Source organism: Paraburkholderia franconis, assembly GCF_009362735.1.
Taxonomy (GTDB): Bacteria; Pseudomonadota; Gammaproteobacteria; order Burkholderiales; family Burkholderiaceae; genus Paraburkholderia; species Paraburkholderia franconis.
This window is the reverse complement of sequence record NZ_WHNP01000021.1, coordinates 1-57671: the sequence shown is the minus strand read 5'-3', so window position 1 is coordinate 57671 and position 57671 is coordinate 1. Positions and strand designations below refer to the sequence as shown.

Here is a 57671-nt window from a genome sequence, read left to right as displayed (position 1 = left end):
ATGAACGACGTGCTCAACTCGCAGGATTACTCCGAGGCGGCATTGATCAATCGCATTCCGATCGGCGCATGGATATTGATGTTCGTGGTGGCGCTATTCGGGTGCGTGGTTCAGGGATACGGCGCAAAGGGTGATCTTCGAAGAGGCTTGCTCATCGCAATCTTGCCGATAACGGTCGCGATGTCGCTTGCGCTCATCGCGGATATCGACAGTCCACGAGGCGGGATCATTCACGTTCAGCCACAGAACCTCACAAGGCTTTTGCAATCGCTCGGGAAATGACAGCTCTTCGACGTCCCGCAGGACGCTTGCCATGATGTCCTTCACCGCGCCCGTGCGGCAAGGCGCGTAATCATACGTTCAGCCATCGCGCGGTCGATGACTTCGAATGAGCGGGTCGTGCGCTCATAGGCATACATGTCGCCAGTCGCGATGTCGAACCACCAGCCGCTCAATACCAGTGCCTTGGCCGTGACCTGCTGGTGGACGATCGGGTATGTCATCAGATGCTCGAGCTGCACAAGTACGTTGAGTTGCGACAGTTGATCGTGCGGTTTCAGCCTGCCATCGAGCGGACCTTCGTGTTCGAGGCGAAACGCTGCGTTGTTGGCGTGGTACAGCCATTTGTCGAGGTTCGGCGCTTTCAGCCTGGCGTTGCGTGTATAGACGGCTTTCATCGCACCGCACTCGGAATGCCCGCACACGACGATATTCGCGACTTTCAACACCAGCACTGCGTACTCGATCGCGCTTGCCTCGGATAGGTCCCCCGTAGAGGCTCCCTCCGCAGTCGCCGGTGGTATCAGGTTCCCGACGTTGCGCATCGTGAACAGATCGCCCGGATGGGTCGAGGCCAGCAGGTCCGGCACAACGCGGCTGTCCGAGCACGTGATGAAGAGCGCATCAGGTGTCTGCGCAAGCGCCAGTTTGCTGAACTGCTTCGCGTATTGCGGCAGCATGTTCTCGCGGAATTCAACAATGCCCATGATGAGTTTGCGCATGGCTCGCCTCCGAAAGGGCTAGTTGTTTGCAGGGGAGGCTGCCGAACCTCCAAGCCCTTGCGAGTCGGGGATACGGGCCAACGCCAGGTCCTCTGGGAATGGATGCTTCGAGGCAATTGCGCGATCGAGCAGTGTCAACTCGACGCGCAATGCGTCATGACGATGCTCCGGCAGGCTCTGGATGAGGTTCTCAATCGCCGCGCGCAGACGTCTCGCGATTTGAATGCTGCCCGCGCCGCACTGGCGTATCTCGCGGAAACTGATGTGCACGAAGTCTTCCCAATTGGGCGTCCGCAAGATCACGCGCACCTGTCCCGACTTATCCATGATCTCTTCGACGTGCAGCGATCGTTTGCCCACCATGCGCAAGAGTCGGTGCAACTGGTCGATTGCAAGCACGGCCGTGGTCGGATCGTTGATCGCCGCCGACAGCGCTTTTAGCGCAATATCGACCAGGATGCGAAACGCGAACATCGGGTCTTGTTCCATCGTGCGCTCCGTCCCGAAAGCGACGAGCGTGCGCAGCCTGTCGTCATTGATTGCGTCGGCGTTCCCGTATAGATAAAACAGGGGATCGTCCACCGCGACGAAATCGCCGACTTGCGGCACGAATTCGATGACTACGTCAGCGCGCCGCGCCTTGGCCACCAGCAATTGCAGATTGACGGCCAGAACGATGCCGGACGTCCCGCGCTGACGAACAATGCGATCGGGTATGCCCCGCTCTTTGTCACGTTCCGGCTGGAGAATCGCACCCCTGGTCGGGGCGGGATAAACGCTCTCGATGACCGCGATCCCTTGCTCCCCGACGCGAGCCACGAGGCTTACGGGACGCAGTGATTTCGCGGCGTAATCGATCAGGAAAAGGAAAGCGACGACGGAAGCGAATCCGCATAGCGCTGCTATGAACACTTGAAGCTGGTGTACTTCATTCTCGCCCATCCAGCCCAGCGTCCTGTTGGCGAACAGCAGCGAGAAAACGAATAGTCCCGAGATGCCGCGGATGATGTTATCGCGCAGCAGCGTCGTCGCGATGATCCGCGGGGTGTACTGCCCGCCCGCGACCTGGATCGCGACCAGCAGCGAACCGAACGTGAACACCAGAAAGGCCAGGTCTGCGGAAACGATGTCACCGACCAACGACCGCGCCCCCGTCATCGACAGCCCGAGAAAACCGGTTTTCGGATCAAGGATTCCTTGTCTGATCATCCACCTTCCCACCATTTCAGTGAGAGGCTTCAGCACGGCATAGATTGCGACTGCGATGAGCGGCACAGTCCACAGCGAAGTTCTCAGGTAGCTCTTCAAGCTGTACCAGCGATTCCAGTCCATGTTTGCTCTCCCGACGATTCACATTGCGGCGGAGACCAAGGTGTTCGCGGGTCGCAAGGTGGCATGCGAAGGAAGCTTCCCGAGCGCGCGCGGGTGCGCTTGCACGCCGTCACTTCCTCCGGTGTCGTCTTGAGATCGCGGTCGACGCCATTGCGGTGCTGTCTGATCGAGCGGTGAGGCGGATTGCCGCCGCCCTCAACATGCTCGATAAACCGAATCCGCCGGTCATGGGGAGTTCCGCTGGCGCGGACCAGGTCACGGACGCGTGAACCTTTCCACCAATCAGACACGCGAACTTCGGGACGGTCAATGAGACTTTGGTCCAATAGGGCAGGGACCTCGATCTTCCAGGAAGGCGCCTCGACAGGGACGGGTGTTTGTGTCGACTGAGCCGCGTTAGTGCGCGGCTTGCAACCTCGTCGCGTGGCAAACGCAAGACGCTGTTCTAGCCGCTCGACGATGACAGCGCCGTGCGCTTGCGCTGCAGGAAGCGGCGCACGGCCGGATCGCGCTCCAGGCCGATCGCGAGATCGTATGCACCGAGCGCTTCGGCCGTCGCGCCGGCACGCGCGAGCAGATCGGCGCGCGCGGCCCAGTACGGCTGGTAGTCGGCCAGCCGTGGATCGTTCGCATACGGTTCGAGCGCGTCGAGCGCTGCCTGCGGGCCGTCACGTTCCGCCAGCGCGAGCGCGCGGTTCACCGCGACCACGGGCGACGCTGCAATCGCGAGCAGCGCATCATAGAGTTGCACGACTTCGTTCCAGTTCGGACGATGCGTCCGGCAGCGGTGCACGTGTGCCGACTGCAGCGCGGCCTCGAGCTGAAAGCGTCCGATTGCGTTGAGAGCGTTCGCGCGCCGCAGCAATGCGTCGGCCGCGTCGATCATCGGCGCGTTCCATGTCGCCGGGTCCTGAGCGGACAGCGGCACATAGTCGCCGGCCGCATCGCGTCGCGCGTCGCAGCGCGCCTGCGCGTACAGCATCAGCGCGAGCAGACCAAGCGTCTCCGGTTCTTCGGGCAGCAGTTCGACGAGCAGTTGTGCAAGAAACAGCGCCTCGCCGGTGAGATCGCGCCGCCCGGTATCGCCGCCGACCGGGTCGGTCCACCCTTCCGCATACGCCGCATAAACGGCCTCCAGCACGGCAGCGAGCCGGCCTCGCAACTCCTCGCGCTCGGGCACGCTGAACGGAATGCCCGCTTCGCGGATCTTGTTCTTCGCCCGCACGAGGCGCTTGCTCATCGCGGCCGGCGACATCAGGAACGCGGATGCAATCGTCTTCGCTTCGAGCCCCAGCACCACCTGCAGCATCAGCGGCGTGCGAATCGCGGCCTCGAGCGCAGGGTGTGTGCACGCGAACAGCAGCGCGAGCCGCCGGTCGGGCAACGCGCCCGCTTCGTGCTCGTCGATCTCGTCGGCGAGGATCGCGAGCTGGTTCACCACTTCGCCGCCGACACGGTGATGGCGCGCGCCGTCGATCGCCCGGCGGCGCGCGACCGTCATCAACCATGCTTCGGGATTCGCGGGGCAGCCGCGCTCCGGCCAGTCCGCGAGCGCGGCCGCAAAGGCGTCGGCCAGCGCGTCCTCGGCTGCGGCGACGTCGCGCGTGCGCATCGCCAGCAGCGCGACGAGCTTGCCGTAACTGCGGCGAGCGACCGCCTCGGCAATCGAACGCGCGGCGCCGTCAGCGTCACGGCCGCAGCCGGGCCGACTCATGCAGATGGCGCGTCGTATGGAGCGGTCCAGACGGGGCGCACTTCCATCATGCCGTGCGCCGCGCCGGGACAACGCGACGCCCACGTGATCGCCGCGTCCAGATTGGGCACGTCGATCAGGTAGTAGCCGGCGAGCTGCTCCTTCGAATCGGAATACGGTCCGTCGAGCACCTGCGGCTTGCCGTCGACGAGCCGCACCGTGGTGGCCGTATTCGTATGCTGCAGCCGGTTGGCGCCCACCAGCGCCTCCGCTTTTTTCAACGATTCGGTGTACGCCTGATATGCGGCGACGCCTTGCTGCCGCTCGCTGTCGGTCATCTGGCTCCAGCGGTTTTCTTCCGAATAGATCATCAACAGGTATTGCATATGAGCCTCCGTCATGGGGTTGAGGCGGTCGACTACATCGGGCCGCCATCACAATGACGCGCGGGCCGCACGCTGACGGACAGGCGGCGTCGAAAAAATCGCGTACCGGCCGGCCTTGTTCGTTCGCCCCGGTCGAAGACTGCGCGCGCGGGCGCTTTGAGCGAGCCGTGCGTAGCCGAGCGCGCACGCCGGGACGGCACGCTGCGCCGGGCAGCCGCAGAAGTTGGTTGACCGGTTCGTGAACGGAACCACCAAGCCATAAAGGTAACTGAATGGAAGCCCCTTTGCGCATGCGAATGCTCATGTAATGAAGCCAACTTAAGTTTCTGCTGCAAAGGGAGGACGCCGAGCGGGTCAGCTGATTCCTGCTTCCGTAAATTGCATGCCTGATTCGCAATCCACGTCCTATAGTTGTTCAGCACGCACGGAAAGAAGAACGAAAGCGATAGCACGAAGAGCCGACGTGCAGCGCGGTCTCCTGAGGTTGCCCATTTTCGGATTGAGCGCGCTCGTGAAGCAGCCTGTATCCAGTGATGCTGTACCCGTCATCACGACATGGCGTCAGGATCATGAAGGGAAAGACCATGGCAACTTCCCGCTTTGTTGCGTACTCAGCGCGTGTGGCTTCGCGTGGCTTGTATGCGGTTGTACTGGCAACTGCAATTGGCGTGACGGTTCCGGGTTGCGGTGGTGGCGGCACGTCAGCATCGAGCGAGCCGGCATTCGCTACCGCAGCGCGCCCGCAGATCAACGCCTTGCTCGCAGACACGATGACGTCGGGTGCCGTCGTGTACGTGCAGTCGCCAAACGGCGACTGGCTCGAATCATTCGGAACGGCAGTGCGAGGCACGAACACACCGATACCGACGACCGCCCACTTTCGCGTCGGCAGCGTGACGAAAACCTGGACTGGCACGGTGATTCTGCAACTCGTGCAGGAAGGGAAGCTAAGTCTGAGCGACCCCATCAGCAAATACATCTCGAACGTGCCCAACGGCGACCAGATCACGATCGAGCAGTTGCTGACGATGCGCAGCGGCCTCTACAACTATTCGACCAGTCTCGCGTTCAATCAGACGCTCGATTCGCAGCCAAACAAAGTGTGGACCACCACGGAACTGCTGAACATCGCGTTTGGTCAGCCGGTGTATTTCGCGCCAGGGGCGGATTATCGCTATTCCAACACGAACACGGTGTTGCTCGGACTCGTCATCGAGCGGCTAACCGGGATGAGCGCGGCAGACGCAATGAAGGCGCGTCTTTTCACGCCGCTCGGCTTGACGGATACGTTTCTTCCGCCGCAGGACAATACATCGCTGCCCGCGCCGGCGCCGCATGGCTACCAGTGGGGCACCAATGTCGAGACGGCCAACAGCGAGGAGCTATCCCCTGAACGTCAGGCGGCCGCGAAGAACGGGACGCTGCAACCCACCGATGTGACGGGCGTGAGCACATCCTGGGCCTGGACCGCCGGCTCGGGCATCTCGACCGTGAACGAGCTGGCGGCATACGTGCAACGGATGGTCGGCGGCGGCTATCTGAACGCCGATTTGCAGGCACAAAGGCTCGCCAGTTGCCGGTCGGTCCAGCCGTCAGACCCGATGGCCGCCAGTTACTGCCTCGGCCTTGCCAAATTCGGCACGTTTTACGGGCACACGGGCGAAATTCCCGGATTCAATACGTTCATGGGCTACGATCCGGCATCGAAAACGACGATCGTCGTATGGGCGACGACGGCTGCGGCGCCCGACGGCCGCGCGCCCGCAAACTCCATCGCGCAGATCCTCATTGGAGAACTCAGCAAGGCAACAGAAGTACAGAGCGAGGGGCGGCCTTAGCTGAAGCGAAGCGGCCGGCTGGCGCAAGGGCTTGATGAGTGCAAGGACTTGTTCCCAAGGGCTTTCGGTATTTTATGGACCAGCATGTGGCGCGCCCTGACCACGCTGACCAGCCATCGCAATGCAATGGCCAATGGCCGTTGCACTCAAGAAGGAGTCTCGCAGAGTGATTGACGTCGAGGGACCACGCCGGGTCGGTACCAGCTATGTTTGCCCCCGGCTACGATCGTTTCTCAACCTCGCCGCATGCCGCCGTTACGCAGCATCACCGCCACGCGACTGGTGCTCGACGGCATCGAGCGCCGCCACCATCTCGGCGGCTGCCTTCTGCAACTCAGGCACATAACGCCGCGTGGCGTCCGCGAGGCTCAACGCGCGCGACAGAAACACGACATTCAGGCTCGCGAGCACGCGCTCGTGCGACACGATCGCCACCGCGACGGCGCTGATCTTCGCCTGCGCTGCCCAGTCTCCATGATTCGAACCGAAGCCGTCATCGCGTACGCGCTTGACGAGACTCCGCACGAGCGCATCGTTTTTCGCGAGCGCCTGCTGTTCCTCTCCGCCCGCGCCCGAGCGCAGCAAGTCGAGAATATCCTCGCGCTCCTCATCGGGGCACATCGCGAAGTACACGCGTCCCGCTGCCGTCAGAAGAATCGGCAGACGCCGCCCGACCATCGCGCGATGAAACGACAGTTGGCTAAAGCGATGCGTCGTCTCGCGGATGATCATCGCGTCGCCATCGGGTGTCGTGAGGTCCGAAGGCCACGCGACGCGTTGCAGCAACTGACCCATGATCGGCGGCGCGACGGTCGCGATCCGTTCGGTATCCGTGAAGCCTTCGCTCAACGCGCGCACGGCGAGTGTCAGCCTAAAGCTGTCGTCGGAATTGCTTCGGCGCACGAAGCCTTCTTCCATCAGCGTTTCGAGCAGGCGGCGCACTGTGGTGCGGTGCAGGCCCGTGATGTCCGCAATCTGCTGGCTCGTCGCGCGGCCGTTTTCCATCGCGTTCAGCGCCCTCAGCACCTGTAGCCCGCGTGCCAGTCCCCTCACGTTCGTGTACGTCGTCACGACAAAAATCACCTTTTAATTCAGCAATGTGCATTCTATGCACATTTTCGAGATTTTGTTGAGGGCATCGCGGGGCGGCCCATAGACTGCCATCAAAACCTGAACGGGCAACGCGGCACACCCGCCGATGCCGTTCCTCGCAGTCCCGCAGTCCGTCATGCACGACGGTGCGCAAGAACATTCAACACCATCCATGGATGGAGACAGTCATGAGTTCCGCCTTCGATACGGCGGCCGGTAACGGTCGCGCTCACCTCATTGAAACCGACGTCGCGATCATCGGCGCAGGCCCCGTCGGTCTGATGATCGGCAACCTGCTTGGCTTGCAGGGCGTGCGCGTCGTCATCATCGAAAAGCTCGAGCAGATCATCGATTATCCGCGCGCGATCGGCCTCGACGATGAAGCGCTGCGCGTGTTCCAGTCGGTCGGTCTCGCCGACGAACTGCTGCCGCATACGACGCCCAATCACTGGATGCGCTTCACGCTGAAGGGCGAATGCTTCGCGTCGATCGAGCCGCGCACCGACGAATTCGGCTGGCCGCGCCGCAACGCCTTCATTCAACCGCTCGCGGACCAGATCCTGTACGGCGGGTTGAAACGCTTCGAGCATGTACAGACGCTGCTCGGCCATGCCGTCGACAGCTTCGCGCAGGACGACGAAGGCGTGACGATCGAAGCCACCGCGTCGAACGGCGAGAAAAGGACGATCCGTGCCGCGTGGACGGTCGGCGCGGACGGCGGCAACAGCTTCGTGCGGCGCATGCTGAACGTGCCGTTCGAAGGACGCACGAAGCCGAATCAGTGGATCGTGATCGACGTGCGCAACGATCCTATCGGCTCGCCGCACATCTATCTGCATTGCGATGAGAAGCGGCCTTATGTGTCGGCGGCGCTGCCGCATGGCATCCGTCGTTTCGAGTTCATGGTGATGCCGGGTGAAACGGAAGAAGATCTGTCGAAGCCGGAGAACATGGCGGCGCTGATGCGCAACGTGGTCGCCGAGCCCGACAAGGTCGACTACATCCGCAAGCGCGTCTACACACACAATGCGCGCCTCGCGAGCACGTTCCGCATGAACCGCGTCCTTCTCGCGGGCGACGCCGCGCACATCATGCCTGTGTGGCAAGGGCAGGGCTACAACAGCGGCATCCGTGACGCGAGCAACCTCGGCTGGAAGCTCGCGATGGTGGTGAAAGGGCAAGCGCGCGACACGCTGCTCGATACGTACACGATGGAGCGCCGCGCGCATGCGCGCTCGATGATCCATCTTTCGGAAGTGGCCGGCGATATCTTCGCGCCGACGAGCCGCTTCGGCATGAAAGCGCGCGACGCTTTCGTGAGCACGTTCAACGTGCTGCCTTCCGTCAAGCGCTATTTCGTCGAAATGCGCTTCAAGCCGATGCCGCGCTACGAAGAAGGCGTCGTGCTGACGAACAGCCGCAAACGCCGCGATGGATGGCTCGCACGCGTGCTCGCCAAAGCCGGACATTCCGCGCCGGGGCGTCTGCTCGGCCTGATGAGCGAGAAGCGCGAGTCGTTCATTGGACGCGTCGTGCATGGGCGCGATCCTTCCGCGGCGACGCCCATCGGCCGCATGTTCATCCAGCCGCTCGTGCGGCTCGAAGACGGCAGCATCGTGCGTTTCGACGATGCGATCGGCAACCGTTTCGCGATGGTCGGCTGGGGCGCGGACCCGACTTTCGGCCTGACGCCCGAAGCGCGCCGCATCTGGATATCGATTGGCGGCTGCTTCGTGATCGCGAAGCCCGATCCGCAACTGAAGTTTCATGACGACGTGCCCGACGGCGTGATCGCGATCGGCGATATCGACGGACGCATGAAGGACTGGTTTGCGCGCGTGCCGGAATCCGTCGTGCTGTTGCGGCCCGATCGCTTCGTCGCGGGGATGTGCTCGCCGCAGCGCGTGTCCGAACACGTCGTGCGGCTCGCCGACAAGCTGTCGTGGTCCGGTGTCGCTGCGAAATGCGAAAGCGATGAGCACGCGCTGCCGGAAGACGCGCTGCCGGCGCGCGAATCCATCGCAGCGGGAGCGTGACATGACGAAGATTCAACTCGAATGCATGTCGCACACGCCGCTGCACGGCTACTTCGATCCCGCGCCTGAAGTCGTCGCCGAAGTGGAGCGCGTGCAGCGCGCGGCGCGCGAGCGGGTCGCCGCGTTCGATCCCGAACTCGTGATCGTGTTCGCGCCGGACCATTACAACGGCTTCTTCTATGACGTGATGCCGCAGTTCTGCATCGGCGTGAACGCGACTGCGATCGGCGATTTCAACAGTCCCGCCGGCCCGCTGCCCGTTGCGCGCAAAGCAGCGCTCGCGCTCGCGGACGCCGCGTTGATGAGCGATATCGACATCGCCGTGTCGTACCGGATGCAGGTCGATCACGGCTGCGCGCAGGCGCTCGACGTGCTGACGGGCGGCATCGATCGTTATCCCGTCGTGCCCGTGTTCATCAACTCGGTCGCGCCGCCGATGGCTTCATGCCGGCGCGCGCGGCTCTTAGGCGAGGCGATCGGCCGCTTCGTCGCGCACATGGACAGGCGCGTGCTGCTGATCGGTTCGGGCGGCATTTCGCATGAGCCGCCCGTGCCGGAGATCGCAGGCGCGGACGCCGTAGTCGCTGAACGCCTGATCGCCGGACGCAATCCGTCACGTGAATCGCGCGATGCGCGCCAGGCTCGCACGGTCGCCGCCGCGAAGGCCTTCACAGCGGGCGACAGCCATCTGCATGCCCTCAATCCCGCGTGGGACCGCGTGTTCCTCGATCTGCTCAAGAGCGGCGAAGTCGCGGCAGCAGACGGCTTCACCAACGATGCGATCACACGCGAAGGCGGCAAGTCCGCACATGAGATCCGCACGTGGGTCGCGGCATTCGGCGCGCTCGCGGCGTGCGGACCGTATGAAGCATCGATCGATTATTACCGCGCGATTCCCGAGTGGATCGCGGGCTTCGGCGCGATGCACGCACACTCGCTCGACGATCAGCACGCGGCGCGGCATGTGTCGATCGCCACGACGCCCGCGACTGCATGACAACAGATAACAGGAGACTCCCCATGGTGAACCAAAAAGCCGCTCAGTCGATCGCCGCGCGTCTGCGCGAAGCGGAAGCGTCGCGTCAACCCGTTGCGCCCGTGCGCACGGAAATCGCGGCCGACGATGCCGCTTTCGCTTACGCGGTCCAGCAAGCGAATGTCGATCTGCGCTGCGCGAGCGGCGAGCGCATCGTCGGCAGAAAGATCGGGCTGACGTCGCTCGCCGTGCAGCAACAGTTGGGCGTCGATCAGCCGGACTTCGGCACGCTGTTCGCGTCGATGGCGTATGGCGACAACCAGCCGATGCCGCTCTCGACGCTCATTCAGCCAAAAGTGGAAGCGGAAATCGCGCTCGTGCTGGAGCGCGATCTGACGGCGGACAGGCACACGTTCGCGGACCTGATCGGCGCGACGGCCTATGCGCTCGCCGCGATCGAAGTGGTCGACAGCCGCGTGCAGAATTGGGACATCCGCTTCGTCGATACCGTCGCGGACAACGCATCGAGTGCGCTCTTCGTGCTTGGCAGCCGGCCCGTGCCGTTGCGCGACGTCGACCTGACGGCCTGCGCGATGACGCTCGCGCAAGACGGCGAAGTGCTGTCGCGCGGCAACGGCTCGGCGTGCCTCGGCAATCCGCTCAACGCGGCGGCATGGCTCGCGGACCGCATGGTTCAGCTCGGCACGCCGCTGCGCGCGGGCGACGTCGTGCTCACGGGCGCGCTCGGCCCGATGGCGGCCGTCAAGCAGCCTGGCACGTACACAGTGCAGATAGAAGGACTCGGCAGCGTGCGCGCCGCGTTCGCCTGATTCATACGGAGACACAGATGGCAATCGACAAATCCAGACGCAAGGCCGCGATCATCGGCTCGGGCAACATCGGCACGGACCTGATGATCAAGATCATGCGCCACGCGCAGCATCTTGAGATGGCGGCGATGGTCGGCATCGATCCCGCATCCGATGGCCTCGCGCGCGCCGCGCGCCTGGGCGTTGCGACCACGCATGAAGGCGTCGAAGGGCTGGCGCGGCTGCCCGTTTTCGATGAGATCGACTTCGTGTTTGACGCGACGTCGGCGGGCGCGCACGTGAAGAACGATGCGTTCCTGCGCAAGCTCAAGCCCGGCATCCGCATGATCGACCTGACACCCGCCGCGATCGGTCCGTACTGCGTGCCCGTCGTCAATCTCGACGCGCATCTCGATGCGCCGAACGTGAACATGGTCACGTGCGGCGGCCAGGCGACGATTCCGATGGTCGCGGCCGTGTCGCGCGTCGCGAAGGTGCATTACGCGGAAATCGTCGCATCGATCAGCAGCAAGTCGGCGGGCCCGGGCACGCGCGCGAATATCGACGAGTTCACCGAAACCACATCGAAGGCCATCGAGGCTGTCGGCGGCGCAGGCAAGGGCAAGGCGATCATCGTGCTGAATCCCGCCGAGCCGCCGCTGATGATGCGCGACACTGTCTACGTGCTGTCGGAAGCGGCGGACCGCGCGCAGATCGAAGCGTCCGTCGAACAGATGGCGGCCTCCGTGAACGCGTACGTGCCCGGCTATCGCCTGAAGCAGAAAGTGCAGTTCGACGACATTCCCGCCGATGCGCCGCTCAACCTTCCGGGCCTTGGCCGTTTCAGCGGCTTGAAGACGTCGATCTTCATCGAAGTGGAGGGCGCCGCGCATTACCTTCCCGCCTATGCGGGCAATCTCGACATCATGACTTCCGCCGCGCTCGCGACGGCCGAGCGCATGGCCATGAGTTCCGCCGCGCTCGTGAATGCAGAGGCCTGAGGAGCACACACATATGAGCAAGAAACTCTATATCTCCGACGTCACGCTGCGCGACGGCATGCACGCGATCCGTCATCAGTATTCGATCGACGACGTGCAGCGGATCGCTCGCGCGCTGGATGATGCGAAGGTCGACAGCATCGAGGTCGCACACGGCGACGGTCTGCAAGGATCGAGCTTCAACTATGGCTTTGGCGCGCACAGCGATCTCGAATGGATCGAAGCCGTCGCCGACGTCGTGAAGCACGCGCAGATCGCGACGCTGCTGCTGCCCGGCATCGGCACGATTCACGATCTGAAGGCCGCGTATGACGCCGGCGCGCGCGTCGTGCGCATCGCGACGCATTGCACGGAAGCAGACATCTCGAAGCAGCATATCGAATACGCGCGCGAGCTCGGCATGGACACGGTCGGCTTTCTGATGATGAGCCATATGACGACGCCGGAGAACCTCGCGATCGAAGCGAAGAAGATGGAAAGCTACGGCGCGAACTGTGTGTACGTGGTCGATTCGGGCGGCGCGCTGAACATGAGCGACGTGCGCGATCGTTTCCGTGCGATCAAAGGTGCTCTGAAACCGGAGACGCAAACGGGCATGCACGCGCATCACAACCTGAGCCTGGGCGTCGCGAATTCGATCGTTGCCGTCGAAGAGGGATGCGAGCGCATCGACGCGAGTCTTGCGGGCATGGGCGCGGGTGCGGGCAATGCGCCGCTCGAAGTGTTCATCGCGGCGGCCGAGCGTCTCGGCTGGAACCACGGCACCGACCTCTACACGCTGATGGATGCCGCCGACGATATCGTGCGTCCGTTGCAGGACCGCCCTGTGCGCGTGGATCGCGAAACGCTCGCGCTCGGTTATGCGGGCGTCTATTCGAGCTTCTTGCGCCATTCGGAAATCGCCGCGAAAAAGTATGGGTTGAAGACCGTCGACATTCTTGTCGAACTGGGCAAGCGCCGCATGGTCGGCGGCCAGGAGGACATGATCGTCGACGTCGCGCTCGATCTGAAGAAGCGCGAACCCGAAGCGCAATCCTAAGCGCTGTTTTCGCGCGAAACGAAGCGGAGCAAGGCGTCACCAGAAACGCCGCTCGATTCACAATTGGAGACATGGATGAAAGCGTCAACGAATCTGCCCACGCGCACGAGCGGCGCGCTCACGATCGGCCTCTGCCTCGCGGTCGCGCTGCTGGAAGGGCTCGACCTGCAATCGACGGGCATTGCCGCGCCGCGCATGGCGCGCGAATTCCATCTCGCCGTCGCGCAGCTTGGCTGGGCGTTCAGCATCGGCGCGCTCGGACTGCTGCCGGGCGCGGCCATCGGCGGAAGGCTCGCGGACCGTATCGGGCGCAAGCGCGTGTTGATGCTGTCCGTCGCGTTGTTCGGCATCTTTTCGATTGTGACGACGCAGGTCTGGGACCTGAACAGCCTGCTTGCCGCGCGCTTTCTCACTGGCCTCGGGCTCGGCGCGGCAATGCCGAACCTGATCGCGCTGTGCGCCGAAGCGGCGCATCCCGATCATCGCAGCACGGCCGTTGGCGCGATGTACTGCGGCATGCCGTTCGGCGCGGCGCTCGCGGCCGTGATCGGCATCGTCAGTCCCGGCGACGATGGCTGGCGGCATATCTTCTATGTCGGCGGCGTCGGGCCGTTGCTGACCTTGCCGCTGCTAGCTTGCTTCATGAAGGAGTCGACGCACTTCGTCGCGCTCGGCCAGAACGCGCATCGCGCAGCGTCGTCGAGCGTCGCGCAGGCGCTGTGGAAAGAGGGCCGCGCGAGCACGACGTTCGCGCTGTGGATCAGCTATCTCGGCACGCTGATCGTGCTGTACTTCCTGATCAACTGGCTGCCGTCGATGGTGATCGCTCGTGGCCTCACGCGAGTCCAGGCGGGCGTCGTGCAGATGATGTTCAACATCGGCGGGGGCATTGGCGCAATCGTGATCGCGGGGCTGATGGACCGCATCGGCAAGAAGCCGACCGTGATGGGCATGTACGTCGGCATCGCGGCCGCGTTGGCGGCGCTCGCGGGGGCGACGGGCAGCGTGTCGATGGCATGCGGCGGGCTGCTCGCGGGGCTTTTCCTGGTCGGCGGACAGTCGGTGCTGTATGCGCTCGCCGGCAACGCGTATCCGACACAGGTGCGCGGCACCGGCGTGGGTGCCGCCGTCGCCGTGGGACGCCTGGGCTCGATCGTCGGTCCGCTGATCGCAGGGCAACTGTTCGCGATCGGACAAAGCCCGTCGATGCTCGTCGCCGCGAGCATTCCGTTGATCGCGATCGCGGCGCTCGGCGCGCTCGTGGTGGTCGCGAAGTTTCCGCGCGAGACGCTCATCGCGTCCGGCGCTGTGAGTACCGAATCAATCTGAATCGAAGGAATCCGATATGACTACGACGCAAGTACAAAGCGAAGCCGCGACCAGCAAGTTCGTGAGCGTGATGGAAGATGGCTCGGAGCTGCGTCTGCACTACAACGACATCGGCGAGGGCAAGGAAACCGTCGTGATGCTGCACGGCTCGGGTCCTGGCGCGAGCGGCTGGGCGAACTTCAACCGTAACATCGAGCCGCTCGTGGCGGCCGGCTATCGCGTGATCCTGCTGGACTGCCCTGGTTTCGGCAAGAGCGATGCAGTGCTCAATACGGGCTCGCGTTCGGATCTGAACGGGCGTGTCCTGAAGCGCGTGCTCGACGTGCTCGGGATCGAGCGCGTGCATATCGTCGGCAACTCGATGGGCGGACATAGCGCAGTCGCGTTTGCGCTGTCGTACCCGGAGCGCGTCGGCAAGCTGATCCTGATGGGCGGCGGCACAGGCGGCCCGAGCCAGTTCGTGCCGATGCCGACGGAAGGCATCAAGCTGCTGAACCTGGTCTATCGCGAACCGACGCTGGAGAACCTCAAACGCATGCTCGACGTCTTCGTGTACGACCCGAGCTCGCTGACCGAAGACCTGATGAAGACCCGCCTGGCCAATATCCTGGCACGGCGCGATCACCTCGATAACTGGGTCAAGAGCCTCGCCGCCAATCCGAAGCAGTTCACGGATTACGGTCCGCGCCTCGGCGAAATCGCCGCGCCGACGCTCATCATCTGGGGCCGCGATGATCGCTTCGTGCCGTTCGATGTAGGCCTGCGTCTGGTCTGGGGCCTGCAGAATGCGGAGTTTCATATCTTCAACCGCTGCGGCCACTGGGTGCAGTGGGAACATGCGGAGAAGTTCAATCGCATGGTGCTGGACTTCTTTCAGCACTGATGCACGAGACGTAACGCCAGGCGCAGAGCAATCGTTGCATTGACTTCTGCGGCTGCGGCAACAAGCGGCAAAACACGGTACCAACGCGACCAGCAACTTGCCGGAGGCCGTTCTGCCTCCGGCTCCACATCGCCCGTTCTGCACGTACAGGACGGCGCTCACGCTCACGCAACGCAGCCGCAATGGAGCGCATGCACGCCTGTGCAAAAGACGTGCTGCGAGGCCTATCCGCTGCTGCCGTTCCAGCTTCCAGCCTTCCACTCGCAAACGCTATTCACGCGACCTTTCGCGCGCGACCCGCATCGCCGCGGCTTTGTTTCGTTCACCGAATTCCGCCTGATTTCGCATGCCAGCTCGCTTAGGTGAAAACGATGATGCATTTGCCGTGAGTTGTCCTTGCACACCCCCAAATTATGCTAGAGAATCCTTAAAAAATTCCACAACACGCTTCGTGGCATACAAATGGCGAATCGTTCGCGACTCGAAGCTCATCCCGGAGACACCACGAATGAAGGAACTGACAGCCCAGAACGTGGAAGCCAGCCCGGCAACCGGCTGGTATCGCCGCTGGTTTTTGCTGGTACTGGTCCTGATCTACGCATCGAGCTTCATCGACCGGATCATCGTCGCGGTCGTCGGGCAGGCGATGAAGGTCGAGATGAACCTCAGCGATTTGCAGCTCGGCCTGCTGAACGGGCTGGCGTTCTCGATTTTCTATTCGCTGCTCGGGCTGCCGATTGCGCGTCTCGCGGAGCGCTTCAATCGCGTCGTGCTGATCGCGCTGTCGATCGGCGCGTGGTCGGTGATGACGACGCTGTGCGGCACGGCGGGCGCGTACTGGCAGCTGCTGATCTACCGGCTTGGCGTCGGTATCGGCGAGGCGGGCAGCACGCCCACCGCGCATTCGCTGATCTCCGACCAGTTCGGGCCGCGCCGCCGCGCGAGCGCGCTGTCGATCTACGCGCTGGGGCCGCCGCTCGGCGTGCTGGTTGGCGCGCTCGGCGGCGGCTGGATGGTGCAGCACATGGGCTGGCGTCCGGTGTTTTACGTGGTCGGCCTGCCGGGGCTCGTATTCGGCCTGCTCGCCTGGGTCACGCTGCGCGAGCCGCGGCGGGGCGGCGCAGAAGAGGGCGGCGCGCAATTCGCCGCGAGCGTGCCACCGCTGCGCGAAGTGCTCGCCGTCCTGTTCGGGAGCCGCGCGTTCGTGCAGATGCTGCTCGGCACCGTGATCGGAGCGTTCGCGCAGTACGGGGTCAACCTGTTCATCCCCGTCTATCTGACGCGCGTCTTTGGACTCGGCTATGCGCAGGCTGGCCTGATCTTCGGCCTCGTGATCGGCGTGGGCGGCATTCTCGGCAACACGCTAGGCGGCGTGGCCGCCGACTGGGCGGGTGCGAAGAACCGCCGCTGGTATGCATGGATACCCGCGCTCGGCACGGCGATCGGTTTCCCGCTCGTCGCGACCGCCTTCATGCTGGGGCAGTGGCCCGTCGCAGTGGCGCTGATCTTCGTCGCTACGGTGATGCTGAGCATGTGGAACGGTCCGACCTTCGCGGTCGTGCACAGCATCGTCGAGCCGCGCATGCGCGCCACGGCATCGGCCTGCGTATTCCTGGTCATGAATCTGGTCGGCCAGGGACTCGGCCCGGCAACCGTCGGCCTGCTCAGCGACCGTTTCGCCGCGCGTCTTTTCACGCAGGGCCAGTTCAGCCAGGTGTGCGCGGCGGGCGGCGCACATGGCGGGCATGGGCCGGCTGCGCAGGTTCACGGGCCTTTCGCGGCCGCCTGCCACGACGCATCGGCGTACGGCGTGCGCTACGCAATGCTCGCCGTCAGCGTCGCGCTCATGTGGTCGTCCGTGCATTACTTCCTTGCCTCGCGTCACCTGTCTCGCAACAGCAGTTCCAAGCCGGCAGCAGCCGATGGCACCAACGCGTCAATAAAGCGGGCCGTGTAGCCCGCAATACATGGAGGAGATCGTCAAGTGAAGAAGAAGTTAGTGGTGAGCGCGCTGGCAGCCGCATTGGCGGGGTCGGCGCACGCGCAGAGCAGCGTGACGCTGTACGGAATCATCGACGATGGCATCACCTATGTGAGCAACGCAGGCGGCCATTCGCTGTGGAGACTCGATGACGGCATCAACCAGGCGTCGCGCTGGGGCCTGAAAGGCGTCGAAGATCTCGGCGGCGGCCTGAAAGCGATCTTTACGCTGGAGAACGGCTTCTCGTTGAACACGGGCACGGCGAGCCACGGCGGCGCACTGTTCGGACGCCGAGCCTATGTCGGCATTTCGAGCGACAGGTTCGGCACCTTGCTCGCCGGCTACGACTACGATTTCATCTACGACTACGTGTCCTACTACACGAACGTCGCGCAGTTCGCGCCTTCGTACGCGTTTCACGGCGCGTACGACATCGACCGCCTCGCGGGCGAACCGGTCAGCAACATGGTGCGCTATGAAACGCCGAACTGGCACGGCTTCGGCGCGGGCGTGATGTACGGCTTCACGAACATCCCGAACGGCTTCGCGGGCACGCCGACGGGCAACCCGCGCGTGATCAGCGCGGGCATCAAGTTCAGTCCGACGGGCTCGTTCAACGCGCCTTATTCGATGGCCGCCACCTTCACGAAGACGGATGGCGGCAACGCGGCACGCGGCGTCGGGACGATGGCGCAGGTCGCGCTCAACGCGAAATCGATCTATACGGTCGCCATCGGCGGCATGGTGAACGTGACCGACGCGTGGTCGGTCAACGGCGTGTACACCTACACGAATGCTTCGCAGAGCCCGCGAGGCGTGGTCACGGTCGGCGCGTACGAGGTGGGCACGAGCTACAAGTTCTCGCCTTTTCTCACGGTCGGCGGCGGATTCACGTACGTCGATCAACATAAGCTCGGCAAGTACGATCTCTACACCGCCGGGATCGACTACCGCCTCTCGAAGCGCACCGACGTATATATGTTCGGCGTCTGGCAGCACGCGTTCGCAGGCCAGAAGTTCGCCGACAACTTCCTCGTCTCGACGCCGTACTCGGTGCCGGGCGCGGGCGGCTCGCTGTTCGGCAATCTCGCTTCCACCACGTCCAACCAGGTGGCCGCTCAGATCGGCATCCGCCATCTTTTCTAGTTCTGCTGCGCCGGCGTGACGCCCCTGCGCCCGGCCGCAAGAGCCGGGACAGGGGCGTTTCCTGTTGTTCGAGAGTTCGAGACAAAGGATGTGACACGAAGTCGGGCTTTTGGTATACCTGCAAGGTATTATATGAATTTCAAGCGCCTTCGCTGGCCTTTCGCCGCGATCGTTGGCCATCCAGAACCCACTGTCTGTCATTCAATGAGTCAGCCTCCCAAACTGAGCCGTTCGGTCGAAATCAAGGCGCTCCTCGAATCGGAAATCGAGCGAGGTGAGCTTGTCCCCGGTGCGGCGCTCGACGAGCGCGCGCTGGCTGCGCGCTTCAACGTGTCCCGCACGCCGATTCGCGAGGCGTTGCAGCAGCTTGCCGCGCAGCAGTACGTGCAGATCGTGCCGCGCCAGGGCGTGTTCGTCACGAAGATGACCATCCCGCAGCTGCGCGACATGCTCGAGCTGCTGCACGAACTCGAATCCGTGTCGGCGCGACTGGCCGCGCGGCGCATGAACGACGCGCAACGCGTCGAGCTGGAGCGCACGATCGACGACGGCGTCGACGCGCTGAATCAGAGCGATGCGCGCCGTTTCGCGCGCGCCAACGCGGAATTCCACGAAGTGATCTGCCAGGCTTGCCATAACGACTACCTGGCCGATCAGATCCGTTCGATCCGCCGCCTGGTCTCGCGCTACCGGCCCAAGCTGTTTCTCGCGCCCAGCCGGCGCGAGAAGGTCATCGCCGATCACAAGCGGCTTGCGCAGGCGTTGCTCTCAGGTGACGAGGTGACGGCCGAAGAAGTCATGGCGCAGCATTCGCCGGGCGGCGACGCGGGCTTTTCCGAATTTCTCGCGACGTTGCCGGCCGAGTTCTTCAACGACGCGCCGCCGGGCATGGCGCGCGAAGCAGCGGCAGCCGGGGCGGACGCCGAGGACGACGCGCACGGCGACGAGTAACCGCCGCGCTGACTCTGCGCCGAACGCGCGATCCGCGCGCGTGACCCTATGAAAAGCGGGGCGCACGGCCCCGCATCCTGCTTTATTCAGACACGCGGCGAGTAGCGATCACAGATCGGCGAACCGGCCGAACTGGCCATTCGTCGCCGCGAGTTTTTCGAGCAGCGGCGCCGGCTTCCACCAGTAGCCGTACTCGTCGTAGAACCGCTTCACGTCGCGATAGACGTTGGCGACGCCGATCTGATCCGCGTAGTACATCGGGCCGCCGCGATGGGCGGGGAAGCCGTAGCCCGTCACATAGACCACGTCGATGTCGCTCGCGCGCAAGGCGATGCCCTGTTCCAGCAGCTTCGCGCCTTCGTTGATCATGCCGTACACGCAGCGCTTGACGATCTCGTCGGCGGAGATGGGGCGCCGCGCGATGCCGAGGCGTCCCGATTCCTCGACGATGAAGCGTTCGAGTTCGGCATCGCGCAGCGGCTCGCGGCTGCCCGGTTCGTAGCGATACCAGCCTTTGCCGCTCTTCTGACCGAGGCGCCCCATCTCCACGAGCTTCATGATCAGGTCGTTCCAGCGGCGGTCGGTGGGGCGCGTCGCCATTTGCGCCTTGCGCGTCTGATAGCCCACGTCATTGCCCGCCATGTCATGCACGGCGAAGATGCCCATCGCGTAGCCGAAGTCCTTGAGCGCCGCATCGACCTCGTGCGGCAGCGCGCCGTCCTCGACGAGAAAGTGCGCTTCGCGGTTGTAGTTGCGAAAGAGCGCATTGCCGATGAAGCCCGGATAGATGCGCGCCAGCACCGATACCTTGCCCATCCGGCGCCCGAGATCCATCAGCGTGGCGACGACGTCGTCCGCGGTCCGTGCTGCGCGCACCACTTCGAGCAGGCGCATCACGTGCGCGGGGCTGAAGAAGTGTGCGCCGACCACGTCGGCGGGGCGTTGCGTGACGGCGGCGATCTCGTCGATGTCGAGACCCGACGTGTTGGTGGCGAGCACGGCGCCCGGTTTCGCATGCCCGTCGAGCTCGCGGAAGATGTCCTGCTTGAGCGCGAGATCCTCGAATACCGCTTCGATCACGATATCGGCGCGCTTCACGTCGGCGATCGCGAGCGAGCCCGTGATGCGCGCGATGCGCTCGTCGCGCACGGCGGCGTCGAGCTTGCCGCGCTTCACGCTGCTGTCGTAGTTGTCGCGGATGCGGGCGAGGCCGCGCGCGAGGCCTTCGCCGCTCGCGTCGATCAACGTAACGGGGATGCCCGCTGCGGCGAGCGCCATCGCGATGCCGCCGCCCATCGTGCCCGCGCCGATCACGGCGGCCTGCGCGATCGGACGCGGCGCGGCATCGCCGACGGGAATCTGCGCGGCGGCTTGCTCCGCTGCCTTCACGTGCGCGAGCGCCGCTTCGCGCGCGGCTTCTTCCTGCGGATTCAATTCGTTTGCCTTGTTCATGATTCGTTGCGCCTCATGCCCGGCTCATGCCGGGGTCTTGCGAGTGTCGGGACGCTCGAGCGGCTTCGCCTTGCCGTCGACGAATTCCTGCAGGCGCTTCGCGGTCTCGGGCGAGCGCGCCATATTCGAGCTCATGTATTCGAGGAAAAGGCCGTCCTCGTGCGAAAGATCGTTCACGCGCGGCAGCAGGTTCGTGATGCGCCAGTTGGTATCGGGCGCGTTCCGCGCGATCTTCGCGGCCAGTTCTTTCGCCTTGCCGAGCGCTGCGCCGGCGGGCGTCAGATACGTGATGACGTGCTCGCGCAGGCCCTCTTCGGCGGACAGCAGGCGGCCCGTGAGCATCAGGTCCGCCATCAGGCTGTAGCCGATCACGCGCTGGATGCGCACCGTGCCGCCGCCGCCCACGAAGATGCCGCGCTGGCCTTCGGGCAGGCCGAAGAACGCCGAATCGTCCCCGACGCGCACATGCGCGGCCGTCGCGAGTTCGAGCCCGCCACCGACCACCGCGCCATGCAGCGCCGCGACGAACGGGATCGGGCCGCGCGCGATGATGTCGAACACTTCATGCCACGAGTGACGGCGGCGCTTGCGCGGCGGCGCGCTTTGGCCGCTCGCGCGCGCGAGCGCCTCGCGCAGGTCGAGGCCCGCGCTGAAGTTGCCGCCGTGCCCGAACAGCACGCCGACGTCCGCCTCTTCGCCGGCGCGCACGACGGCATCACGCAGTTGCGCGATCAGGTCTTCGTTGATCGCGTTGCGCTTGTCGGGACGGTTCAGGCCGATCAGGGCGACCGGGCCATCGAGTTCGTAGGTAACGAGAGTTTCGCTCATGAGAATTCCGTTTGAATGGATCAGATGTCGAGCACGAGGCGGCCGCCCTTGCAGCGCGATACGCAGACCTGCATGACCTTGCCGCCCGCCTTGTCCGCGTCGGACAGATACGTGTCGCGGTGCTCGATGTCGCCGCTGCAGACGCGGGTCGAGCACAGGCCGCAGTAGCCCGAGCGGCAGTCGTACATGACGTCGGCGCCGTGTTCGATGAGGGTGTCGAGCAGCGACTTGTCGGCGGGTACGATGAGCCGCTCGCCCGACGAGCGCAGCTCGACTTCGAAGGCGGCGTCGCCTTCTTGCGGCGCGGCTTCCGTGAACAGCTCGTAGTGCAGATCGCAGTCGTGCCAGCCTCGCTTGCGCGCGGCGGCGAGCACCGCGTCGATCATGCCGGCCGGGCCGCACACGTAGATCGGCTGGTTCACCTGCGCATCGTCGAGCAGCGAGTCGACGGACAGGCGCGTGGCGGGATCGTCGTCGGCGTGCAGCGCGAGCCGTTCGCCCGCGAGCGCGCGCAGCTCGTCGACGAACGGCAACGCGTCGCGCGTGCGCCCGCTGAAATGCAGCTCGAAATCGCGTTGCTGCGCGACAAGCGCGGCCGCCATCGAGACGATCGGCGTGATGCCGATGCCGCCTGCGATCAGCAGCACGCGCGGCGGCGCGGCGAGCGGGAAGTGATTGACGGGCGCGCGAACGTTGAGCATCGCGCCCGCTTCGAGCGCGTGCATGTGGCGCGAGCCGCCGCAGCCTTCGTCCTCGCGGCGGACGCCGAGCCGGTACGTGGGTACGCCGTCGCGCGGATGGGCGCCCGTGTCCGTGTGGATCAGCGAATACGAGCGCCACTGCGGCGCGCCACCCGTGGCGGACGGTATTTCGACCTGCAGGTGCGCGCCCGGCTCGAAGCCGGGCAGCAGCGTGCCGTCCGCGGCTTCGAGCGTGAACGTCTTGATCAGCGGAGTCAGTGCGTCGATCGCGGCGACGCGCAGCGTAAGCAGCATGGGGGCAAGCATCGGAGTCATTCCAGCGTCGAAGTCATTCCGGGTTAAGCGGTTTCCGCGAGCACGCGCCAGTCCGTGCCCGCCGGCAGCACGCCGCCGATCGAGATCGCGCGCGAGTAGTCGAGCTCGGGGTTGTCAGCGAGCGTCGGCGTCTTGCCTGCGATGAACTCGCGCGCCGACTTCAGCAGCAGCGCGCGCACGCGCAGCACGGCGCCGTCGGCGGAGCAGAGCTGCTCGTTCGTGCGGTCCGCAATCGGGCCCTGGCCGAGGAACATCGCGAAGTCTTCGGTGCCGAGATGCTGATGAAAGCCCGTCGCGTGGCCGCGCTTCATGAGGTCGCGGTTCTGGCCGAAGGCCGTCGCGCGCGTGCCGGGCGGCAGCGGCGGAAAATTCCAGACGTCCGGCGTAGCCGACATCACCGTCATGCCGAGCTTGCGCGTGGGATTGAAGTGCACGAACCACGCGCGATGTGTAACGTCGTCGATGGGCGTCGAGAAGAACACCGTGCTCGGCCCGTTCGCATCCGGCGCGCAGATGATGCCGTACCACGGCATCACGAAGTTGTTCACGCGCGCGTACACCTTGTCGTCGGGCAGATCGCGCAGCGCCGCGTAGCGATAGCCGTACGGCCGCTCCTCGAATTCCAGACGCGGTGCGAGCGCCTTCGTCATGTGCATGCGCTCGTTGCCGCCGCCCGCCGTGATCTGCGTGGTGGATTCATGCAGCACGCCCACGTGCGACGAATCCATCGACGCCTCCACGCCCTGCACCCAGTTGGTCGGCACCTCGACGCTCGTCACCGAGCGCTGGTCGGCGGGCAGATGCGTAAAGGGCAGGTCGGGAAAGCGCGGCGGCGTATCGCCCTTGCCGAGCCACACCCAGACGATGCCGCCGCGTTCCTCGACGCCGTACTGGCTCGTCTTCACGCGCTTGCAGAACTGCGCCTGGTCGCCGACCTGGTTCGGCGCCTCGACGACCTTGCCTTCGACGTCCACTTTCCAGCCGTGGAAGATGCAGCGCAGGCCGTTGTGCTCGTTGCGCGCCATCATCATCGACGTCTTGCGATGCGGGCAGCGCTCGTCGATCAACCCCGAGCGGCCGTCGGTGGTGCGAAACGCCACGTAGTCTGAGCCGAGCAGGCGCACGAGCACGGGCGCGCCGTCCGCTTCGAGCCGGGCCGACGGCACGGCGGGAATCCAGTAATGCTGGCGGATCATTTCGCCCATCGGCGCGCCGCGTTCGACGCGCGTGAGCAGGTCGTTCTCTTCGACGGTCATCGCCATGATCAGGCCTCCTGGTAGTGGCGGAATGCACGCGGATAGACGCGCGCGCAGTTGCACTCGAACACGTTCCTGCGCTGCTCGTCCGTGAGCCATTCGATGCTGTCGATCACCGGCTTCATGTCGTCGAAATCGCGGCCCGACAGCGGATCGCGCGCGCTGCCCGTGCCCGGCTTTTCGGTGCCGAACAGCACGTTGTCGGTGCCCGCCACCTTGAGCAGCAGCTCGATCGATTCCTTCGAGTAGTTGCAGGTATCGAAGTAGAGCTTGCGCAGCTGCTCGTCGAAGCTCTGCGGATGGTTGCGGCGCACGGCCCACGCGCGAAAGCGGCCCATCTGATAAGGAATCGCGCCGCCGCCGTGACCCACCACGATCTTCAGGCCCGGGTACTTCTGGAACACATCCGATTCCAGCAGCGAAATGACCGCGATGTTTTCCTCGTTGATGAACTTGAGGGTGTACGACTCGCGCGGGCTGCAACTGCCCGCCGAGTGGATCAGCGCGGGGACGTCGAGCGCCGTCATCGCGTCGTAGAGCGGATACCAGAACGGATCGCCGAGACCCGGCGGCGTCGGGCCTTCGGATTCGGTCGGGTCCGGATTCAGCAGGCAGCCGACGAAGCCCAGTTCCTTCACGCAGCGCTGCAATTCCGCGACGGCGCGCACGGCGGGCGACTCGTTCATGAACTGCGGCAGGCCCGCTACGCCGCGAAAGCGGTCCGGGAACATCTCGACGAAGCGCGCGACCAGATCGTTGCAGTGACGCGACCAGAGTTCGGTGACGCGCGCGGGCTTGACGGAGTGCATCTGCAGATAGGGACGCGGCGAGATGAACTGCACGTCGGTGCCGACGGCATCCATGCTGCGCACGAGCTCTTCGGCCACCTTGCGCACGGAGGCGTCCGGCACGTTGGGCTTCGTCGACGGATTGGCGCGCCCGCCGATCAGCTCGGCCATGTAGCGGAAGCTCTCGGGCGGCATCACGACGTGGGCGTGGGAATCGATGATCACGTTGGGACCTCTGTGGTAAGCGGATGCGTTGCGTTGGAAGGAACCGCCGGGCGCTCAGGACGCGACGGCGAGGATTTCGAGTTGCAGCGCCATGCCGTGCTGCAGGTCGTGAACGACGACATGGCGCGCGGGCCGCTGCGCCGGGTCGGGCCAGAGCGCGAGCCAGTGCGCGTTGATGTGCTCGCGCACGGAGTCGTCTTTCACGTAGACGGTGAGCTTCACGACGTCGGCGGGCGTCGCGCCGCCCGCGTCGAGAAAGCGCCGGAGGTTGTCGAACGCGAGCCGCGCCTGGTCAGCGGGATCGGCGGCCAGCCGGCCCGTCGCCGGGTCCTTGCCGGCGATCGCCGACGAGCACAGCACGTTGGCAACGCGCGCGCCGACGGGAATCGGGGCGTTGTGCGCGAGACCGGGGACATCGATCGAGTGGGGCATGTTGTCTCCGTCAATGTGTTGGTGGCGGCTTGGCTTGCTACTCCGCGCCGAAGTCGAAAAAGTGGCGCGGCACGGCGGCGAGGAATTCGGAGAAGCCGGTCGTGCCGGCAGGCACGTGGCGCCGCATCACGTCGGCGGCTTTCGCCTCGTCGCCGGCCTGGATCGCGCGGGCGATCTCGAAGTGCTCCTGCAGCGAGCGGCTGATCTGGCGGCGGTTGCTCAGATCCGCCACGCGATAGCGCTCCGACTGACGCCGCGCCGCGCGGATCTGCCCCGCGAGGCACTCGTTGCGGCTGCCGTCGTAGATCGCGTCGTGGAACGCCGCGTTGGCGCGCGCGTACTCGCTCGCATCGCCCTCGACGGCGGCCTGCTGGCAGGCCATCAGCGCGCGGTCGAGTGCTTCGCGCTGCGCATCGCTGGCGCGCCTTGCACAGAAGCGCGCGCACAGCGCCTCCAGTTCGCCGATGTATTCGAGCATCGAGCGCACCTTCGCAATCGACAGCCGCGCGACGGTAATGCCCTGGCGCGGCGAGATCACGACGAGCTCGCGCGCCGCGAGATGCTGGAGCGCTTCACGCACGGGCGTGCGGGATACGTTGAAGCGTGCCGCAAGCGCACGTTCGTCAATTGGCATGCCCGGCGCAAGCTGGCCCGTCTCGATCTCGGCCTGCAGCGCCTCGCGAATGTCGTTCGCAAGGCTGGCCCGGGTACGCGGCGCGGCCGGTTGCGGGTCGAGCGTTGCGCTTTCATGCTCGCTGTGAGGGTCGACTACAGATTTCATGAGGGTCATGCGCGGTGTTGGGTGCCTTAAATATACCAATACGCTATTGTGGTATTCAAGAAGATATTTGCCTTATGCCTGTCTTGGGCAGATCAAATTTTCTTCGATGGATTAACAAATCCTAGGAAAATCAAGCGGTTGCCGTGTCACGCACGGCGCTTCGATGCAGAAGTAGGGGAAAACACCATCATAAGAAAAGTACCTCTGGTGTATTGATAACCCACATTCGGTATGCCAGAATGGTCATCATCCGAACTGATCCTGGTTTGCGAAGTCCGGGGTCTCCATCAAGAAGAGGCATGACCTGATGAACAAGTCACTCTCCGATGCGGCTGGCGTATTGCCCGTCGAACGCGTGCTCAAGCCGCGTTCGATAGCGATCGTCGGCGCGTCCGCCGACCCGCGCGCGTTCGGCAATTTCGTGCTGCAGAACCTCGAGCGTTTCGGCTATGCGGGCGAGATCCATCTGGTGTCGCGCAGCAGCAAGGAAATCAACGGCCGCGCGTGCGTGGAAAGCGTCGATGCGCTGCCCGAAGGCATCGATCTCGCCGTGCTCGCCATTCCTGAAGCGGGCGTGCTCGACGCCGTGCGCACGCTGGGCGCGCGCGGCACGGGCGCGGCGGTCATCTTCGCGTCGGGCTATGCGGAAGCGGGCGACGAAGGCCGCGCCAAACAGCAGGTGCTCACGCAAGCCGCCAACGCTTCGGGCATGTTGCTGGTCGGCCCGAACTGCATGGGCTTCACCAACTTCGAGGCCGGCGTGCCCGTCACCTTCGAGGCGATCGCGCCGTATCCGTGCGCGGGGCGCAAGGGTGTCGGCGTGGTCGCGCAAAGCGGCGCGATGGCCGCGAACCTGCGCGACGCGTTTATGGGCCGCGGGCAGCCGATCACGGCAGCGGTTTCGACGGGCAACGAAGCGGTGCTCGGCATCGAGGACTACCTCGCGTGGTTCATCGCCGATCCGCAGACGAGCGCGATCGCCGTCTACGCCGAGCAGGTGCGCCGCCCGCAGACGTTCGTCGCGCTGGCCCGTCAAGCCCGCGCGGCCGGCAAGCCGATCGTGATGCTGATGCCCGGCAAGAGCGCGCGGGCGCGCGAAGCGGCGCAGTCGCATACGGGCGCGCTGGCGGGCGATCACGCGACGGCGAGCGTGCTGCTCGCGCGTGAAGGCGTTGTGGTGGTCGATTCGCTCGACGAACTGTTCGATACGACGACGATCCTCGCGCACTTTCCGGTGCCGCCTGCGGCGGGCACGGCCGTGATGACGGCATCGGGCGCAGTGAAGAACATCACGCTCGACTTCGCGGACGACATCGGCCTGACTCTGCCGCCGTTGACGGCACCCACGCTCCAGAAACTGACGGAACTGCTGCCGGACTTCGCGGTGGCCGACAATCCGCTCGACTACACGACGATCGGCGTGCGCAACCCTGGACTGATCGGCGAACTCATCGACACGATGCTCGCCGATCCCAACGTCGGCAGCCTCGTGCTGTCGATCATGGGCGGCCCGCCGATCGCGCAGCGCGACAAGGCCGATTACCTCGTGCCCGCGCTCGCGCGCGCGACCAAGCCGGCCGTGCTCGCCGTGATGGGCGACAACAATCCGCTCGAGCCGTTCTTCGTCGACGCAATCGCCGCGAGCGGCGTGCCGTTCTTCCGCTCGCCGGATCGCGCGCTGCGGGCCTGCGCGCGCGTCGCCGCTTACGGCGAATCGTTGCAGCGCGCGGGCCGCGCATCGGCCGCGCAGCCCGAAGCGATTGCGTTGCCCGGTCCGGTGCCCGCCAACGGCATCTTCGCCGAATATCAGGGCAAGCAGTGGCTCGCCGCCGCCGGCCTTCCTGTCCCGCCGGGGCGTCTCGCAACGACGCTCGACGAAGCGCTCAGGATCGCTGACGAAATCGGCTATCCCGTCGTGCTCAAGGCTCAGGCTAGCGAGTTGCCGCACAAGAGTGACGTGGGCGGCGTGATCGTCGGCCTCGCCGATGCGAACGCGCTGCGCACGGGATGGGACGCGCTGCATACGAGCGTGGCGTCGCATCGGCCTGGTCTGCAACTCGACGGTGCGCTCGTCGAGGCGATGGGGCCGTGCGGCCTCGAACTCGTCGTTGGCGCGAAGCGCGATCCGGAGTGGGGCCCCGTCGTGCTGGTCGGCCTCGGCGGCATCTGGATCGAAGCGCTCAAGGACGTGCGTCTGATTCCCGCCGACATGGCCGAAGCCGACATCGTCGCCGAGTTGCGTCGCCTGAAGGCCTCGGCGCTGCTCGACGGCGTGCGCGGCGCGGCGGGCGTCGACGTGGCGGCCATCGCAAAGGCCGTGGCAGCGATCGGCGCGCAGATGCGCGCGAATCCGCAGATCACCGAAATCGACGTGAACCCGCTCGTCGCGTATCCCGATCGCGTGCTTGCGCTCGATGCGCTCGTCGTGTGCGGCGCGCGCGATGGTGCGCACTCGTAATAAGGACAATGAACCCATGAGACTGGAATTTTCCGCAGAGGACGAAGCGTTCCGCGCCGAAGTGCGCGAGTTCGTCAGGCAGAACCTGTCGCCCGAACTCAAGCGCAAGGTCGAGCTGGGCTTGCGGCTGGAGCGCGCCGACTATGTCGAGTGGTACACGCGGCTTCATGAGCGCGGCTGGATCACGCCGTCGTGGCCGAAAGAGGCGGGCGGCCCGGGCTGGACGCCGCTGCAACGCTACATCTTCGACGAGGAAACGCTGGTGGGAGGCGCGCCGCGCATCATCGCAAGCGGCATCAACATGCTCGGTCCCGTGCTGCATGCGTTCGGCACGCCCGAGCAGAAGGAGCGTTACCTGCCCGCGATCCGCCGCAGCGAAACCTGGTGGGCGCAGGGCTTCTCGGAACCGGGCGCGGGCTCGGACCTCGCGAGCGTGCGGACCACGGCCGTGCTGACCACGGATAAAGACGGCGATCACTTCGTCGTCAACGGTCACAAGGTGTGGACTTCGTACGCGCACTGGTGCGAGATGATGTTCGCGCTCGTGCGCACCGATCCGCATGCGAAGCCGCAGGAGGGCATTTCGTTCCTGCTCATCGACATGAAGTCGCCGGGCGTCGAGTTGCGCCCGATCCGCATGCTCGAAGGCGGCACCGACCTCAACGAGGTCTATCTGGACAACGTGCGCGTGCCTGTCGAGAACCTCGTCGGCGAGATCAACAAGGGCTGGTCGTATGGCAAGTATCTGCTCGGTCATGAGCGCACGGGCATCGCGGGCGTCGGCTCGTGCAAGCAGCAACTCGCGCGCGTCAAGACGCTCGCGAAGCAGCAGGAACTCGTGGGAGACGCGCTTTTCGAAGCGCGCGTGAGCCGCCTCGAAATCGAGTTGATGGCGCTCGAATTCACCGGCCTGCGCATGTTGAGCGCGAATCAGCAGAGCCGCGTGCCCGCCGTCGAGGCATCGATGCTGAAGGTGCGCGGCACGGAATTGCGTCAGGCGATCTACGCACTGCTCGCCGAGATCGCCGGGCCCGACGGCATTCCATTCGACGAAGCCGCGCTGCTCGATCAGGCGGGATACGCGCCGCCGAGCCCGGAGGAACTGATCGCCGTCGCGACCAATTACTTCGACGCACGCAAGCTGTCGATCTACGGCGGCACGAACGAAGTGCAGCGCAATCTCATCAGCCGCGCGTTCTTCAACGCCTGAAGCGGGACACGACCCACTATGGATTTTTCTATCACTGAAGATCACGTCGCGCTGCAGGACGCGGTACGCCGCTTCTGCGACGGCGAATATCCCGCGCATCAGCGCGGCAATGCAGAAGACCCGGCTCTCGCCGCGCGGCGCCGCCAGGCGCTCGCCGAACTCGGCGTGACGGGGCTCGTCATCGATACGGAGCAGGGCGGCAGCGGTTGCGGCGCGGTCGAGACGATGCTCGTCGCGCAGCAACTGGGCCGCGCGCTCGGCGGCGCGGGATGGCTCGCGAGCGGGCTGCCCGCCGCCGCGCTGATCGGCGCGGCTGGCAGCGAGCAGCAGCGCGCGCAATGGCTGGAAGCGGCCGCAACGGGCAAGAAGGTGCTCGCGCTTGCGATCGGCGAAGCGGATGCGCGCTATGACATCACGCGCCTTGCGGTGCGCGCGAAAGAAACAGGCGACGGCTGGCGCATCGACGGCACGAAGACGCTCGTGTTCGATGGTGCGATCGCGGACGCGTTCGTGGTCGCCGTGCGCACGTCGGGCGAGCGCGGCGACGCGCATGGCCTGTCGCTCTTTCTCGTCGACGCGAAAGCGGAAGGCATCGCGTTGCGCAGCTTCGCGACTATCGACGCGCGTAAAGCCGCGCACGTGAGCTTCACCAACGTCGCCGTGAGCAAGGCCGATCTGATCGGCGACGTGGGCGCGGCGCACGCGTTGATCGAAGCGGCGCTCGACCGCGCGAACGCCGCGCTGTGCGCGGAATCGGTCGGCGCGCTGGAGGCGCTGCTGGAACTGACGACCGAGCATCTGAAAACGCGCACGCAATTCGGCGCGCCGCTCGCGAAGTTCCAGGCGCTGCAACATCGCATCGCCGACATGCTGATCGCGCTCGAACAGGCCCGATCGATGGCATGCGCCGCAGCGATGGCCGTCGACGCAAACGACGCGGCGCGTCGCAGCCGTTTCGTGTCGGCCGTGAAGGCCTTCATTGGCGATACCTGCAAGAGCGCGGGCGAATGCGCAATCCAGCTGCACGGCGCAATGGGCATGACGGAAGAGTGCCGCGCGGGCCACTACGCGAAGCGCATGTTCGCGATCAACATGACCTACGGCGATGCGAGCTGGCATCTGAACCGTTTCACGGCGCAGCGTCTCGCGCGGGAGGCCGCATGAGTCTGAACGGACAAGCGTATATCGTCGGCGCGTTCGAGCATCCGACGCGCAAGGCCGACGATCTCTCCGTCGCGCGCCTGCACGCCGATGTCGCAAGAGGCGCGCTGGACGACGCGGGCCTGACGAAGGACGACATCGACGGCTATTTCTGCGCGGGCGACGCGCCCGGCCTCGGCACGACGACGATCGCAGAATATCTCGGCCTGAAACTGCGCCACGTCGATTCGACGGAGTGCGGCGGGTCCGCGCCGATCTTGCATGTCGCGCACGCGGCCGAGGCGATCGCGGCGGGCCGCTGCAACGTCGCACTGATCACATTGGCGGGCCGTCCGCGTGCGGCGGGCGCCGCGCTCGCGCTCAGGGCGCCGGACCCCGACGCGCCCGACGTGCAGTTCGAACTTCCGTTCGGCCCGTCCACGCAGAACCTGTACGGCATGGTCGCGAAGCGGCATATGCACGAATACGGAACCACGAGCGAACAGCTCGCGTGGATCAAGGTCGCGGCTTCGCATCACGCGCAGCACAATCCGCACGCGATGCTGCGCAACGTCGTGACCGTCGAGGATGTGGTGAATTCACCCATGGTCGCCGATCCGCTGCATCGTCTCGATTGCTGCGTGATGAGCGACGGCGGCGGCGCGCTGATCGTCGCGCGTCCCGAGATCGCGAAACAGCTCAAGCGGCCGCTCGTCAAGGTACGCGGCAGCGGCGAAGCGCCGAAGCACGCGGCGGGCGGCAAGATCGACCTGACCTGGTCGGCCGCGAAGTGGTCGGGCGCGGCGGCTTTCGCGGAGGCGGGCGTCACGCCGGGCGATATCAAGTACGCGTCGCTGTATGACAGCTTCACGATCACCGTGCTCATGCAGCTCGAGGATCTCGGCTTCTGCAAGAAGGGCGAGGGCGGCCGGTTCGTGCAGGACGGCGGCCTCATTTCGGGCGTCGGCAAACTGCCGTTCAACACCGACGGCGGCGGACTGTGCAACAACCATCCCGCTAACCGGGGCGGCGTCACGAAAGTCATCGAAGCAGTGCGCCAGTTGCGTGGCGAAGCGCATCCCGCCGTGCAGGTGCCGAACTGTGACCTCGCGCTCGCGAGCGGCATCGGCGGCGCGCTCGCGTCGCGTCATACGGCCGCAACGCTCATTTTGGAACGGGTTTGACGATGAGTATGACTAATCAGAATCCAGCAGCGGATAAAGCCGCGAACACTGCGCCGAATCAGGCTGCCAATAACGCTGCAAATAATGCTGTAACTCAGCCTCCAGACAAGCCCGTGAAGCCTGCCGGCCCGCGCCGCATTTCTGCGCCGCGCGCGCTGCCCGAGGCGTTGCCGTTCTGGGAAGCGGCAAAGGAAGGGCGTCTGCTCGTGAAGCGCTGCACGGATTGCGGCGAGACGCACTACTACCCGCGCGACATCTGTCTGCACTGCCTGAGCGCGAACACCGCGTGGGTCGAATCGGCGGGCAAGGGCGAGATCTACTCGTACAGCACGATGGGCAAGGACGAAGCGCGTTACACGCTCGCCTACGTGACGCTCGACGAGGGCGTGACGATGCTGACCAATCTCGTCGATTGCGATCCGGCCACACTCGCGATCGGCCATCGCGTGCGGGTCGTGTTCAAGCCGAGCGACGGTGGCTATCCCGTTCCCATGTTCACCGCAGCCTGAGGGAGGGCGCTCATGAACGCCGAATGCAACGATACCCAGCACGATTCCCAACACGATACCCAGCGTGCGGCCACTGCGCGCAAAGGCGCGCTGTCGCGCTTCACGATCATCGATGCGTCGCGTGTGCGCGCGGGTCCGACCGCGATGCGCCTTTTCGCCGACATGGGCGCGCGCGTCATCAAGCTCGAGATCCCGCGCGGCGCTCCGGGCGGCGACGACATGATCGGCGGGCGCGACCACAATCGCGCCGACTATGAAAACCTGCATCGCAACAAGGAAAGCCTCACGCTCAACATGAAAGATCCCGCGGGCCGCGAGATTCTTTTCGATCTGGTCCGCCGCGCCGACGTGTTCATCGAAAACTTCCGGCCCGATGTCAAGGATCGTCTCGGCATCGGTCCCGACACGCTGCGCGCGATCAATCCGCGTTTGGTCTACGCGAGCATTTCGGGCTTCGGCCAGGACGGTCCGTATGCGAACTGGCCCGGCTTCGATTCGATCGCGCAAGGCATGGGCGGCCTCATGAGCGTGACGGGGAAACCGGGCGAAGGCCCGATGCGCGTGGGCATTCCAATTGCGGACCTGTGCGCGGGGCACTTCTGCGCAATGTCGATCCTGACTGCATTGCTCGAACGCGAAGCATCGGGCGAAGGGCAGTGGGTGCAGACCTCGCTGCTCGAAGCACAGATCGCGATGCTCGATTTTCAGGCCGCGCAATGGCTCGTGGACAAGCAGGTGCCGCAGCAGGTGGGCAACGAGCATCCCCTCACCGTGCCGACAGGCGTATTCGCGACCCAGGACGGCTACCTCAATCTCGCCGCCATCGGCCAGACGATGTGGACGCGCTTGTGCGAGGCGCTCGGTCTCGATCATCTTGCGCGCGCGCCGGGCTTCGACTCCGATCCCGCCCGCGTGGCGAACCGCGACGCTGTGAATCGGGCGGTCAGCGAAGTCTTCAAGACCCGCACGACGAACGAATGGACGGCCATCCTGCTCAAGGCCGGCGTGCCTTGCGGCCCGATCCACCGCATCGACGAGGTGTTCGAGGACCCGCAGGTCAAGCATCTCGGCATGGCCTGGCCCGTCGATTTGCCGGGCCGTGGAGAGGGCGCATTCGTCGGCCAGCCGTTCCGGCTGTCGCGCTATCCGCGCGAGGTGTCGCCGCGCCTTGCACCCGAGCAGGGCGAGCACACGCAGGCCATTCTGCGGGAACTCGGCTACGCGGACGAGCAGATCGAACAATGGCGCGCGGCGTTCGTCGTCTGAACGCGGCGCGAGAGAACACGCGACGCACAACACCAAAACGCAGCACACAACGAAAGGAGACGAAATGGCACGCCTCGTAGCCGCATTCGGCTCGTCGCACAGCATCATGCTGGTGTCGCAGCGCGAAGACTGGCAGCACGGTTTTCGCGCGGTGGACCCGAAGAACCCGCATTACTTCGACAAGGCGGGCAATCACGTCACTTACGGCGACCTGCTCGAACGCGCGCCCGCCGACGCCGACGCGCTCGTCACGCCGGAGCGCATGGGCGAACGTTTCGATCAGGCCGAAGCGGCAATGGACGAGTTGCGCGAGCGCATTCGGGCCGCGAAGCTCGACGTGCTGATGGTTGTCGGCGACGATCAGACAGAGTTGTTCCGCACCACGAACAACCCGGCCTTCGCGATCTACTACGGCGAGACGATTCGCAACGCGAAGCGCGAGACGAGCCCGAACGACAGCTGGTACGCACGCGCGCGCACGATGCGTCAGGAGCCCGATGCGGACGTCCACTATCCCGTCCAGTCCGCGATGGCGCGCTGGATGATACGCGAGCTGTGCGAGCGCGACTTCGACATCGCGGCAATGGACGGCCTCGAGCGCGACCAGTACGAAGGCCATGCGTTCTCGTTCATTCATCGACGCTATCTGCAAGGCCTCGATTTGCCCGTCATCCCTGTGATCGTGAATACCTTCGATCCGCCCAATCAGCCTACGCCGCGCCGCTGCATGCAGCTCGGCGCCGCGCTGCGCGAACTGATCGAAGCCTATCCGGAAGACATGCGCGTGGGCGTGCTCGCGTCGGGTGGGCTCTCGCACTTCGTGGTGGACGAGGAACTCGACCACGGCATCATCGACGCGATCCGCCGCAAGGACAGCGCATGGCTCGCCGCGCTCGATCCGAAGCAGCTTCAGGCGGGCAGCTCGGAGATACGCAACTGGATCATCGCCGTCGAGGCGGTGAAGTCGCTCGACCTCGAATGGGTGTCGTATACGCCGGGCTATCGCAGCCCCGCGCTGACGGGCACCGGGCTGTGCTTTGCCGCGTGGCGCACGCTGACCTGACCTGGCCCGCTGCGAAATAAAAGGAGGAGAACACTATGGCTGACCAAAACGTACAGCGCCTGCGCCGGCTCGATTGCTGCGCCGTGTCGGACGCGCTCGACAAACTCAAGCTGTCCGGCGTCGTAAGCGGACTGCCGCAGCGCTCGGGCACGGGCCGCATCGCCGGCCGCGTCATTACCGTGAGGCTCGATACGGGCGAGCCGCCGTCCGGACCGCCCGTGCATCTCGGCTGCACGGCAATCGAACAGGCGGGCGCCGACGACGTGATCGTCGTCGAGCAGCGCAGCGGCGTCGAAGCCGGCTGCTGGGGCGGCCTGCTGTCGCTCGCCGCGAAAGTGCGCGACGTTGCGGGCGTGGTGGCCGACGGGCCCGTGCGCGATATCGACGAAGCCATCGCCTATGAGCTGCCCGTGTTCAGCCGCGCGACCACGGCGCGCACGGCGCGTGGCCGCGTCGTCGAGCAGGGTACGAATGTGGCCGTGCAGATCGGCGACGTGCACGTGGAAGCAGGCGACTACGTCGTGGCCGACAACAGCGCCGTGATCTTCATTCGCGCCGACGACATCGAGCGCGTGCTCGAAGCCGCCGAGGTCATCGTCGCGAAGGAAGCCGCGATGGCCAAGGCGATTCTTTCCGGCACGCCCGTGGGCCAGGTCATGGGCGGCAACTACGAACACATGCTCGCATGAGCGCAATCGCAACTCACGGAACAACCGACACCATGACTGCAAACGACAACCGCGACGACAACCGCAATGTCGAGCGCGCGGGCAAGCTCGATACGGCGACGCTCTCCGACGCGCTCGACAAGCTCGGCATCAATGGCCAGTGCTACAGGATCAAGGCGCGCAGCACGGACTTCCGGCTCGCGGGCAGGGCCTGGACGCTCAAGTACGGTCCGGCCGCAAATCCGCCCGGCACCGTGGGCGACTACATCGACGACGTGCCGCCCGGCGCGGTCATCGTGCTCGACAACGGCGGGCGCGAGGACGCGACCGTCTGGGGCGACATTCTGACCGAGATCGCGCACCGGCGCGGACTCGCGGGCACGGTGATCAACGGCATCTGCCGCGATGTCGCGTTATGCCTGAAGCTCGGCTACCCCATCTTCAGCCGCGATCACTGGATGCGCACCGGCAAGGACCGGGTGCAGGTCGAGGCGACGAACATTCCCGTCAATATCGGCGACGCGCGCGTGCGGCCCGGCGACATTCTGCGCGGCGACGCCGACGGCGTGATCGTGATTCCGCAGGAACACGAAGAAGCCGTGCTCGACGCGGCGGAAGCCATTCATCATGCGGAGGAAGCAATACGCGAAGCCTGCCGCGACGGCATGCGTCTGGACGAGGCGCGCAAGCAGTTCAAGTATCACCAGCTGCAGACGCGGGGGAAATGACCATGAGAGAACACGATTCGGCGGCGACGATCCGCACATCGATAAAGCGCGTCGAGGCGAGCGTGGTCGAGACGGCGCGCGCGCTCCCTGCGGCGACATTGCATGAAGCGGGCGGCAAGATCGGCGCGCTGCCCTCGGCGATCAAGCCGGTTGCGCCGGGCTTCAGGATCTGCGGCACGGCCGTGACCGTGCATTCGCCGGGCGGCGACAACCTCTGGCTGCATCGCGCGATCGCGCTCGCGCAGCCGGGCGACGTGCTGGTGGTCTACGCGAGCGGCGTTTACGAGCATGGCTACTGGGGCGAAGTGATGACGACGGCCGCGAAGGTGCGCGGGCTCGCGGGCCTCGTGATCGATGGCGCCGTGCGCGATGCGGACCTGCTCGAAGCGATCGGCTTCCCGGTGTTCTCGCGCGGGCTGTCGATTCGCGGCACGAGCAAGGATTACGGTGCGATCGGCTGGATCAACGAGCCGGTGATGATCGGCAATGTCACCGTGAACGCCGGCGATCTGATCGTCGGGGACCGTGATGGCGTCGTCGCCGTTCCGCGCGATCGTGCAGCCGACGTCGTCGAGAGGGCGGCGAAGCGCGAGGCCGACGAGGCCGCGATCTGCAAGCGCATCGAGTCCGGCGAGACGACCATGCAGATCTACAACTTCCACTGAGCCGACAATGTCCGAGAAGTCCGACCAACCCTCCGCTCGTTCATCCGGCCTCGCGCCGGACCTCGCCGTCGCCGGGCCGATCGCGACGATCACGCTGCGCCGCCCGGCGATGGCGAACCGGCTCGACCCCGAAGACCTCGCGACGTTGCGCGGCTTCATCCGCGAGGTCAACGCGCGTTCCGACGTGCTCGTGCTGCGGCTATGCGCCGAGGGTCCGAACTTCTGCGCCGGCTTCAACATCGGCCGGCTCGCGGACGGCAACGCAGGCGCGAACTTCGAGGCACTCGCGAACGAACTGGAGTACGCGCGCCCGGTGACGATCGCTGCGATCAACGGCGGCGTGTACGGCGGCGCAACCGATCTCGCGCTCGCCTGCGATTTTCGCATCGGCACCGAAACGAACCAGATGTTCGTGCCTGCCGCGCGCCTTGGCCTGTTGTTCTATCGCGGCGGCTTGCAGCGCTATGTATCCCGGCTGGGTCTGAACATGGCGAAAAAGCTGCTGCTCACGGCCGCGACGCTCGATGCCACGCAGATGCTGGCGTGCGGTTTCCTCGATACGGTCGTGGCGCCCGCAGCGTTGCGCGACGAAGTGGAGCGTTTGAGCGGCGAGCTGGCGGGAATGGCGCCGCTTGCGCTGCTCGGCATGAAGAAACATCTGAACCGGATTGCGCAAGGGACGCTCGACGAAGACGAGTTTGCGCGCGACGTCGCACGGGCAGATGCTTCGCATGATCTGCGCGAAGCCGTGCTCGCGCGAAAGGAAAAGCGCAAGCCGGTGTTTCGGGGCGAATAGACCGATGGGCCGATGGGCCGATGAGACACAACGGCTCTGACGGCTCGGCCTCGAGCCCGACAAGAGGACGACCGACTCATGAAAATCGACGATACCGAAATCGGCAGGCGGATTTACGGCAGCAACGGAGAGACGCCGCCCATCACGACGACGCTGGGCGGCGAGTTCGTGTCGCTCGCGGATAACGCGATCGAAATCGCTTACGCTGGCACGGCGGCGTTCCTGAATCCGGCCGGGCACGTGCAGGGCGGCATGCTGTCCGCGATGCTCGACGACGTCACGGCTACGCTCGTCACGTCGACGCTGGCGCAGGGCGAACGCTGTGCAACGCTCAGCCTGAACACGACGTTCCTTCGACCGGCGAGCGCCGGCCGGCTACTGGGCCGCGCGACGCTCGTGCGCCGCGGACGCGGCGTGTGCAACGCAAATGGCGAACTGTGGCAGGACGACAGGCTCGTGGCGACGGCATCGGCGGTCTGCATGATAGTCGCCCGGTGATGAGTGACGAGGCGCTTTCATCGAGGGGGGAAACGGTTGGACTGCGCAACAAAACAGATCCGGCAAAGCGCGTCGAATTCGGTCAGCGCCGAAGATGCGGATATCCAGATGTCCGGGTGCTGGCTAGATAGAAATGTCCGGTTTTCACGGGTTTCAGATCATTGGATTTGCCCCTGCATCTCCGGGACATAAAGACCGTCGAAGGAATCCGTGGTGTTCCATGCGGCTTTCTGACGATTCACGGCATGCGCCTGGCGACGGATAAAAGATAAGAGTTACCAACATTGCAAAAGGTCTTCTCGCTGACAGCCGTGACGTTATGTTGCTTAACGACGTGCTGAAGCGGTTGGAGTGTCGGTAGCGTCCCCATGTGGCACAGAACGATATCGGGTTGTGTTCAAACACCTTAACGAATGAGCAATCCCTCATGCATCAGATTGCTGCACAACGTGTCGAACTCGGCGCTGCCGGAGCGTGTGGGAACACCGATCTGGATCGGCCCGCCCATTTCGCCGCTCACATAGGCGATCAACGTATGGGCGATTCCGTTTCTTCTATACCCAGGCACGACATAGGCATCAAGCAACGTGACTGGCGCCTTGGCGGACGAGTTCGAGCAATGTTCGAACTCGATCCAGCCGACCGGCTCCGCGCGGTGCGAAGCCACCGCGCGATTCTCATCGTCGTCAATCTCGATGATGATCACATGAGCCGCGCGATCTTTGAAGATGAATGTGCTCATACGCGATTAGTCGGGGGCGATCGAAATTTACGGTGGATAACGGTGCCGTTTAGTATCGTCGCGCAAAAGCGGCGGGCGAACAACAAGTCATCTCATATACGAGGGAACGCACGCTGTAGAGCGTCTTTTCACTTTGGATGCCTCTGGATTTCTGGCGCATCGCGGCATGCACTAACGGACTGTCCTGGCCTGGCGTGCGCGCCAGCAGGTTGTATTGCGAGGTCAGAGGCATTGCAGCGGCAATGCAGTACGTCAACTGAATTCAACGACGACTGGGTGAAGGAAAGCAGAAAAACACGCGGGGTACGAAGGCGTTCGTTCCATGGCATGTCTCCAGAAGGTTGCGCGCGTGGCACGCAAATCCTGTTCTTATCGACGGGGGCTTGTCCCAATCGCCCGAAACGGGTTGATTCGAGTATCGTCATTAAAAAGGTAGCAGTTGGAGCCAGGCGATGCCGATCGTCGAGTTCACGTTGACATGGTCTGTCGGGTTTTCCCGCAGTCCGGCGATCGGTTCTCAACCCGGGAGCCGCTGTCGTCCGGTGCCAATCTGGCGGAAGTGCGCAGTCGGGGCGTTCCTCGCACCGCGCGTGCACCACGCGCCGCTCATCAGGAGAAAACATGCCCAGCCGGACCTCGCCGACGCTTTGGACCCAAAGGTTCCAGCGGTCGACCGAGTCGAGCATGAGCCTGCAAGGCCAGATTCGCCAGATGCTCGTCGCCGCGATTCTCGATGGCCAGTTGATGCCCGACAGCGCGTTGCCGTCGAGCCGTGAACTGGCCGATCAGCTCGGTGTTGCGCGCAATACGGTCGTACTCGCATATCAGCAACTGGTCGAAGAGGGCTATCTGATTTCGCGTGAACGCAGCGGTCATTTCGTGAATCCGGCGATGCTGGAAGGGCAGCACGACTTCGTGTCGATACAGGCCGCGAACGCGCCGAGCGTCTCCGATATCGTGCGTCCCGACTGGCGTCAGCGTGTGTCGCGCCCGCCGTCGAAGCAGCGCAACATCGTGAAGCCCGGCAACTGGCAGAGCTATCAGTTCCCGTTCATCTACGGACAGTTCGATCAGACACTCTTTCCGACCAACGATTGGCGCGAGTGCTGCATCAAGGCGCTGTCCGTGATGGAGATTCGCAACTGGGCGCCCGATCTGATCGAACGCGACGACGAGACGCTGATCCAGCAGATCTGCACGCGCGTGCTTCCCAGGCGCGGCGTGTTCGCGAAGCCCGATGAGATCGTCGTGACGATTGGCGCCCAACAGGCGCTGTATCTCGTCGCGGATCTGCTCGCGAATGAGGGGACCACGGTTGGTTTCGAGAACCCCGGCTATCCCGATGCGCGCAATATCCTGCTGAACCGCAATGCACGGCTGTTGCCGCTGCCTATCGATGCTGGCGGCGTTCGCACCGACGAAGACCGCGACGTGCTCGCGCAATGCGACTACGTGTACGTGACGCCAAGCCACCAATGTCCGACGACTGCGACGATGCCGCTCGAACGGCGCCAGGCGCTGCTCGATCTCGCGCAGTTGCACGATTTCGTCGTGATCGAAGACGACTACGAGAGCGAAAACAATTTCTCGGGCGCGCCCCATCCGGCATTGAAGAGCCTGGATACGGCGGATCGCGTGATCTACATCGGCAGCCTGACGAAGACCTTTGCACCCGGCTTGCGCCTGGGCTATGTGGTCGGGCCGCGCGATCTGATTCGCGAACTGCGCGCGTTGCGGCGTCTGATGGTCCGCCATCCTGCCGCGTATATCCAGCGGGCGTTTGCGAATTTCCTCGCGCTCGGGCATCACGACACGCTGCTGCGCAAGCTCGCGCACGCGTACCGCGAGCGCGCGCAACTGCTGATGGCCTCAATCGATGCGCACATGCCCGAAGCGCGCTATGTGCCCGTCACGGGCGGCGCATCGTGCTGGGTCGAAGGTGAACCCTGGCTCGACGCGACGCGTCTTGCCGATGACGCGCAGGCACATGGCGTTCTGATCGAGCCCGGCAATGTGTTCTTCATGACAGGGCTCGAGCGGCAGCAGTGCTTTCGCATGGGCTTTTCGGCGATCAAGCCGGAGAAGATCGACGCCGGCGTGCAGGCGCTGGCGCGCGTCATTCGCGAGTGCAAGCCGCGGGCGCGCGCCTGAACGCACGCATCCGCTGATGCCTGCATTACGCCGGCATCGACATGGCCGCTTCCACTTCTGCTGGCCCAGGCGAAAGCCGCCAACTGGAACTACCGCGCAAGGCGGGCGTTATCTACCGTGTCGACTGAGGATGCCACATACGCGATAAGGCGTCGCGTGGCCCGAGAAGTCATCTAACAGGAGACACGGTATGTCAGACACGCTCAAGACAGCGTCCATCAGCGCGGATACGCTTGCCGCCTTTTCCGATGCATTCAACCGCCACGACGCCGACGCGCTGATGGGGTTCATGACGGGCGACTGCATCTTCGATGCCGCTGGCGGGAACGAAGTCTACGGCACGCGCTTCGTCGGAAAAGACGCCGTGCGCGCGGCCTTCGAAGCAGTCTTCAAAACTTTCCCCGATGCGCATTGGGGCCATGGCAGGCATTACGTCGTGGGCGAGCGCGGGGTATCCGAATGGGTGTTCAGCGGCACGCATGCCGAGGGCTGGCGCATCGAGGCCGAAGGCTGCGATCTTTTCGAGTTCCGCGACGGGCTAATCGCGGTCAAGCGCGCGTTCCGCAAGGAACGTCCGAAGCAAGTCGCGTGATGCCGATGAGGAGAGTCGCATGAAACACGGTGTGATTCATCTTGAGGGCGCAGATTCCTCGTTCGAGCGCAGGGACGGCAACGATACCCGCTACGACCCGACCTACGATCCGCTCGTTTCGCCAGGCCCCGGCCAGGGCAAGCAGTACGCGCCGACGTACTGGGCCGCGACGGCGGGCACGGCGCCGCCCGACGACGGTCCCGTTACGCAGGACATGGACGTCGACGTGGCGATCATCGGCGGCGGCTACACGGGCCTGTGCACGGCGCTATTTCTGGCCCGCGAGCACGGCATCAAGGCCGTCGTGCTCGAAGCGAACCGCGTCAGTTGGGGATGCAGCAGCCGCAATGGAGGCCAGGGGCAGAACGCGTCGGGGCGTCTGTCGCGCTCGCAATGGGTCGAGCGCTGGGGTAAGGACGTCGCACTCAAGATGCACGACGAAATCGCGCAGGGCTTCGAGACGTTCAGGTCGCTGGTCGCGATGATCGATTGCGATCCGCAGCCGGGTGGCCATTTTCTGATCGCGCATCGGCCGCGCATCATGGAAAAGCTCGCTGCGGAAGCGAAGGTGTGGAAGGACGTGTTCGGCTATCCATCCGAGCTGATGAGCGCGGAAGCGTTTCGCCGCGAGTACGTGAACGATGCGGAAGCGGCGGGCGCACTGCATGAGCCCGAAGGCATCGGCATTCATCCGCTGAAGCTCGCTTATGGGTATCTGCGGCTCGCGCGCGAAGCGGGCGCGAAGGTGCATCCCGCGAGCCCCGTGACGGGCTGGGAAACGATCAAGGGCGTGCATCACCTGCGCACACCAGGCGGCACCGTGCGGGCGCGCGCGGTCGGCATCGCGACGGGCGCATATACGGCGCCGGGGCTGCATCCGTCGCTGCACAGCAAGGTGATGCCGATCCTGTCGAACTCGATGGTGACGCGTCCGCTCACGAAAACCGAACTGGACGCGTGCAATTTCCGCACGCACCAGGTGCTCACCGATACGCGTACGCTGCGCTTCTATTACCGTCTGCTGCCCGACAACCGCGTGCAGATCGGCAGCCGCAGCGCGATCACGGGCCGCGACGCGCCAAACCCCCAACACTACGATCTGCTCGTGCACGGCTTGCAGCGCAAGTTTCCGGCGTTGCAGGGCATCGATATCGATTACTCGTGGTGGGGTTGGGTCGACGTGAGCCATGACATGATGCCGCGCGTGTTCCAGCCTGATCCGAAGGAATCGGTGTTCTACGCGCTCGGTTATGGCGGCAATGGTGTGTCGTATTCGTCGCAGGCGGGTCGGCGGCTTGCCGAGCGCATTGCGGGCAAGGGCGCGCAGCAGACACTGCCCATCTTCACGTCGCCGCTGCCCGCGCACATGTTCGCGCCGTTCAGGCGCGTCGGTCAGCGCATGCTGTACCACTGGTATTTCCTGCGCGACGAGCAGCGTTAGGCGCGGATCGAGCGGGACACGAAACGCGCATTCTTTCTTCACACAAGAACGTCTTCAGCGGGATGCGGCGGGCGGCCGGAGTCATCCGGCGTCCGCGCGCGCCGACGCGGCGCAGCAGCACACGCAGGCCCATGCGGCCCGCAAGCGCCGTCCTGAACGTATATGGAGGTGACATGCAGCAGGCGGAAAATGGCAGTCAACTGAAGTGCAGTCTGAAGCAAAGGCACATGACGATGATCGCGCTAGGCGGCGTGATCGGAGCAGGGCTTTTTGTGGGAAGCGGCGTGGTGATCCAGCAGGCAGGACCCGCCGCGATCTTGTCGTTCCTGCTGACGGGCGGCCTCGTCGTGCTCGTGATGCGGATGCTCGGCGAAATGGCGTCCGCAATGCCCGCGGTCGGTTCGTTCTACGAGTATGCGCGGCTCGCGTTCGGCGAGCGCAAGCCATCTGGCGAACTGGCCGGCTTTCTGACGGGCTGGATGTACTGGTACTTCTGGGTCATCGTCGTCGCCGTCGAGACAGTGGCGGGTGCGCACCTCGTGCAGTTCTGGCTGCCGCAGGTGCCGGCATGGGCCATCGGGCTTGCGCTGCTGCTCGTGCTGACGCTCACCAATCTGATCTCCGTCGGCAGTTATGGCGAGTTCGAGTTCTGGTTCGCGTCGGTGAAAGTGGCGGCCATCATCGTGTTCCTGTTCGTCGGCACGCTGTTCGTGCTCGGCATGTGGCCGCACGCGAATCATGCGGCGTTGCCCATTGCGCAGATCGCGGCGCACGGCGGCTTCATGCCGAAGGGTATCGGCCCGGTACTGAGCGGCGCCGTCGCGGCAACGGGCTTCTACTTCGGCGCGGAGATCGTCACGATCGCGGCCGCCGAAGCACGCGAGCCGGAACGCGCCGTGGCCAAAGCGACCAACTCGGTGATCACGCGCGTGCTGGTGTTCTACGCGGGCTCGATCCTGCTCGTCGTCGCGATCGTGCCGTGGAATTCACCGGCGATGTCGACGCCGTATGTGAGCGCGCTGGAAGCAATGCACATTCCCGCTGCCGCGCATCTGATGAACGCGATCATCCTGACGGCAGTGCTGTCCGCGCTGAACTCGGGCCTTTACGCCGCGTCGCGGATGATGTTCGCGCTGACACGCCGTGGCGACGCACCGCGCGCGCTCGCGAAGGTCAACAGTCGCGGCGTCCCTGTGCGCGCGATTCTGATCGGCACGTTGTTTGGCTACGCGTCGGTGGTGATGTCGTATGTCTCGCCGGATACGGTGTTCGCGTTTCTCGTCAATTCGTACGGCACCGTTGCGATCTTCGTGTATGTGCTGATCGCACTGTCGCAACTGAAGTTGCGCGCCCGGCTCGAACGCGAAGCGCCTGGCAAGCTGCGCGTGAAGATGTGGTGCTACCCGTATCTGACGTGGTTCGCGATCATCGGCATGGGCGCGATCATCGTGGCAATGGCGTTCATTCCTGATCAGCGCAAGCCGCTGTGGTTCGGTGTGGTCAGCCTCGCGGTGCTGATCGCGGTCTACTGGCAGCGCGGCCGCTGGCGCAAGGATGTCGGCCATACGCAGCATTCGATCGATACTGAACGGATGCGCGTTTCCGGCCGGCGGTATTGAAGCAGAAGCTCAAGCAGAAACTCGGACAGAAGCGGGCCCCGGGCACTTTCGAGCGCCCGGGGCCACGTCGCATCCCCTGATTCTCAAAGCGACGTCGCGTGCCGATCCGAAGGTTCTCCAACGCCTTTGTACGATAGCGTCTCGGCAAACTGCAGCAACGGCGCGATCGCCAATGCCGTCTCCTTCATCTTCGGTACGGCCTCCAGCAAGTCGTTGAGATTCGCGCGCGCGGTCGGCGCATGAACGGCCAGCGCTGCCAGCACATTGCCATTCGCGGCATCTCTCACGGGCACTGCGATGGCAACCATCCCACGGACGAATTCCTCGTTGTCGATACCGATCCCGCGCGCGCCAAGCCGGTCGAGTTCGGCTTCCAGCAGGCTGCGGTCCGTCAGCGTGCGATACGTCATGCGCTTGAGCGTCAGACGCGACACGGCGGGCCGCCGCTCCGCCAGCGGCATCTGCGAGAGAAACAGTTTGCCGCTCGCGGTGCAGTGCAGCGGCACGCGCGTGCCGGGCTGCATGTGCAGCCGCAACGGCTCGGCCGTTTCCACGCGCTCGATATACAGCACCGTGTCGCCGTCGAGTGCCGTCAGGTTGCACGTTTCGCCGAGCGCATCGACAAGCGAGCGCAACAGCGAACGGCATGCGCGCGTGAACGTGTTGTTCGCAAGCGTGGCGAGCGCAAGATGCGCGGCACGCGGACCGAGTGCGATCGCGCGCTCCGCGCCGCGCGAGTCCGGCATGTGCGTGACATATCCCTGTGTCTCGAGCGATTCGATGAGCCGCATCAGCGTGGCCTTCGGAATATGCAGCCGCGCCGACAATTGCGACAGCGAGAACGGCTGTCCCGCCGAAGCCAGTTGTTCGAGCACGGCGAGCGGACGCAGCACGCGAGTGTTGTCATGCGGCGGATCATTCGGCGGCAGCGCGGTGTCGTTTCGCATTCGGATCCCCGGTTCGGATGTGCAAAGTGAAACAAAAAGTTCGGTTCCTGTATCAGATTCGACGATGCTATCGCCGTTTTCTTGAAGTCGCTGCGTTCTGTCAATAAATTTACACGAAACATTCCGTTTTTTGGTTTCACCAGAACACGCGAGAAATCCGGGCTGGAGACTGCAGGAGACATTTGCTATGCCACGTCGTTTCGACTTTGTGGTCGTCGGCGCCGGTTCGGCCGGCTGCGTTCTCGCCAACCGTCTGTCGGAGGACGGACGCTATTCCGTCTGTCTGCTCGAAGCGGGTCCCACCGATCGCTATGCGTGGATTCACATCCCGATCGGCTACGGCAAGACGATGTTTCATCCCGTCTACAACTGGGGCTTCTATACTGACCCCGATCCGAACATGAACAACCGCAAGCTGTATTGGCCGCGCGGCCGCACGCTTGGCGGATGCAGTTCGATCAACGGTCTCATCTACGTGCGTGGGCAGATGGAGGACTACGATCGCTGGGCTGCCCTCGGCAATCGCGGCTGGAGCTGGGACGAATGCCTGCCGTACTTCCGTCGGCTCGAACACAACGAGCTGGGCGAGGGGCCGACGCGCGGAGTCGCTGGGCCGCTGTGGGCGTCGACGATCCGGCAGCGTCATGAACTCGTCGATGCGTTCATCGCTGCGTCGAACCGGCTCGGCATGCGCACCGTCGACGACTTCAACACCGGCGACCAGGAAGGCGTCGGCTACTACCAGTTGACGACACGCCGCGGCTTGCGCTGCTCGACAGCCGTCGCATATCTGAAACCCGCGCGGCAGCGCGCGAATCTGCACGTCGAAACGGACGCGCAGGCGTCAAGGATTCTGTTCGACGGCACGCGCGCAATGGGCATTCAATACGTGCAGCGCGGCGCGGCGCGTGAAGTGCATGCGGATCGCGAGGTGATACTGGCGGCGGGCGCATTGCAGTCGCCACAGTTGCTGCAACTGTCGGGCGTCGGCCCGGCGGCGCTGCTGCAAGAGCACGGCATTCCCGTCGTGGCCGCTCGCGCGGGCGTTGGAGAAAACCTGCAGGACCATCTGCAGATCCGCCTGATCTACGAAGTCACGAAGCCGATCACCACCAACGACCAGCTTCGTTCATGGACGGGCCGCGCAAAGATGGGCCTGCAATGGGCATTGTTTCGCGGTGGTCCGCTCGCCGTCGGCATCAACCAGGGCGGCATGTTCTGTCGCGCGCTGCCCGACGAAGCGAAGACGCCCGACATCCAGTTCCACTTCTCGACGCTCTCCGCCGATTCCGCCGGCGGAGACGTGCACGCGTTTTCCGGCTGCACGTATTCGGTCTGCCAGTTGCGGCCGGAATCGCGTGGCGTCGTGCGTATCCGCTCGACGAATCCGCTCGAAGCGCCGTCGATCCAGCCGAACTATCTCGCCACCGATCTCGACCGGCGCACGGCCGTCGCGGGCGTGCGCTTTGCGCGGCGCGTCGCCGCCACGCAGCCGATGGCCTCGTTGATGAAGCGCGAAGTGCGCCCGGGCGCGGACGCGAAGACGGACGACGAACTGCTGCAGTTTTGCCGTGAGTATGGGCAGACGATTTTTCATCCATCGGGCACGGCGAAGATGGGCACGACCGACGATCCGCTCGCGGTGGTCGACGATCGTCTGCGCGTGTACGGCACACGCGGGCTGCGTGTCGTCGATTGCTCGATCATGCCGACGCTCGTCTCCGGCAATACAAACGTGCCGATAGTGATGGTCGCGGAAAAAGCGTCCGACATGATTCTCGACGACGCGCGCACGTCCCGTCTTCACGATCGTGCGAACGTGCCGGCGGAAGTCGCCGCCTGATTCACAGCGTTGCAGCGTCCGGGCCCCGGAGGAGACCAGGAGGGCCTTTGCTAATGCCGCCGTGCAATGGCAGCACGGCCGTCCTATGGAGGAGCAGCTATGGCAATCGATCACCGCGTCGTCCGACGTGTCGCATTCGCCAGTGTGATAGGCGCGACCGTCGAGTGGTATGACTTCTTTCTGTATGGCGTCGTCGCCGGCATTGTCTTCAACAAGCTCTACTTTCCAACAGGCGATCCCCTCGTGTCCACGATGCTCGCCTATACGACCTTCGCAGTCGGCTTCGTCACGCGGCCGCTCGGCGGCGTGCTGTTCGGCCACTTCGGCGACCGCGTCGGGCGCAAGTCCGCGCTGATTCTCACGCTGGTGATCATGGGCGTATCGACGGCAGGCGTCGCGTTTGTACCGACCTACGCGCAGATCGGCATCTGGGCGCCGATCCTGCTGCTGACGCTGCGCGTGCTGCAAGGCATCGGCCTTGGCGGCGAGTGGGGCGGTGCGGTGCTGATGGCCTACGAATACGCGCCGCCGCGCAAGCGTGGGCTGTATGCGAGCTTGCCGCAGATCGGCCTGTCGATCGGGCTGTGTCTCGCGTCCGGCATGGTGGCGGGCGTCTCGCGGCTCTTGCCCGAAGCATCGTTCTTCGCGTGGGGCTGGCGCATCGCGTTCGGCGCGTCGCTGCTGCTCGTGCTGATCGGCCTGTACATTCGTCTGAAGGTGATGGAAACGCCCGAGTTTCTCGCGCTCAAACGCAGCCGCCGCGAAGCGAAGATTCCGTTTGTCGACATGATGAGCCGCTATCGCGGCGCGGTTCTGCTCGGCATGGGCGCACGCTATATCGATGGCGTGTTCTTCAACATCTTCGCCGTCTTCTCGATCGGCTATCTGACGCAGCACGTGTCGATGAGCCGTACCGACGCGCTGCTCGGCGTGATGATCGCGGCCATCGTGATGTGCTTCTTCATACCGCTTTTCGGCGCGCTCTCTGACCAGATCGGGCGAACGCGCGTGTATCGCTGGGGCTCGCTGATTTGCGGACTTTCGGTGCTGCCCGCGTTCTGGCTGATCGAGAGCCAGCCGACCAGTACGCTGATGATCTGGCTTTCGATCGTCATACCGTTCGGCATCTTTTACGCGATGGTGTATGGCCCCGAAGCGGCGCTTTTTGCCGAGCTCTTCGATGCGAAGGTGCGCTATACAGGCATTTCGTTCGTCTACCAGTTCTCCGGCATCTTCGCGAGCGGGCTGACGCCGATCGTCGCCACCGCATTGCTGCGCATCAACGACGGCAAGCCGTGGATGGTCTGCGCGTATGTGATGCTGTCGGCGCTGGTGTCGGCATGGTCCGCGCGCGCGATCGAGCGCCGCGCCGTGGCGTACGGCGTGACGGCAAGCGCGCACTGAAGCTTCGGGTACGTGGAGCAGGGCGGACGCCGCGTACCGCGCGACCCTCCGCTCACTCGCGAAACGTCTTCGCTGTTTCGTCGGCCGCATGGCGCAGGTCCGGCACGAACAACAACAGGTCGTCGAGCGTCACGCGGCCGACGGGCGCCTGAACCGCAATCGCCGCGCACGCGCGATTGCGGTCGAGCATGACGGGGACGGCAATCGCGATCAGCCCTTGCAGATGCTCCTGGTCGTTGATCGCGAGCAAACGCTTGCGCGTGGTCATCAACTCCTTGCGCAGCGCGTCACGGTCGGTGATCGTGCGCTCCGAGTACGCACGCAGCGGCAGCGTATCGATCATCCGCTCGCGCCGTTCCTTCGGAAGAAAGCTGAGCAGAAGCTTGCCGCTCGCCGAGCAGTGCAGCGGCACGTGCGAGCCCGGTTGCAAGTGCATGCGTAGCGGCCACTCGGTTTCGACGCGATCCACGTACACGACATCGTTGCCGGCAAGCATCGTCAGATTGCAGGTCTCACCGACCTTCGCGACCAGCTGTTCGAGCAGCACATGGCGCGCGGCGGCGGGTCCCGCATGCATCAGCACGTTGACGGCGAGCATCCGCACGCGCGGCGAACATTCGTACAGACGATTGCCCGCGCCGCGCGTGACGAGCCATGCGTCCATCAGTTGCACGAGAATCCGATGCACGGTCTGCTTCGGCAGTCCGAGCGCGTTCACCAGATCCATCATTGAAAGTGGCTGTCCTGCTTCCGCCAGCGTCTCCAGCACGCGAAACGCGCGCACGGCTGCCGCATTCGACTGGTTCGAAGTCGACATCCCATCTCCTGTGCTTCTTGTGGTCAGAATAGATTTTGCATCGATTCATACGGTTTTCGGGACTGAGGAAAGTCCCGAATTTCGCGTTATCCGATTCTCAGGACCACGCAGCAAAGGATCGTTCGGAAAACGGGACTACGCGATCCACAAGGCTGGCTAGATTCACTTCACAGCCAATCCTTTCCAGTCGGAGCAAACCGTATGAATGTCAGAGCCACATCCGCCGAAGTGATGGGCGAACAACAGGACGCCGACGTCCGGCACGCAGTCGCGACGCTGGTCAAACGGGCGCGCGCCGCACAGCGCGAGTTCGAAAACGCCGGGCAGGAAGCACTCGATATGGCTGCCGCCGCTGCCGCGTGGGCCATCATGGAGCCCGCGCGCAACCGGCAACTGGCCGAACTGTCGGTAGGGGACACGGGCCTTGGCAACGTGGACGATAAGTTTCGCAAGAACTTTCGCAAGACGCTCGGCCTGCTGCGCGATTTGCACGACCAGAAGACGACGGGCGTGATCGCGCGCGATGCGTCGAAGGGCATCGTCGAAATCGCGCGAGCGGTGGGTGTGGTGGCAGCCATCACGCCGTCGACCAATCCCGCTGCGACGCCCGCGAACAAGATCGTCAATGCGCTCAAATGCGGCAATGCAGTTATCGTCGCGCCGTCACCGAAGGGGTATTCGTCGTGCGCGTTGCTGATCGGCTTCATCCATACGCAGCTCGCAAAAGCGGGGCTCTCCACTGATCTCGTGCAGATGCTGCCCGCCCCCATCAGCAAGGCGGCGACAGCGGAACTGATGCGGCAATGCGATCTCGTGGTCGCGACGGGCTCACAGGCGAACGTGCGGATGGCGTATGCGAGCGGCACGCCTGCCTTCGGCGTCGGTGCTGGCAACGTCGCGTCGCTCGTCACGGCGTCGGCTGATCTGCGCGATGCAGCGCGCAAGATCGCGCGTTCGAAAACCTTCGATAACGCGACCAGCTGCTCATCGGAAAACAGCGTCGTGATCGAAGAAGCCGTCTACCAGCCGATGCTCGACGAACTGATCGCGTGCGGCGGCGTGCTGCTCGACGAAGCGCAAAAAGCGAAGCTGCAGGCCGCGATGTGGCAAGACGGCAAGTTGTCCGCGCAATGCACCGCGCGCTCGGCGCAGACGATAGCACGCGTGGCCGGTCTCGATGACATCGCGATGAGCGAGCCTGCCTTCCTGATGGTCGAAGAAACGGGCTTCGGCGCGCAGCATCCTTTTTCAGGCGAGAAACTGGCCCCCGTGCTGACGGTTTATCGCGCGCGCGACTTCAACGCCGCTGCGGAGACCGTCCGCAACATCTACGCATATATGGGCGCGGGCCATTCGGTCGGCCTCCATTCCGCCGACACCGCGCAAGCCGTCCAACTCGGCGCGACGCTCCCCGTTGCGCGCGTGATCGTCAATCAGGCGCACTGCCTCGCGACGGGCGGCAACTTCGACAACGGCCTGCCGTTCTCGCTGTCGATGGGCTGCGGCACCTGGGGACGCAATAACTTCTCCAGCAATCTCGGCTTTCACCAGTACCTGAACATCACGCGCGTCGCGTATCCGATCGAGGAGCACGTGCCCAACGCAGACGAGTTGCTCGGTGACTTCTTCCGGAGATACGGCCGATGAATACGCCTTCGACGCTCCGTGCGCTGATCGACGAACGCGCCGCGCAGTATCCCGACAAGCCGTTCCTGCTCGCCTGCCCCGATGAAGACGACGCGGGCAGCGCAACCACCCGTGGCCGCGCGCTGACCTTCGGTGAACTGCGCGACGACTGCCGTACGCTCGAAGCGCGTTTTCGCGACGCCGGCCTGCGTGCAGGCGACACGGTGTCGGTGTATATGAGCAATGGCATCCAGACCGCGCGGCTCTTGCTTGCCGCGATGTACAGCGGGCTCGTTGCGCATCCGCTCAATCTGCTGTGCCAGCCGTCACAGTTGCGCTACATCGTCGAGCATTCGGACACGCGTGCCGTGTTCGTCGAACGCGATACGCGCGAGGCGATCGAGTCGTCGATTGCAGAGTTGCGGGCGCAGGGTCTTGCGCGCGAAATCCATGTGGTGCAGACCGCGCCGGACGCATCCGCAATCCCGACGCTGCCGCGCGCGGAAACGGCACTCGCGGAAACGCTTACCGATGGCGATGCGCGGCTCACGACGGTAACGGCCGAACGCGCCGCCGAATCCGGCGACGCGGGTATGGCATCGAACGACATGCGCACATCCGATGTCGCGCTGCTGATGTACACATCTGGCACGACGGGCGCCCCGAAAGGCGTATTGCTCACGCATCGCAATCTGCTGTCCAACGCGGCGAATATCACAGCCGAGCACCGTCTCGGCGCCGACGATCGCGTGCTCGCATCGCTGCCGCTTTATCACATCAACGGTCTTGTCGTGACGTTGCTCGCGCCGCTCTTTCACGCGGGCTCTGTCGTAATGATGCCGCGCTTTTCCGCGCGCACGTTCTGGCGCGATGCGGCCCGTCACGGCTGCACATGGATCAATGTCGTGCCGACCATCGTTGCGTATCTGCTGAACAGCGACGAACCGTGCGCATACGACATGTCGGCGCTGAAGTTCTGCCGCAGCGCGTCGGCGGCATTGCCCGCCGATCATCACCGCGCGTTCGAGTCGCGCTTTCACATCGGCATCATCGAGACGATGGGCATGACCGAGACGGCTGCGCCCATTTTCAGCAATCCGTACGAGGCCCAGGCGCGCAGGGTCGGCAGCATCGGCTTGCCTTCGGGCGGAGAAGCAAAGGTGATCGACCGGCAAGGCCGCGAATGCGCGCCGAACGAATGCGGGGAGCTTGTGCTGCGCGGCGAGCAGGTGATGAGCGGCTACTACAAGCGCCCCGAAGACACGCTCGCCGCTTTTACTTCGGACGGCTGGCTGCGCACAGGCGACCTCGGCTATCGCGACGATGAAGGCTACTTCTACATCAACGGTCGTGCGAAGGAACTGATCATCAAAGGCGGCGAAAACATCGCGCCGCGCGAAATCGACGAAGCGCTGCTCAGACATCCGGGCGTGCTCGACGCGGCCGCCGTCGGTGTGCCCGATAGCGCATACGGGCAGGACATCGTCGCGTTCATCGTCGCGCGCGTGCGTGAAGAAGAGGCGCTCGAAGAAGGACAAGCATGCGTATCGCTCGATGTCGCCGATCTGCGTGCGCATTGTTTGCGCGAACTCGGCCGGTACAAGACGCCGAAGGAATTCCGGTTCGTCACGGAACTGCCGCGCGGGCCGTCGGGCAAGGTGCAGCGGCTCAAGCTGCTGAACACCTGAGCGCGACGCGGGCACAGCGCAACGAGGAGATACACAGAACCGGACTCGATCCGCCTTGGATATCGACACACCATCGAAGTTATAGGCGTTCCATAACGAGAGACACAGGAGACAGCATGGAAAAGCATACGCGGCGCGTGAAGACGCGTCACATCATTCTGGCGGTCATGTGCGTGATGTACTTCATCTCATACATCGACCGCGTGAACATCGCGGTGGCGGGGCCGTTGATCCGTCATGAGATGGGGCTGACATCGGCGGAACTCGGTCTGGTGTTCTCCGCGTTCGCCTATCCGTACGCGATGATGCAGATCATCGGGGGATGGCTGTCCGACAAGTACGGGCCCAAGGCCGTGCTGACCGTGCTGTCGATCATATGGGGCGTGGCGACGCTTGCGACGGGCTTCGCCGGCAGTGTCGCAATGCTCGTCGCGCTGCGCTTCGTGCTCGGCATCGGCGAAGGCGGCGCGTTTCCGACGGCCACGCGCGCGTTCACGTACTGGATGCCCGTGTCCGAACGCGGCTTCGCGCAAGGCATTACGCACAGCTTCGCGCGCCTGGGCGGCGCCGTGACGCCGCCGCTCGTGCTCGCCGTGGTCGCGGCGGGCGGCTGGCGAGACGCGTTCATTCTGCTCGGCGTCGCGAGTCTTGCGTGGACCGTGCTCTATCTGTGCATCTTCACCAATTCGCCGGAGCAGAACAAGCGCATCACGCCGGAAGAAACCGCAGAAATCGGCTATCGCGTCGGCGACTGCGACCGTGCAAAGCGCATGGCGACACCGTGGCGCAAGCTGATTCACCGCATGTGGCTCGTCACGTTCGTCGACTTCTGCTATGGCTGGCTGCTATGGGTCTATCTGACGTGGCTGCCGTCGTATCTGAAGGAATCGCGCGGCTTCGATCTGAAGCATCTCGCGCTCTTCACGGCGTTGCCGCTGCTCGCGGGCGTGATCGGCGATACGCTCGGCGGCGTCGTATCGGACAAGCTCTACAAGGCGACGGGACGTCTGCGTCTCGCGCGTTGCGCGGTGCTGGTGGTCGGCATGGGCGGGTCGCTTGCGTTTCTGCTGCCTATGGTCTCCGCCAACAATCCGCTGACGGCTGTGTGGTTCCTGTCGGCGTCGTTTTTCTTCCTGGAGATCACGAACCCGGTGCTGTGGACGCTGCCGCTCGATATCGCAGGCAAATACGCGGGCACGGCGGGCGGCATGATGAACACGGGCTTCGGCGTGGCGGGGATGGTGTCGCCTGTGGTGTTCGGCTATCTGATCCAGACGACGGGTAGCTACAACGTGCCGTTCACGATCTCGGCGGGACTGCTCGCTGTGGGCGTGGTGGCAGCGTGTTTCATCGATACGGGCAAGACGGTCGAGGCCGACGAGGAACGCGAGCGTCTGGAAGGCGTCGAGATTGGCGGAATGCCTGCTTTCGCGCATGCGGCGCCGGGGCTGCGGTTCGAACGGCATCACTTGCGTCGCCCGTTGCGCTGGCGCAAGTGATGCATTGATGTGCGTGACGAATCCCGGCCGCGACGAATTTCAGCCCACGGGATTCACTTTGCGCAACCGCCAGATCAGGCTGGACGTATCGAAGCGGTTGCCACCCAGCGCCTGCACGTCGCCGTAGAACTGGTCGACGAGCGCCGTGACGGGTAGTGACGCGCCGTTGCGCTTCGCTTCGTCGAGGCAGATGCCGAGGTCCTTGCGCATCCAGTCGACGGCAAAGCCGAAGTCGAATTTGCCTTCGAGCATGGTCGGGCCGCGGTTGGCCATCTGCCAGCTGGCCGCCGCGCCCTTGCCGATCACCTCCAGCACGCGCGCCATGTCGAGCCCTGCGCGCTGGCCGAAATGGAGCGCTTCCGACAGGCCCTGGACCAGGCCCGCGATGCAGATCTGATTGACCATCTTCGCGAGCTGGCCGGCACCTGCGGGGCCAAGCAGCGTGACGGCCGCGCCGTAGTGCTCCAGCGTGCCGCGAGCGCGTTCGAATGCGTCGGTGTCGCCGCCGCACATGATGGTCAGCGTGCCATTCTGCGCACCCGCTTCGCCGCCCGATACGGGCGCATCGATGAAATGCAGGCCGCGTTGCGTTGCAAGCGCGAAGAGTTCGCGCGCCACATCGGCCGAGGCCGTCGTGTGATCGACGAACACGGCGCCCGATGCCATCCCGGCGAAAGCACCGTCATCACCGAGCGCGACGCTGCGCAGGTCGTCGTCGTTGCCGACGCACGCGAGCACGAGGTCGGCGCCGTTCGCTGCGTCGCGTGGCGTCGGGGCCGCGCGTCCGCCATATTCCGACGCCCATTGCGCAGCCTTCGACGCAGTGCGGTTATAGACCGTCACGTCGAGGCCGGACTTCGACAGATGCCCTGCCATGGGATAACCCATGACACCGAGGCCGAGAAACGCAACGCGTGCGACACGCGGTGCCGCGCCGCCCGGAATCGGGGCTGATGTATCGCTCACTGTGACTCCTTGGAAGAAGACGGGGAAGGGAACAACGATTATCGCAGCACGGCGCGTGACTGAATTGACAGCGTACATGCGGCTGACTGCCAATCATCGAATCGGCTATCGGCTGCTGCGTTCGTCGTGCCGTTCTACCTGATCGTGTCGGGAGGAAGCGTGCGCTCGATCGGGCTGTCGTTCGTGCTGCTTTGCGCGGCGTCGGTGATGTAGTAGACGGGGCTCGTGGCTGCGCGCGGTGGTTCTTCTTCGCCGAGGCGCGGCACCCGCAGAATCTTCACTATCGGCAGGCGCAGGGCGGGTGCCGCGGAGGGCATCCGCGTTAGTAACCTTCGTGGCGGCAAGCGTATCGCGAATGCTGGTGGTAACGGGAGCGAGCCGAAAAAAGAAGCGTTGCAGACGCAAACACATTCCCGCGACCAGCTATCTCCAGCAGCCGGCTACAAGGAATCAAAATGTCTTGGCGAGTTCACTCGCCGCCTCCTGTAGCCGGGGAATAAATTCCAGAGCCCGTGAAAGCGGCGTCCGCGACACGGGAGCATGCACCGCGATAGCGGCAATACATTCCCCTTGTTCGTTTCTGACTGGCGCAGCCACGCAAGCAATTCCAACGACAAATTCTTCATTGTCCACAGCGATACCCTTATGCGCGATGCGGTCCAGCTCGCTTTCGAGCAACGCGGGGTCGGTGAGCGTATTAGGGGTGAAACGCTGCAATTGCAGCGCCCGCACGAGTGCCGCGCGCTCTTCGCGAGGTAGCATCGCGAGCAGCAACTTGCCGCTCGCGCTGCAATAGGCGGGCACATGCGAACCGGGCTTCAGGTCGAGGCGTAACGGCCACGGCGCCTCCATACGGTCGAGATAGAGTACTTCCGTTTCGTGAAGCATCGTCAGGTTGCACGTCTCGCCGAGATCCGAGACGAGGCGTCCGAGAATCGCGTGCCTCAGGCGCCGGGCGCTCGACTGCATCATCACGCCGAGCCCCAGTTGCGCGAGGCGCGGGCCGATCACGTAGGCGTTTTTCTGCCCCGGTTCGCGGATCACGAGGCCGCCGGCTTCGAGCGAAGTCAGCATGCGATGCAACGACGCCTTCGGAAGATCGATGTCGTGCGTGATGTCGGCAAGCGACACGGGGCCGTCTGCGGCGACGAGATGTTCGAGCAGAGCGAACGCGCGCAGCGTCGGAGTATCAGCCTTTTTCATGTCCGCCGTTCCGGAAAATGGATCGGCCGTATTGTACTGAATGCGCTTGCCGCGTGGGCTGATCGGATAGTCCGGATCATACGCAGTGGACGCGTCAGAGGCCATTCGATTTCGAATTTCGGAACGAACCGATGTGGTGGTTTCGCGCCTGTTTTCTGGTGCTCGTGGCTCCATTGCTGCGTCGCCGAACGACCCTGTCGTATCCATGATGCTTGCTCCCGGACTCCCTGACGAAGATGTGATCGTTATTGCAGCGTGACAAGCGGCGTTCCCGGCACGGTCTGAAGTTGCCGGGGAACGCCGCGCTGCGGGAGCGCTCGTTCAGACGTAGTCCTTGTACTTGTCGAGCAGGCGCTCGGGTCTGGACAGCGCGTCACGCCGGAACGGATCACCGAGTTCGCGCGTGCACATGATCTCGACGATCGTGGTCTTGCCGTGATTCATCTGCAGGTCGATCGCCTTCTTCAGTGCCGGGCCGACGTCCTCGAGCCGGTCGACGACGATGCCCTCGGCGCCCATCGCCTTCGCGATGCCCGCGAAGCTCGGATTGTCGAGCTCGCCGGCGACGAAGCGGCGGTTGTAGAAGTCCACCTGGTTCTTCTTTTCCGCGCCCCACTGCCGGTTGTGGAACACCACAGCCGTCACGGGGATGTTGTGCCGCACGCAGGTGAGCGTCT

At 64.5% G+C, this 57671-nt stretch carries 52 protein-coding genes (1 of these 52 running past the window's edge); 33 read left to right on the top strand and 19 right to left on the bottom strand.

Going from position 1 to position 57671, the window contains the following annotated elements; genetic code table 11:
* Window positions 1-282, top strand: partial view of a bestrophin-like domain gene (locus tag GCT13_RS22480; RefSeq protein ID WP_152761866.1) — the 3' portion only. 483 nt of this gene lie to the left of the window's left edge; 282 of the gene's 765 nt are visible here — the last part of the coding sequence; its start codon lies off the left edge, out of view; the stop codon is at window positions 280-282.
* 41 nt (window positions 283-323) lie between these two features.
* On the opposite strand, the gene GCT13_RS22475 is transcribed toward GCT13_RS22480, so the two are convergent.
* From GCT13_RS22475 to GCT13_RS22460, 4 genes are all read right to left on the bottom strand, one after another.
* Window positions 324-1001, bottom strand: coding sequence for a carbonic anhydrase (locus tag GCT13_RS22475; protein WP_152761771.1), 678 nt, complete (start codon window positions 999-1001; stop codon window positions 324-326).
* An 18-nt stretch (window positions 1002-1019) separates the two neighbouring features.
* Complete coding sequence (locus GCT13_RS22470; protein ID WP_152761769.1) at window positions 1020-2333, bottom strand: DUF2254 domain-containing protein; 1314 nt, start codon at window positions 2331-2333, stop codon at window positions 1020-1022.
* Window positions 2334-2778: 445 nt separating this feature from the next.
* On the bottom strand, window positions 2779-4047 hold the full coding sequence (locus GCT13_RS22465; RefSeq protein ID WP_152761767.1) for an RNA polymerase sigma factor: 1269 nt from the start codon (window positions 4045-4047) through the stop codon (window positions 2779-2781).
* Window positions 4044-4412: a YciI family protein gene (locus GCT13_RS22460; protein ID WP_152761765.1), complete on the bottom strand. Its 369-nt coding sequence runs from the start codon at window positions 4410-4412 to the stop codon at window positions 4044-4046. Before GCT13_RS22460 ends, GCT13_RS22465 begins: the two co-directional genes overlap by 4 nt.
* A gap of 584 nt (window positions 4413-4996) precedes the next feature.
* Between GCT13_RS22460 and GCT13_RS22455 the strand changes: the two genes are divergently transcribed.
* Entirely contained in the window at window positions 4997-6250 is a 1254-nt protein-coding gene (locus GCT13_RS22455) for a serine hydrolase domain-containing protein (protein ID WP_152761763.1), read from the top strand.
* A gap of 255 nt (window positions 6251-6505) precedes the next feature.
* Here GCT13_RS22455 and GCT13_RS22450 read toward each other — a convergent pair whose 3' ends face one another.
* Window positions 6506-7321, bottom strand: a complete 816-nt coding sequence (locus tag GCT13_RS22450) for a DNA-binding transcriptional regulator (RefSeq protein ID WP_321574541.1) — start codon at window positions 7319-7321, stop codon at window positions 6506-6508.
* Between the two features lie 209 nt (window positions 7322-7530).
* Between GCT13_RS22450 and GCT13_RS22445 the strand changes: the two genes are divergently transcribed.
* From GCT13_RS22445 to GCT13_RS22400, 10 genes are all read left to right on the top strand, one after another.
* On the top strand, window positions 7531-9378 hold the full coding sequence (locus GCT13_RS22445) for a bifunctional 3-(3-hydroxy-phenyl)propionate/3-hydroxycinnamic acid hydroxylase (protein WP_152761761.1): 1848 nt from the start codon (window positions 7531-7533) through the stop codon (window positions 9376-9378).
* Between the two features lies 1 nt (window position 9379).
* A complete protein-coding gene (locus GCT13_RS22440) occupies window positions 9380-10375 on the top strand; it encodes a 3-carboxyethylcatechol 2,3-dioxygenase (RefSeq protein ID WP_152761759.1) in 996 nt (331 codons plus the stop codon).
* A gap of 23 nt (window positions 10376-10398) precedes the next feature.
* A complete protein-coding gene (mhpD, locus tag GCT13_RS22435) occupies window positions 10399-11184 on the top strand; it encodes a 2-keto-4-pentenoate hydratase (RefSeq protein ID WP_152761757.1) in 786 nt (261 codons plus the stop codon).
* A 17-nt stretch (window positions 11185-11201) separates the two neighbouring features.
* Complete coding sequence (locus tag GCT13_RS22430) at window positions 11202-12164, top strand: acetaldehyde dehydrogenase (acetylating) (protein ID WP_152761755.1); 963 nt, start codon at window positions 11202-11204, stop codon at window positions 12162-12164.
* 13 nt (window positions 12165-12177) lie between these two features.
* Entirely contained in the window at window positions 12178-13203 is a 1026-nt protein-coding gene (dmpG, locus tag GCT13_RS22425) for a 4-hydroxy-2-oxovalerate aldolase (protein ID WP_152761753.1), read from the top strand.
* A 75-nt stretch (window positions 13204-13278) separates the two neighbouring features.
* Window positions 13279-14532, top strand: a complete 1254-nt coding sequence (gene mhpT / locus GCT13_RS22420) for a 3-(3-hydroxy-phenyl)propionate transporter MhpT (protein WP_152761751.1) — start codon at window positions 13279-13281, stop codon at window positions 14530-14532.
* Window positions 14533-14548: 16 nt separating this feature from the next.
* Window positions 14549-15415 carry an alpha/beta fold hydrolase gene (locus GCT13_RS22415; RefSeq protein ID WP_152761749.1) on the top strand — a complete coding sequence of 289 codons (867 nt, stop codon included), beginning with the start codon at window positions 14549-14551 and terminating at the stop codon, window positions 15413-15415.
* 508 nt (window positions 15416-15923) lie between these two features.
* A complete protein-coding gene (locus GCT13_RS22410; RefSeq protein ID WP_152761746.1) occupies window positions 15924-17372 on the top strand; it encodes a spinster family MFS transporter in 1449 nt (482 codons plus the stop codon).
* Between the two features lie 27 nt (window positions 17373-17399).
* Window positions 17400-18542, top strand: a complete 1143-nt coding sequence (locus tag GCT13_RS22405; RefSeq protein ID WP_321574540.1) for a porin — start codon at window positions 17400-17402, stop codon at window positions 18540-18542.
* A gap of 204 nt (window positions 18543-18746) precedes the next feature.
* On the top strand, window positions 18747-19493 hold the full coding sequence (locus tag GCT13_RS22400; protein WP_152761744.1) for a GntR family transcriptional regulator: 747 nt from the start codon (window positions 18747-18749) through the stop codon (window positions 19491-19493).
* 108 nt (window positions 19494-19601) lie between these two features.
* On the opposite strand, the gene GCT13_RS22395 is transcribed toward GCT13_RS22400, so the two are convergent.
* Genes GCT13_RS22395 through GCT13_RS22365 form a run of 7 tightly spaced genes read right to left on the bottom strand, consistent with a single transcriptional unit; the run spans window position 19602 to window position 26271 of the window.
* On the bottom strand, window positions 19602-20945 hold the full coding sequence (locus GCT13_RS22395; RefSeq protein WP_152761741.1) for a 3-hydroxyacyl-CoA dehydrogenase: 1344 nt from the start codon (window positions 20943-20945) through the stop codon (window positions 19602-19604).
* A 24-nt stretch (window positions 20946-20969) separates the two neighbouring features.
* Window positions 20970-21773, bottom strand: coding sequence for a crotonase/enoyl-CoA hydratase family protein (locus tag GCT13_RS22390; protein ID WP_152761739.1), 804 nt, complete (start codon window positions 21771-21773; stop codon window positions 20970-20972).
* Between the two features lie 20 nt (window positions 21774-21793).
* Window positions 21794-22780: a PDR/VanB family oxidoreductase gene (locus GCT13_RS22385; RefSeq protein WP_152761737.1), complete on the bottom strand. Its 987-nt coding sequence runs from the start codon at window positions 22778-22780 to the stop codon at window positions 21794-21796.
* A 32-nt stretch (window positions 22781-22812) separates the two neighbouring features.
* On the bottom strand, window positions 22813-24051 hold the full coding sequence (locus GCT13_RS22380) for an aromatic ring-hydroxylating dioxygenase subunit alpha (RefSeq protein WP_152761735.1): 1239 nt from the start codon (window positions 24049-24051) through the stop codon (window positions 22813-22815).
* Window positions 24052-24053: 2 nt separating this feature from the next.
* Window positions 24054-25058, bottom strand: a complete 1005-nt coding sequence (locus GCT13_RS22375; protein WP_321574539.1) for an amidohydrolase family protein — start codon at window positions 25056-25058, stop codon at window positions 24054-24056.
* Between the two features lie 54 nt (window positions 25059-25112).
* On the bottom strand, window positions 25113-25490 hold the full coding sequence (locus GCT13_RS22370) for a RidA family protein (protein ID WP_152761733.1): 378 nt from the start codon (window positions 25488-25490) through the stop codon (window positions 25113-25115).
* Window positions 25491-25527: 37 nt separating this feature from the next.
* Complete coding sequence (locus GCT13_RS22365; protein ID WP_193727730.1) at window positions 25528-26271, bottom strand: GntR family transcriptional regulator; 744 nt, start codon at window positions 26269-26271, stop codon at window positions 25528-25530.
* A gap of 307 nt (window positions 26272-26578) precedes the next feature.
* On the opposite strand from GCT13_RS22365, the gene GCT13_RS22360 reads away from it, so the two are divergent.
* The 12 genes from GCT13_RS22360 to GCT13_RS22305 all read left to right on the top strand — a co-directional run bounded on the left by GCT13_RS22360 (window position 26579) and on the right by GCT13_RS22305 (window position 38456).
* Window positions 26579-28729: an acetate--CoA ligase family protein gene (locus GCT13_RS22360; protein ID WP_152761729.1), complete on the top strand. Its 2151-nt coding sequence runs from the start codon at window positions 26579-26581 to the stop codon at window positions 28727-28729.
* Window positions 28730-28745: 16 nt separating this feature from the next.
* Entirely contained in the window at window positions 28746-29939 is a 1194-nt protein-coding gene (locus tag GCT13_RS22355; protein WP_152761727.1) for an acyl-CoA dehydrogenase family protein, read from the top strand.
* Window positions 29940-29957: 18 nt separating this feature from the next.
* Window positions 29958-31103 (top strand): acyl-CoA dehydrogenase family protein, encoded by a 1146-nt coding sequence (locus tag GCT13_RS22350; RefSeq protein ID WP_152761725.1) that lies wholly within the window; start codon window positions 29958-29960, stop codon window positions 31101-31103.
* On the top strand, window positions 31100-32263 hold the full coding sequence (locus GCT13_RS22345; protein WP_152761723.1) for a thiolase domain-containing protein: 1164 nt from the start codon (window positions 31100-31102) through the stop codon (window positions 32261-32263). The genes GCT13_RS22350 and GCT13_RS22345 overlap by 4 nt, the downstream gene beginning before the upstream one ends.
* A gap of 113 nt (window positions 32264-32376) precedes the next feature.
* A complete protein-coding gene (locus GCT13_RS22340; protein ID WP_321574537.1) occupies window positions 32377-32772 on the top strand; it encodes a Zn-ribbon domain-containing OB-fold protein in 396 nt (131 codons plus the stop codon).
* Between the two features lie 12 nt (window positions 32773-32784).
* The gene (locus tag GCT13_RS22335) at window positions 32785-34038 is read left to right on the top strand and encodes a CaiB/BaiF CoA transferase family protein (protein ID WP_152761720.1); all 1254 of its coding nucleotides are present in this window, start codon (window positions 32785-32787) and stop codon (window positions 34036-34038) included.
* A 64-nt stretch (window positions 34039-34102) separates the two neighbouring features.
* Window positions 34103-35101, top strand: a complete 999-nt coding sequence (locus GCT13_RS22330; protein ID WP_152761718.1) for a DODA-type extradiol aromatic ring-opening family dioxygenase — start codon at window positions 34103-34105, stop codon at window positions 35099-35101.
* Window positions 35102-35136: 35 nt separating this feature from the next.
* Complete coding sequence (locus tag GCT13_RS22325; RefSeq protein WP_152761716.1) at window positions 35137-35790, top strand: RraA family protein; 654 nt, start codon at window positions 35137-35139, stop codon at window positions 35788-35790.
* Window positions 35791-35822: 32 nt separating this feature from the next.
* Window positions 35823-36497 (top strand): RraA family protein, encoded by a 675-nt coding sequence (locus GCT13_RS22320; protein ID WP_152761714.1) that lies wholly within the window; start codon window positions 35823-35825, stop codon window positions 36495-36497.
* 2 nt (window positions 36498-36499) lie between these two features.
* Complete coding sequence (locus tag GCT13_RS22315; RefSeq protein WP_152761712.1) at window positions 36500-37162, top strand: 4-carboxy-4-hydroxy-2-oxoadipate aldolase/oxaloacetate decarboxylase; 663 nt, start codon at window positions 36500-36502, stop codon at window positions 37160-37162.
* Window positions 37163-37169: 7 nt separating this feature from the next.
* On the top strand, window positions 37170-37958 hold the full coding sequence (locus GCT13_RS22310) for an enoyl-CoA hydratase/isomerase family protein (protein ID WP_152761710.1): 789 nt from the start codon (window positions 37170-37172) through the stop codon (window positions 37956-37958).
* A 78-nt stretch (window positions 37959-38036) separates the two neighbouring features.
* Window positions 38037-38456 (top strand): PaaI family thioesterase, encoded by a 420-nt coding sequence (locus GCT13_RS22305; RefSeq protein ID WP_152761708.1) that lies wholly within the window; start codon window positions 38037-38039, stop codon window positions 38454-38456.
* A 406-nt stretch (window positions 38457-38862) separates the two neighbouring features.
* Here GCT13_RS22305 and GCT13_RS22300 read toward each other — a convergent pair whose 3' ends face one another.
* The gene (locus tag GCT13_RS22300; RefSeq protein ID WP_321574534.1) at window positions 38863-39162 is read right to left on the bottom strand and encodes a GNAT family N-acetyltransferase; all 300 of its coding nucleotides are present in this window, start codon (window positions 39160-39162) and stop codon (window positions 38863-38865) included.
* 657 nt (window positions 39163-39819) lie between these two features.
* On the opposite strand from GCT13_RS22300, the gene pdxR reads away from it, so the two are divergent.
* From pdxR to GCT13_RS22280, 4 genes are all read left to right on the top strand, one after another.
* Window positions 39820-41349, top strand: a complete 1530-nt coding sequence (pdxR, locus tag GCT13_RS22295; RefSeq protein WP_152761704.1) for a MocR-like pyridoxine biosynthesis transcription factor PdxR — start codon at window positions 39820-39822, stop codon at window positions 41347-41349.
* 190 nt (window positions 41350-41539) lie between these two features.
* Window positions 41540-41941 (top strand): nuclear transport factor 2 family protein, encoded by a 402-nt coding sequence (locus GCT13_RS22290; RefSeq protein ID WP_152761702.1) that lies wholly within the window; start codon window positions 41540-41542, stop codon window positions 41939-41941.
* 19 nt (window positions 41942-41960) lie between these two features.
* Window positions 41961-43382 carry an NAD(P)/FAD-dependent oxidoreductase gene (locus GCT13_RS22285; RefSeq protein WP_152761699.1) on the top strand — a complete coding sequence of 474 codons (1422 nt, stop codon included), beginning with the start codon at window positions 41961-41963 and terminating at the stop codon, window positions 43380-43382.
* Between the two features lie 173 nt (window positions 43383-43555).
* Window positions 43556-45001, top strand: a complete 1446-nt coding sequence (locus GCT13_RS22280) for an amino acid permease (protein ID WP_152761697.1) — start codon at window positions 43556-43558, stop codon at window positions 44999-45001.
* Between the two features lie 83 nt (window positions 45002-45084).
* On the opposite strand, the gene GCT13_RS22275 is transcribed toward GCT13_RS22280, so the two are convergent.
* Window positions 45085-45948, bottom strand: a complete 864-nt coding sequence (locus GCT13_RS22275; protein ID WP_152761695.1) for an IclR family transcriptional regulator — start codon at window positions 45946-45948, stop codon at window positions 45085-45087.
* Between the two features lie 187 nt (window positions 45949-46135).
* Between GCT13_RS22275 and GCT13_RS22270 the strand changes: the two genes are divergently transcribed.
* Window positions 46136-47791, top strand: coding sequence for a GMC family oxidoreductase (locus tag GCT13_RS22270; RefSeq protein WP_152761693.1), 1656 nt, complete (start codon window positions 46136-46138; stop codon window positions 47789-47791).
* Between the two features lie 99 nt (window positions 47792-47890).
* Complete coding sequence (locus GCT13_RS22265) at window positions 47891-49195, top strand: MFS transporter (protein ID WP_152761691.1); 1305 nt, start codon at window positions 47891-47893, stop codon at window positions 49193-49195.
* 52 nt (window positions 49196-49247) lie between these two features.
* Here the strand turns inward: GCT13_RS22265 and GCT13_RS22260 are convergent, their stop codons facing one another.
* Entirely contained in the window at window positions 49248-50012 is a 765-nt protein-coding gene (locus tag GCT13_RS22260; RefSeq protein WP_152761689.1) for an IclR family transcriptional regulator, read from the bottom strand.
* Between the two features lie 201 nt (window positions 50013-50213).
* Here GCT13_RS22260 and sauS point away from each other — a divergent pair, with 201 nt between their 5' ends.
* The 3 genes from sauS to GCT13_RS22245 all read left to right on the top strand — a co-directional run bounded on the left by sauS (window position 50214) and on the right by GCT13_RS22245 (window position 54825).
* Complete coding sequence (gene sauS, locus GCT13_RS22255; protein ID WP_152761687.1) at window positions 50214-51659, top strand: acylating sulfoacetaldehyde dehydrogenase; 1446 nt, start codon at window positions 50214-50216, stop codon at window positions 51657-51659.
* A complete protein-coding gene (locus GCT13_RS22250) occupies window positions 51656-53326 on the top strand; it encodes an AMP-binding protein (RefSeq protein WP_152761685.1) in 1671 nt (556 codons plus the stop codon). The genes sauS and GCT13_RS22250 overlap by 4 nt, the downstream gene beginning before the upstream one ends.
* A 116-nt stretch (window positions 53327-53442) precedes the next feature.
* Window positions 53443-54825 carry an MFS transporter gene (locus GCT13_RS22245; RefSeq protein WP_152761683.1) on the top strand — a complete coding sequence of 461 codons (1383 nt, stop codon included), beginning with the start codon at window positions 53443-53445 and terminating at the stop codon, window positions 54823-54825.
* Between the two features lie 39 nt (window positions 54826-54864).
* Here GCT13_RS22245 and GCT13_RS22240 read toward each other — a convergent pair whose 3' ends face one another.
* The 4 genes from GCT13_RS22240 to GCT13_RS22225 all read right to left on the bottom strand — a co-directional run.
* The gene (locus GCT13_RS22240; protein WP_321574532.1) at window positions 54865-55791 is read right to left on the bottom strand and encodes an NAD(P)-dependent oxidoreductase; all 927 of its coding nucleotides are present in this window, start codon (window positions 55789-55791) and stop codon (window positions 54865-54867) included.
* Window positions 55792-55925: 134 nt separating this feature from the next.
* Window positions 55926-56108 carry a hypothetical protein gene (locus GCT13_RS48495; protein ID WP_193727729.1) on the bottom strand — a complete coding sequence of 61 codons (183 nt, stop codon included), beginning with the start codon at window positions 56106-56108 and terminating at the stop codon, window positions 55926-55928.
* 133 nt (window positions 56109-56241) lie between these two features.
* On the bottom strand, window positions 56242-56994 hold the full coding sequence (locus tag GCT13_RS22230) for an IclR family transcriptional regulator (protein WP_087734718.1): 753 nt from the start codon (window positions 56992-56994) through the stop codon (window positions 56242-56244).
* A 321-nt stretch (window positions 56995-57315) separates the two neighbouring features.
* A partial coding sequence (locus GCT13_RS22225; protein ID WP_227746943.1) for a thiamine pyrophosphate-dependent enzyme occupies window positions 57316-57671 on the bottom strand: 356 nt, incomplete at its 5' end.

Bases quoted from the DNA above. Each gene is read 5' to 3' on its own strand.
- GCT13_RS22475 (WP_152761771.1), bottom strand. From the start codon at position 1,001: ATGCGCAAACTCATCATGGGCATTGTTGAATTCCGCGAGAACATGCTG.
- GCT13_RS22470 (WP_152761769.1), bottom strand. From the start codon at position 2,333: ATGGACTGGAATCGCTGGTACAGCTTGAAGAGCTACCTGAGAACTTCG.
- GCT13_RS22465 (WP_152761767.1), bottom strand. From the start codon at position 4,047: ATGAGTCGGCCCGGCTGCGGCCGTGACGCTGACGGCGCCGCGCGTTCG.
- GCT13_RS22460 (WP_152761765.1), bottom strand. From the start codon at position 4,412: ATGCAATACCTGTTGATGATCTATTCGGAAGAAAACCGCTGGAGCCAG.
- GCT13_RS22455 (WP_152761763.1), top strand. From the start codon at position 4,997: ATGGCAACTTCCCGCTTTGTTGCGTACTCAGCGCGTGTGGCTTCGCGT.
- GCT13_RS22445 (WP_152761761.1), top strand. From the start codon at position 7,531: ATGAGTTCCGCCTTCGATACGGCGGCCGGTAACGGTCGCGCTCACCTC.
- GCT13_RS22440 (WP_152761759.1), top strand. From the start codon at position 9,380: ATGACGAAGATTCAACTCGAATGCATGTCGCACACGCCGCTGCACGGC.
- mhpD (WP_152761757.1), top strand. From the start codon at position 10,399: ATGGTGAACCAAAAAGCCGCTCAGTCGATCGCCGCGCGTCTGCGCGAA.
- GCT13_RS22430 (WP_152761755.1), top strand. From the start codon at position 11,202: ATGGCAATCGACAAATCCAGACGCAAGGCCGCGATCATCGGCTCGGGC.
- dmpG (WP_152761753.1), top strand. From the start codon at position 12,178: ATGAGCAAGAAACTCTATATCTCCGACGTCACGCTGCGCGACGGCATG.
- mhpT (WP_152761751.1), top strand. From the start codon at position 13,279: ATGAAAGCGTCAACGAATCTGCCCACGCGCACGAGCGGCGCGCTCACG.
- GCT13_RS22415 (WP_152761749.1), top strand. From the start codon at position 14,549: ATGACTACGACGCAAGTACAAAGCGAAGCCGCGACCAGCAAGTTCGTG.
- GCT13_RS22410 (WP_152761746.1), top strand. From the start codon at position 15,924: ATGAAGGAACTGACAGCCCAGAACGTGGAAGCCAGCCCGGCAACCGGC.
- GCT13_RS22400 (WP_152761744.1), top strand. From the start codon at position 18,747: ATGAGTCAGCCTCCCAAACTGAGCCGTTCGGTCGAAATCAAGGCGCTC.
- GCT13_RS22395 (WP_152761741.1), bottom strand. From the start codon at position 20,945: ATGAACAAGGCAAACGAATTGAATCCGCAGGAAGAAGCCGCGCGCGAA.
- GCT13_RS22390 (WP_152761739.1), bottom strand. From the start codon at position 21,773: ATGAGCGAAACTCTCGTTACCTACGAACTCGATGGCCCGGTCGCCCTG.
- GCT13_RS22385 (WP_152761737.1), bottom strand. From the start codon at position 22,780: ATGCTTGCCCCCATGCTGCTTACGCTGCGCGTCGCCGCGATCGACGCA.
- GCT13_RS22380 (WP_152761735.1), bottom strand. From the start codon at position 24,051: ATGGCGATGACCGTCGAAGAGAACGACCTGCTCACGCGCGTCGAACGC.
- GCT13_RS22370 (WP_152761733.1), bottom strand. From the start codon at position 25,490: ATGCCCCACTCGATCGATGTCCCCGGTCTCGCGCACAACGCCCCGATT.
- GCT13_RS22365 (WP_193727730.1), bottom strand. From the start codon at position 26,271: ATGAAATCTGTAGTCGACCCTCACAGCGAGCATGAAAGCGCAACGCTC.
- GCT13_RS22360 (WP_152761729.1), top strand. From the start codon at position 26,579: ATGAACAAGTCACTCTCCGATGCGGCTGGCGTATTGCCCGTCGAACGC.
- GCT13_RS22355 (WP_152761727.1), top strand. From the start codon at position 28,746: ATGAGACTGGAATTTTCCGCAGAGGACGAAGCGTTCCGCGCCGAAGTG.
- GCT13_RS22350 (WP_152761725.1), top strand. From the start codon at position 29,958: ATGGATTTTTCTATCACTGAAGATCACGTCGCGCTGCAGGACGCGGTA.
- GCT13_RS22345 (WP_152761723.1), top strand. From the start codon at position 31,100: ATGAGTCTGAACGGACAAGCGTATATCGTCGGCGCGTTCGAGCATCCG.
- GCT13_RS22335 (WP_152761720.1), top strand. From the start codon at position 32,785: ATGAACGCCGAATGCAACGATACCCAGCACGATTCCCAACACGATACC.
- GCT13_RS22330 (WP_152761718.1), top strand. From the start codon at position 34,103: ATGGCACGCCTCGTAGCCGCATTCGGCTCGTCGCACAGCATCATGCTG.
- GCT13_RS22325 (WP_152761716.1), top strand. From the start codon at position 35,137: ATGGCTGACCAAAACGTACAGCGCCTGCGCCGGCTCGATTGCTGCGCC.
- GCT13_RS22320 (WP_152761714.1), top strand. From the start codon at position 35,823: ATGACTGCAAACGACAACCGCGACGACAACCGCAATGTCGAGCGCGCG.
- GCT13_RS22315 (WP_152761712.1), top strand. From the start codon at position 36,500: ATGAGAGAACACGATTCGGCGGCGACGATCCGCACATCGATAAAGCGC.
- GCT13_RS22310 (WP_152761710.1), top strand. From the start codon at position 37,170: ATGTCCGAGAAGTCCGACCAACCCTCCGCTCGTTCATCCGGCCTCGCG.
- GCT13_RS22305 (WP_152761708.1), top strand. From the start codon at position 38,037: ATGAAAATCGACGATACCGAAATCGGCAGGCGGATTTACGGCAGCAAC.
- pdxR (WP_152761704.1), top strand. From the start codon at position 39,820: ATGCCCAGCCGGACCTCGCCGACGCTTTGGACCCAAAGGTTCCAGCGG.
- GCT13_RS22290 (WP_152761702.1), top strand. From the start codon at position 41,540: ATGTCAGACACGCTCAAGACAGCGTCCATCAGCGCGGATACGCTTGCC.
- GCT13_RS22285 (WP_152761699.1), top strand. From the start codon at position 41,961: ATGAAACACGGTGTGATTCATCTTGAGGGCGCAGATTCCTCGTTCGAG.
- GCT13_RS22280 (WP_152761697.1), top strand. From the start codon at position 43,556: ATGCAGCAGGCGGAAAATGGCAGTCAACTGAAGTGCAGTCTGAAGCAA.
- GCT13_RS22275 (WP_152761695.1), bottom strand. From the start codon at position 45,948: ATGCGAAACGACACCGCGCTGCCGCCGAATGATCCGCCGCATGACAAC.
- GCT13_RS22270 (WP_152761693.1), top strand. From the start codon at position 46,136: ATGCCACGTCGTTTCGACTTTGTGGTCGTCGGCGCCGGTTCGGCCGGC.
- GCT13_RS22265 (WP_152761691.1), top strand. From the start codon at position 47,891: ATGGCAATCGATCACCGCGTCGTCCGACGTGTCGCATTCGCCAGTGTG.
- GCT13_RS22260 (WP_152761689.1), bottom strand. From the start codon at position 50,012: ATGTCGACTTCGAACCAGTCGAATGCGGCAGCCGTGCGCGCGTTTCGC.
- sauS (WP_152761687.1), top strand. From the start codon at position 50,214: ATGAATGTCAGAGCCACATCCGCCGAAGTGATGGGCGAACAACAGGAC.
- GCT13_RS22250 (WP_152761685.1), top strand. From the start codon at position 51,656: ATGAATACGCCTTCGACGCTCCGTGCGCTGATCGACGAACGCGCCGCG.
- GCT13_RS22245 (WP_152761683.1), top strand. From the start codon at position 53,443: ATGGAAAAGCATACGCGGCGCGTGAAGACGCGTCACATCATTCTGGCG.
- GCT13_RS48495 (WP_193727729.1), bottom strand. From the start codon at position 56,108: ATGCCCTCCGCGGCACCCGCCCTGCGCCTGCCGATAGTGAAGATTCTG.
- GCT13_RS22230 (WP_087734718.1), bottom strand. From the start codon at position 56,994: ATGAAAAAGGCTGATACTCCGACGCTGCGCGCGTTCGCTCTGCTCGAA.